The organism is Caulobacter sp. DWP3-1-3b2 (assembly GCF_049896325.1).
Lineage (GTDB): Bacteria > Pseudomonadota > Alphaproteobacteria > Caulobacterales > Caulobacteraceae > Caulobacter.
On sequence record NZ_JAFCUB010000028.1, the window covers coordinates 1 to 53,344 of the forward strand.

Here is a 53,344-nt window from a genome sequence, read left to right on the forward strand (position 1 = left end):
GCTTCACGACGCCGGGCAAGCTCACACCGCTCCTCAAGCGTGAGGTGATCATAGGCTTGTCCCATCGCAACACCTCGGTCAGAGAGTGTTGCACTTCGTTTGTGAACTCAGGGGACCCAGATCCCTTAGCGGTGAGGATGACGGGAAGAGCTCGGCGCCTATGGCGTCAGCCTCAGCTATTCCATCTCGGTCCCGGCATTCGTTGGGATGAGCGGGTTTTTGCCAGGATTACAACGGCAGCTGCACCGTGCTCTTCACCTCTTCCAGCACGGCATAGGTCCGCGTCTCGCGCACCCCCGGCATCTTGACCAAAATGTCGCCCAGAAACCCGCGATAGGCCTCCATGTCGCGCACCCGGGCCTTGATCAGATAGTCGAAGCCCCCGGCCACCATGTGGCACTCCAGGATCTCGGGCGCACGGCGCACGGCGGCGGCGAAGTCCTCGAACATCTCGCCGGTCGTGCGGTCCAGCACCACCTCGACGAAGATCAGCAGGGCGCGGTCGACCTTGGCCGGGTCGAGCAGCGCCACATAGCCGAGGATGAAACCGCGCTCGCGCAGCCGCCGCACACGGTCGAAGGTGGCGGCCGGTGACAGGTTGCAGCGTTTGGCCAGCTCGGCGTTGGTGATACGGCCATCGACCTGCAGCACCCGTAAAAGTCGGCGATCGGTATCATCTAGAGCAGACATGGACTTTTCCCGTTTTAACCGAAGATAATTCGGAAATTGATCCGAACAAACAAAGCACCTTCGATCATGTCGGCGCTATACCCTCAATTGTCCTAGCAAGCTTGGCCGCGCCACTCCCCCCCTCGGCGTTTCCAGGCGGCAGGATCGCCCCGCGCAAGCGGCGGCCGTCGCGGCGCGCCTCTCCCCCGTTGAGCGCCGCGCGAGAGCGGAAGGGGCACGCGACCTCCCCCCGTAACGTGTCCCTTCCCACCGCTCTCCTTCCCGCCCAATGTGCCGTCGACATGCTCCCGAGCGACCTCGCGGCGCGCCTGGAGCGAATGACTGGTCTCGCCGATTTTACCGAAGATTACACGGACCAGCCACCGAACAAACGAAGCACCTTTGGCCGATGTCGCGATAGACCGATGATATTCCATTAACGAGGCGACCATGACCGACTGGGACACGCTGGACGACGGCAAGTACCGCGACGAGGCCGCGGTGATCGCCGACTTGCTAGCCGCCCAGCCCCTGAGCCTGGAGGATCGCGCCGCCGTCCGCGCCGAGGCCGAGGCCCTGGTGCGCGGCGCCCGCCGCAGCGTCCGCAAGCAGGGCGTGGTCGAAAGCTTCCTGCAGGAGTTTTCGCTCGGCACCCGCGAGGGGCTGGCCCTGATGTGCCTGGCCGAGGCCCTGCTGCGCACCCCCGACGACGACACCCGCGACAAGCTGATCGCCGAGAAGATCGGCTCGGCCGACTGGGCTTCCCACTTGGGCGGCAGCGACAGCCTGTTCGTCAACGCCTCGGCCTGGGGCTTGATGCTGACCGGCAAGCTGGTCGAGCCCGACGACCAGGCCCAGCGGGATTTGCCGGCGTTTATCAAAAAGATCGCCGGCCGCCTGGGCGAGCCGGTGATCCGCGCCGCCGTCGGCCAGGCCATCCGCATCATGGGCGAGCAGTTCGTGCTGGGCCGCACCATCGAGGCGGCCATCAAGCGCGCCGCCCACGACAACGACATCTGCAGCTTTGACATGCTGGGCGAAGGCGCCCGCACCGCCGCCGACGCCGCCCGCTATGAGAAGTCCTATGCCGACGCGATTCAAACCGTCGGCAAGCTGTCCAACCGCGCCGGCCCGGAAGCCGGCCACGGCGTGTCGATCAAGCTGTCGGCCTTAACCCCGCGCTATGAGGCCACGCAAGAGGCCCGTGTCTGGGACGAGCTCTACCCGCGCATACTGCGCCTGGCGCTGATCGCCGCAGAGCATGATTTAAGCTTCACGATCGACGCCGAAGAGGCGGACAGACTGGCGTTGTCGCTGAAGCTGCTGGACCGCCTGTGCCGCGAGCCGGAACTGGGCGACTGGACCGGCCTGGGCCTGGCTGTCCAGGCCTATCAGAAGCGCTGCCCCGAGGTGATCGCCCGCCTCACCGCCCTCTCCAAGGAAACCGGTCGCCGCCTGATGGTCCGCCTGGTCAAGGGGGCCTACTGGGACAGCGAGATCAAGCGCGCCCAGGTCGCCGGCCGGCCGGACTATCCGGTCTACACCACCAAGCCCGCCACCGACCTGTCGTACCTGGTCTGCGCCAAGGCCCTGGTCGCTGCCGCGCCCCACCTCTATGCCCAGTTCGCCACCCACAACGCCCACACGCTGGCGGCCGTGGTGCGCATGGCCAAGAACGCCGGCGTCAAGATCGAGCACCAACGCCTGCACGGCATGGGCGAGGCGCTTTATGCGGCCGCCGATGACCTCTATGACGGCGTCACCCTGCGGGCCTACGCCCCGGTGGGCGGCCACGAGGACCTGTTGCCCTACCTGGTCCGCCGCCTGCTGGAGAACGGCGCCAACACATCGTTCGTCCACGCCCTGCTCGACGAGCGGGTGCCGGTTGAGCAGGTGGTGGTCGATCCGATCACCGCCGTGGAAGCCCACCCCGACCGCCACGCCAAGATCCCGACGCCGACCGATATCTACGGTCCGTGGCGCCGCAACAGCGCTGGCGTCGACCTGTCGGTGAAGGCGGCGCGCGACCGCCTGGCCGCCCACCTCGTCGAACTGGACAAGCTGACCCTGTCGTCCGGCCCGCTGATCGGCGGCAAATTCACGGCCGGCGCGCCGCCGATGCCGGTGCAGAGCCCGGCCGACCCTGCCCGCGTGGTCGGGGTGGTCTCCGAGGCCCAACTGCCGCAGATCGACCAGGCTTTCAAGCTGGCTCGCGCCGCCCAGCCCGCCTGGGATCAGGCCGGCGGCCCCGCCCGCGCCGTGGTCCTGCGGTCGATGGGCGACGCCCTGGAAGCCAATATCGAGCGCCTGATCGCCATCCTGTCGCGCGAAGCCGGCAAGACCCCGCCCGACGCCGTGGCCGAGGTGCGCGAAGCGGTCGATTTCTGCCGCTACTATGCCAAGCTGGCCGAGGAGCAGTTCGGCCTAGCTGGCGAGACCCTGACTGGACCGGCCGGCGAGACCAACACACTGCGCTTGGCGGGCCGGGGCGTCTTCGTCTGCATCAGCCCGTGGAACTTCCCGCTGGCGATCTTCACCGGCCAGATCGCCGCCGCCTTGGCGGCCGGCAACGCCGTGCTGGCCAAGCCTGCCGAGCAGACGCCGCTGGTCGCCTATGAGGCGGTAAAGCTCTATCACGCCGCCGGCCTGGACCACCGCCTGCTGGCCCTGCTGCCAGGTCGCGGCGAGACGGTCGGCGCGGCCCTGACCGCCCATGACGGCCTGGACGGCGTGGCCTTCACCGGCGGCACCGACACCGCCTGGCGGATCAACCAGACGCTGGCCCAACGCCAAGGCCCGATCGTGCCGTTCATCGCCGAGACCGGCGGCCTGAACGGCATGTTCGTCGATACCACCGCCCAGCGCGAACAGGTGATCGACGACGTCATCCTGTCGGCCTTCGGCAGCGCCGGCCAGCGCTGCTCGGCCCTGCGGCTGCTGTTCCTGCCGGAAGACACCGCCGACGGCTTGATCGAGGGCCTGAAGGGGGCCATGGACGCCCTGGTGATCGGCGACCCGGCCCTGGCTGCCACCGACGTCGGCCCGGTGATCGACGCCGAGGCCAAGGCGGCGCTAGACAAGCATCTCGTCCGCCTGAGACACGAGGCCAAGGTCCTGCACCAGCTTACGGCCCCGGAAGCCGGGACCTTCTTCGCCCCGGTCCTGGCCGAGATCCCCGCCGCCGACTTCCTGGAGCGCGAGGTGTTCGGCCCGGTGCTGCACGTGGTGCTCTATCGGCCCGAGGACCTGGAGCAGGTGGCCGGCGCCCTGGCGGCCCGCCGCTACGGCCTGACCCTGGGCGTTCACTCGCGGATCGAGCGCTTCGCGGCCGACGTGCAGCGCCTGGTCCCGGCCGGCAACTGCTACGTCAACCGCTCGATGACCGGCGCCGTGGTCGGCGTCCAGCCGTTCGGCGGCGAGGGCCTGTCGGGCACCGGCCCCAAGGCCGGCGGGCCCCATGCGCTGCTGCGCTACGCCGTGGAGCGGGCGCTGAGCGTCAACATCACGGCCCAGGGCGGGGATCCGGCGCTGCTGAATCTGTGAGTTGACGATCTCGGCCAGGGGCGGGATTCTGCGTCCATGGCCGATGGATTTGATCTTCACCTGGACGACGAACGGGCCGCCAAACTCAAGGCTCTGGCGGACCGGCTCGACATGTCACCGGAGAACTATGCGGACCTGTTGATCGATCGGGACCTCGCGAACAGTAATTCGGGGTGGGTCGATCCAGACCCCGCCATCGATGAAGCCATAGCGGACGAGGTTGAGCGCACGGGCGAGGCCATTTCCTGGCCAGCATTTCAGGTGCGGCTCCGGACGTTCGGCGGCCGAGAGGGGCGATCTATTCCATCACCGTCTCTCCTCGGGCAGGCAAGGACGCCGAACGCCTGAACGGGAGACTGATGGAATACGACACCGCCATAGCCGCCCGTTTCGGCGATCTAATGGGCCAGATGCTTATCAGCCTGACCAGACATCCTTTGAGAGGCCGCCCCGTCGGCCCCACGACCCACGACCCGCGACTTGCGACCCGCGACCCGCGACCCGCGAAGTGAATATTCCTTTCGGACAAGGTGGCGACATCATCCGCTACCGGGTCACTTCCGACCGGGTGATCATCACCCGGATCTGGCACGGGCTAGAAGAACGCCGGTGAGGCTGGACCGCCGCCACTCGGACCTGTCGGCCGGCGGGCCGCATGCCCCGCTGCGCTATGCGGTGAAGCGGGCGCTGAGCGTCAACATCACGGCCCAGAGCGGGCATCCGGTATCGTTGAATCTGTGACTTGACGCCGCCGGCCCAGGGCGGGATTCTTCGCTCATGGCTGACGGCTTTGATCTTCATGTTAACGCTGAAAAGACCGCCAAGCTGAAGGCTTTGGCGGATCGGCTGGACATGTCTCCGGAAGATTATGCCGCCTTGCTGATCGATCGAGAGATCGATCAGGCCGGGCAAGCGCCGATCGATCCTGATCCGGCTATTGACCGGGCTATCATTGAACGCATGAAACGGACCGGCGAGGGAACGGCTTGGCCCGAACTGCGCGATCGGCTTCGCGCGCGCCACCGCCTGTAACGCTCTGCCCCGCCCGGTCATCCTTTCACGCGAAGCGCACGCCGATGTGGCACGCGTCCACGACTGGCTGTTCGAGAAGCATCCTCTCGCGGCCGATCGCTTGCTCGACGTGCTGGCCCAGGCCTTCGAAAGTCTCGGCGAGATTTCGGATCGGGGACGCCCCATCGATGCCGACGGTCTTCGCGAGTTGATCGTGCCCTTCGGCTCATCAAGCTACGTCGTGCGTTACGAACCCGCTGGTGACAGGGTGCGCGTTTCTAGGGTCTGGCATGGGCTGGAAAAACGAACGCCTTGAGTTAGCAAGCCGTCGCTTCTCTGGCCGGCCTCTCGCAGGGCTCGGCGGTCAAGGGCGTAAGGATCAATCCGGCATCGCACTTCTTCGACAACAGCTGTCGCGCCGATCGAACGGGCCGACCACGCTGTACAAAGGCTAAAGGGAGCAGCCTGGGCCATTCTTTCAGAAATCAAGTTCTGGAGTCCCCTCCCCCGCGCCACCGCCCTCCGCTAGTGTAGGCAAAACGGGGGAGCCAACCATGCTGTCGAGACGCCACCTGATGATGGCCGGAGCCGCCCTGATGGCCGTTGGCGACGCGCAGGCCGCCACGCCCGCAAAGGGCTTCGTCACCGTCCGCGACGGCCACCTGACCCTCGACGGCAAGCCCTATCGCTTCGTCGGCGCCAATCTCTGGTACGGGGCCTGGCTGGGCTCCCCAGGCAAGACCGGCGACCGCGCCCGCCTGGGGCGCGAGCTGGACCGGCTGAAGGCCTTGGGCGTCACCAATCTGCGGGTGCTGGGCGCGGGCGAGCGGTCGCCGGCCAAGGTGGCGATCGACCCGACCTTCCGTGGGCCCGGCGAGGACTATGACCAGGATCTACTGACCGGCCTCGACGTGCTGTTGGCGCAAATGGCCCAGCGCGGCATGAAGGCGGTGATCTATCTCAACAACTTCTGGGACTGGTCAGGCGGCATGCCGGCCTATCTGCGCTGGACCGGCAATGGCGACTGGTTTCAGCAGGGCGATCCGGCCCACCCGTGGCCAGAGTTCGCCGACTATTCGGCGCGGTTCTATGGCGACGCCAAGGCCCAGGTCCTGTTCCAGAACTATGTCCGCGCCTTGGTGACCCGCACCAACGGCGTCACCGGCAAGGCCTATCGCGATGACCCGACCATCATGGCCTGGCAGCTGGCCAACGAGCCGCGGCCGGGCGGCAGCGAGGCGTTCGGGGTCGCCAACCTGCCGACCTATTATCGCTGGATCGCCGAGACCTCGGCCTTCATCAAGGCGCTGGACCGCCGCCACCTGGTGAGCACCGGCAGCGAGGGCGACATGGGCTGCCTGCAGCGCGAGGCCTGCGTGGTCGAGGCCCACAAGCCCGTTAGCATCGACTACCTGACCCTGCACGTCTGGCCCAACAACTGGAACTGGATCGACTTCAAAGATCAACCCGCGACCTACGCCGCCGGCGAGGCGAAGTGCCGCGACTACATCGCTCGCCACGTCGCGCTGGCCAAGGGGCTGGGCAAGCCCCTCGTGATCGAGGAGTTCGGCCTGATCCGCGACGATCGCGCCTTCACGCCCGGCGCTCTGGCCACGTTCAAGGACCGGTTCTACGGCATGGTCTTCGACACCGCCCTGGCCGACATGAAGGCCGGCGGCCCGATCGCCGGGACCAACTTCTGGGCCTGGAACGGCGAGGCCCGCGCGGCCCATCCGGACGCCTGGTTCAAGATGGGCGACCAGGCCTATGTCGGCGATCCGCCGCAGGAGGAGCAGGGGTTGTTCGGGGTGTTCGACGCGGATGTCTCGACGTTGGAGATCATCCGCGAGCACGCAGAGGCGGTGGACGCACTCTAAGTCCTCCCCCTGTGGGGGAGGTGTCGGCGAAGCCGACGGTGGGGGGAGTGTCGGTGAGGTGGGTCTACTCCCGCCACCGGCGCCTTCGCGCCGCCTCCCCCACGGGGGGGAGGACCTGCTCGGCTGGCGCTCCGCCCTCCCCAAAAAGTGGATGTCACCGGTGTCATGATCCGTGATAGCCCTTCTTCCGAGCGCGAGCCCGACCGCGCCGGAGCAAGCTTATGGACCACCTGAATGTCGATCGCCGCGGCCTGATCGCCGGCGCGGGCGCGGCCCTGGCCTTGGCCTCGACGCCGGCCTTCGCCGCCGCCAAGGCCGGTCCCGTCGTCGCCACCACGGCGGGCAAGGTGCGTGGAGCCAGCGCCAAGGGCGTCCAGGTGTTCAAGGGCCTGCGCTACGGCGCCGACACCGGCGGCGCGGCGCGGTTCACGCCGCCCGTCAAGGCCAAGCCTTGGACCGGCGTCGCCGACGCCCTGGCCTTCGGCGCGGCGTCACCGCAAAGCGGCAAGGGCGAGGAAGGCGAGACGCTCAGCGAGGACTGCCTGTTCCTCAACGTCTGGACCCCAGCCTCAGAGGGCAAGAAGCGCCCGGTGATGGTCTACATCCACGGCGGCGCCTACAACACCGGCTCGGGGGCCAGCCCCTGGTATGACGGCACGAAACTGGCCAAGCGCGGTGACGTGGTGGTGGTGACGGTCAATCACCGGCTCAACGCCTTTGGCTACCTCTATCTGGCCCGCCTCTTCGACGACCCTTCCGCGGCTGACAGCGGCAATGCCGGCCAGCTGGACCTCGTGCTGGCGCTGCAATGGGTGCGCGACAATATCGCCGCGTTTGGCGGGGATCCCGGTAATGTCATGCTGTTTGGCCAGTCCGGCGGCGGCGCCAAGATCGCCACCCTGATGGCCATGCCGTCGGCCAAGGGCCTGTTCCACCGCGCCGCGACCATGAGCGGCCAGCAGGTCACGGTCGGCGGCCCGTTCAACGCCACCAAGCGCGCCAAGGGCTTCGTGGACAAGCTGGGGGTCAAGGACCTGGCCGCCCTGCGCGCCCTACCCGCCGACCAGTTCCTGGCCGGCCTGAAGGCCGTCGATCCAATCGCTGGCAGCGGCGGAGTCTATATGGGTCCGGTGCTGGACGAGCGGAGCCTGACCCGCCACCCCTTCTTCCCCGACGCCGCGCCCCAGAGCCTGGACGTGCCGATGATGGTCGGCAACACCCATGACGAGACGCGCGGCTTCGTCGGTTATGACAAGAGCCTGCTGGACCTGACCTGGGACCAGGTCATCGCCAAGTTGCCCAGCCAGTTCAACGCGCGCGTCGATATCGACCCCGCCACGGTGGTGGCGGCCTATCGCAAGATCTATCCGGCCTATGCCCCGTCCGACGTCTATTTCGCCGCCGCCACGGCCGGCCGCTCGTGGAAGGCGGCGATCATCCAGGACGAGGAACGCGCCAAGGCCGGCGCCCCCGCCTTCGCCTATCAGCTCGACTGGCGCGCCCCCAAGGACGGCGGCGTCTGGGGCGCCCCCCATACGCTGGACATGCAGCTGGTGTTCGGAAATCTCGACGCGCCCGGCGTGATCACCGGCTCGGCGCCCGACGCTGTGGCCCTGCATGAGCGCCTGGCCGACGCCTTCATCGCCTTCGCGCGGACGGGTGATCCCAACTGCCCGGCGATCCCGAAGTGGGAGCCCTACACCCTGCCGAGGCGGCAGACGCTGGTGTTCGACAACACCACCCGGATGCAGGACGACCCGCGCGGGGCGGAGCGCGAGCTGTTCAACAAGGCCCCGTTCGTACAGTTCGGGACCTGAGGCCGAGGGGTCAGAGGCTTGCGTGTCCGAAGGCGCCTGCTAGCCTTGCCGCCTACAGAGGGGCGGCGTCATGAAATTTGGTCTGGCGGTCATGGGGATTATAGCCGCGCTTTCGGCGGCGGGTCCGAGCCTCGCGGGCTCACCGGCCCTCGATAAGGTTGTGGAGAAGGCCAGGACGCAGGGGTTGGCGGGCGAGGTGTTAGTCACCGATCGCCATCACGTCACCTATGCGCGCGCCCTGTCCGCACCCGGCCGGCCGCATCGGCGCGGCGATCTCTGGCGTTGGGCGTCGGTGACCAAGCAACTGACCGCAACCCTCGTCCTGCAAGAGGTCGCGAGGGGGTCCCTGTCGCTGGACGACACGCTGCCCACCCGGCTTCCGGCCTTTCGAGGCGCCACGGCGGGCGGGGTCACGATCCGCATGTTGCTGCAGCACACCTCCGGCCTGCCCAATCCTGACGACACCGCCATGGCGACACCGGCGGACCTGCCGGACTTCTATCGCCGGCGCACCCCTGGGGCCGGCGGGCCGGCGGACGCGCTGGGCTATTGCGCCGGCTCGGTGAAGGGACAGCCAGGCGCTGCATTTTCCTACAACAACTGCGACTTCATCGTGTTGGGCGCGGTGCTGCAACGGGTGACCGGCCAATCGTTTCCCGCCCTTCTGCGCGCCCGCATCACAAGGCCACTCGGCCTGAAAACCCTGCGGGTGGCGCAGGTCGGCCTGCCGCTGAAATCCACGCCCGGGCGCAATGCGGACGGCTCGCCCGAGCCCGCCTTCGAGCTGGCGACCTTCGGACCGGCTGGCGCCGGGGTCGGCGCCTCCGACGACCTCGCGCGGTTCGATCAGGCCTTGCTGAGCGGGCGGCTGCTACCGCCACCGCAGACCGAGGCGGCGTGGAAGGGCGAGCCCAAGCTTGGCTATGTAGCGTTGGGCGTCTGGAGTTTCCCGGCGCCCTTGAGGGGGTGCCGGGGGGCGGTCGATTTGGTCGAGCGGCGCGGCGAGATCGGCGGCGTCGAGGTGCGGAACCTGCTCGCGCCGAAATTAGGGCTGGCCTTGATCGTGTTCGCGGATCAGGCGGGTCTGGACTTCGGCGAGATCTGGCAGGGACGCGGGCTGACCTATGAGTTGGCGAGCGCCGCGTTCTGCCCAGACGAGACGGGCGAAACCGCCTTACCGCGATAGGCCTACTTCGCCTGATCCATCAGACCCGCGAACCGCTCGAACAGGTACAGACTGTCCGTCGGCCCCGGCGAGGCCTCCGGGTGGTGCTGCACGCTGAAAACCGGTTTCCCCGTCACGGCGATGCCGGCATTGGTGCCGTCGAACAGCGAGACGTGGGTCTCGGTCACCGCCTCGGGCAGGCTCGCGCTGTCCACCGTGAAGCCGTGGTTCATCGAGACGATCTCGACCTTGCCGGTCGTCAGGTCCTTCACCGGGTGGTTGGCGCCGTGGTGGCCCTGTTCCATCTTCACGGTCTTGGCGCCGACAGCCAGGGCCAGCATCTGGTGGCCCAGACAGATGCCGAACACCGGCTTGCCGCTGGCCACCAGCTTCTGGATCTCGGGCACCGCATATTCGCCGGTCGCGGCCGGATCGCCCGGGCCGTTTGAGAGCAGCACGCCATCGGGATTGCGCGCCAGGATGTCCTCGGCCGAGGTGTCGGCCGGCACGACCGTGGCGCGGGCGCCGACATGGGCCAGGGCGCGCAGGATGTTGCGCTTGACGCCGTAGTCGAGGACCACGACCTCATATTTGGGCTTGTCCAGCTTGGCGTAGCCTTCCGGCCACGACCACAGGCCCTCGTCCCAGGTGAAGGTCTGGGTGGTGGAGGCGTCCTTGGCCAGGTCGAGGCCTTCCAGTCCGGCCCAGGCCTTGGCCTTGGCGACCAGGGCGTCGAGGTCGAATTCGCCGGTCGGGCTGTGGGCGATGACGCCGTGCGGCATGCCGGTCTCGCGGATCTTGCGGGTCAGGGCGCGGGTATCGACGCCCGACAGGCCGATCATGTTGCGGCGCTTCATCCAGCTGTCGAAGTCGCTGTCGGCGCGCCAGTTGGCCGGGTGGGTCGGGGCGTCGCGGAAGATCGCGCCGCGGGCCGCCGTCTCGGCCCCGCCGGCCATCTGTTCGAGGTCCTCGACATTGGTCCCGACATTGCCGATGTGCGGAAAGGTGAAGGCGACGATTTGGGCCATGTAGGAGGGGTCGGTGAGGATTTCCTGGTAGCCGGTCATGGCGGTGTTGAAACACACCTCGCCGACCGCGTCGCCCGTCGCGCCGCAGCCGAGGCCTTGCAGGATCGTGCCGTCGGCCAGGGCCAAAATTCCGGTGACGCCGGGGAGAAGGTCTTGGGACATCTCGGAAAGCGCCTCCAGAACGCTGGCCCCGAAGGGCCGATCATTGTCGCAAAAAGGCGGGTCGGAGATAACCCCCACCCGCCGCGCAAACGGCGGCGTGTCTAGGGGGGTATGACGGGGGGGTCAACCCTTTCGATCACGGCGCGGCGAGCGCGCTCCCACATTCCCGTGATCGGCGAACTTGCTCTCTCGCGTTCGCGCGCCATCGGCCCTTATGGTGCGCGGGTCAACGCGCATCAAGATACGCGATCAAGGGAGGAGGCGACCATGCTCGAACTTCGTCCCAATTGCGAGTGCTGCGATCGCGACCTGCCGCCCAGCAGCGACCAGGCCCTGATCTGCACCTTCGAATGCACCTTCTGCATCGACTGCGTGGAGAGCCGCTTTTCCGGCGTCTGTCCCAATTGCGGCGGCGGATTGTCGGCGCGGCCGATCCGGCCCACGTCGGCCCTGCACCGTTTCCCGGCCTCGCTGAAGCGCGTCTACAAGGCCCATCCCGCCTGCGCCAGGCTGCGACCACCGTCGCCCCAGGCGTCTGCGCCCTGCTGGGCCTAGAGCATCGCGCGGAAAAGTGGCCACCGGTTTTCCGCAAAAGCGATGCGAAAACAAAAGTCTAGAGCAAGCCGTGCGATCCCTATATTGCGCGGCTTGCTCTGGGAGGAACGCCGCCGACCCTTCCCTCCTCTCCGGACCCATCGTATCACCCGCCTCCGATCCGGAGCGCTTCCATGCCCATCACCACTGTCGGCGTCGACGCCGACGACACCCTCTGGCACAACGAGACCCTCTTCCGCCTGACCCATAAGCGGTTCGTCGAGCTGCTGGCGCCCTATGGCGATGAGGCCCAGATCGACGCCAGGCTGGCCGAGACCGAGCAGCGCAACCTGCGGCTCTACGGCTACGGGGCCAAGGGCTTCACCCTGTCGATGATCGAGACGGCCATGGACCTGACCGACAGCCAGGTCAGCATCGGGGTGATCCGCCAGATCCTGGCGGCCGGCCGCGAGATGCTCAGCGAACCCGTCGAGCCGCTGCCCGGCGTCGAGAAGGCCCTGGCGACTTTGTCCGAACGCTACCGGCTGGTGCTGATCACCAAGGGCGACCTGCTGCATCAGGAGCAGAAGCTGGCGGCTTCCGGTCTGGGCGACCTGTTCGCCGCCGTCGAGATCGTCTCGGAGAAGGACGCCGGCACCTATCGCCGGGTTTTCGCCCGCCACGGGACCGGACCCGAGCAGGCGGTGATGGCCGGCAATTCGGTGAAGTCCGACATCCTCCCGGCCCTCGAGGCCGGCGCCTGGGCGGCGCTGATCCCCTACCCGCTGGTCTGGGCGCACGAGGCGGCGACGGCGCCGAAGGACCATGCACGGTACGGCGAGTTGGGGTCGATTGCGGAGCTGCCGGGCTGGGTGGACAGTCTTTCTTGAACCCTCTCTCTTTGAGAGAGGGAGGGGCCCATGGCGAAGCCATGGGAGGGTGAGAGGTTACACCGCTGACCGGCGTGCCGGCAGGGCATGACGGATAGCGCCCGGTCTGCTTTCGACCCGTTGCGGATTCCGTGAAGCTGCCGCAAACATCGCGTATGCCTGAGCTACTCCACGAGTATTGGGAAAGCGGACACGGCGGCGAATTCGGACCGGTCCGTGAGCGCAGCGATCAGCTGCGCCCTGGCCTGACACCTCACGCCCGCAGGGTTTTTGAACTCCGCGCGTCGTCATGGTACGAGGCGATGCAGCTCTACAATGAACAGCTTGACTATGGCGATTACGTGCCTGTCGAGGGGCTCGACGATCACTTCTACACAGATGAAGAGGCGGCCCAACAAGAAGCCTATCTAGCTGTCCGCCACGTCTGAAACCTACCCATAACTGACCGTCCGAGCGCCCATTGCGGGCGCGGCGCGAAATCGTCCAAGGTGTAACCTCTCACCCTCCCACCGCTACGCGGCGGGTCCCTCCCTCTCTCTATGAGAGAGGGTTCGTTTTTGGCCCAGCCGTGAAATCCAGTCGCGCGCCGGCCGTTCGAAGAGCACCAGCGACAGATAGGCCAGCGGGATCAGCGCCACGATGCTGGCCAGCACGAGCCAACGCATGGCGTCGCCGTTGTCGCCCAGATGCCAGGTGCTGAGCCCCAGCCAGTTCAGCACCATCTTCAGGAAGATCGGATGCAGCAGATAGAGGGTAAAGCTCAATTGCGCCCACGGCGCCAGGCGGCGACTGACCCCGCCCTGCGTCCGTGCGGCATCGGCGGCGACGCCGGCCAGGCCCAGGGCGTAGACGAGCAGCAGCAGCCAGGTGCGCTCGACGCGGATCATCGACAGCCCCAGGAACAGCGCCAGCAGGCCCCACATCCACAAGCGCGCCAAGGGCAGCCGCCCCAGTATCGGCCTCAGTTGGAACCCCAGCATGCCGATCAGGAACCCCGGCACAGCGCGCAGCACCCCAAAGTTCCAGGTCCACTGGTGAAAGGGCATCGGCCCGTCGGGATTGAGCAGCAGCACCGTCAGGCTGACGCCCGCCGCCAAGGCCGTCACCACCCATCCGCGCGCCGTGATCCAGAACAGCAGCGGCAGGGCGATATACATCCCCATCTCGGCGCTGATCGCCCAGCTGACGAAGTTCCAGGTCTGGGCGTGGCAAACGTGCCAGGCGTGGATGAAGATGATGTTGGGGACGATGCAGGCCAGGTCGTAGCGCTTGGGATCGCGATCGGCGACCAAACCCGCTTGCCCTGCGGCCCAGACGGCGACGAACACCGCAAGCGTCGCCCAGTGCAGCGGCCCCAGCCGCGCCACCCGCTTCTTCAGGAAGGTCCCGTACTTGCCCCAGGTCGTCAGCCGCCCGGCATAGACCGCCGCCATCACATAGCCGGAGATCACGAAGAACAGGTCGACGATCAGGCTGAAGCCCTTGACCATGTCGTCCACGGCCTGCCAGCGCCCATCCAGATTGATGAAGCGGTTGAAATGGAACACCACGATCATCAGCGCCCCGACGATGCGCAGGGCGTCGAGGTGCAGCATGTCCTCGGAGTCGGGTTTCAGAGGTGGGAAAGATTTCATGCGCCCTCTGGATGGGACGCGGCGGGACGATGGTCAAGCTCGCGTGATGGCGGGGACACGCCCTTGCGGCGTGTCCCCTCCCGCAACCGCTGAAGCTAAATGAGGACACGTCGCAAGGGCGTGTCCTCAGCATTACCGCAATGTCGGGCCCTTGGTCTTGTCCAGGCTGGCCAGGGCCAGTTTTGGGGTCGCCTTGTCGTCCGCGTCGCCGCCATCGGCCAGCAGCCGGTCGATATGCGCCCGCTGGGCCTTGAAGCGGCTCAGTTCGCCGCCCGCCAGGATCGTGCCCTGTGGGACCTTGGCGCCGATCGGGTTAACGCGCTGGCCGTTGAGCCAGACCTCGTAATGCAGATGGGGACCGGTCGCCAGGCCGGTCTGGCCGACATAGGCGACGACTTGCCCCTGGCGCACATGGACGCCCGGACGGATGCCGGGGGCGTAGCGCGAGATGTGGCCGTAGCCGGTGTCCCACTGGCCCGAATGGCGGATACGCAGCCAGTTGCCGTAGCCGCTCCAGCGGCGAGCCTCCAGCACCACGCCGTCGCCGGCCGCAAGGATGGGCGTGCCGGTGCCGGCGCCGAAGTCTACGCCCTGGTGGGCGCGGGTATAGCCCAGCACCGGGTGCTTGCGCGGCCCAAAGGTGGAGGTGATGCGGGCCCCGTCAACCGGCGTGCGCAGCAGGAAGCCCTTAATGTTCTTGCCCAGCTCATCGAAGAACTGAGGCTTGCCATCCCCCCCTGCTCCATTGCGACCATCGCGGTCGAAGGCGTAGAACTTCTGGCCTTTGACCTCGGCATATTCCAGGTCGCCGGCCTCGACCGTGCGACCGCTCTCGGTGACCTTGCGGTCGAACACCAGGCAGAACCTGTCGCCCTCGCGGATGTCGCGCGAGAAGTCGATCTTGTGCGAGAACAGCTGAGCCGCCTGGCGGATCACCGCCGGCGTGCCGCCGACATTGGCGACGCTCTCATAGAACGAGCCCTCCATCCGGCCGCAGGCGACCTTGGTCTCGTCGCTGACCTTTTCCTCAAGCTCCCGCAGCTTCATCGCGCCGTCGAAGGTGCGCGAGACGGTCAGGGTGGAGGACGGGCCGGTGCGCATCGACAGGCCGATCAGGCGGGCGGCGCCGGCCCCCCTTCTACCATTGGGCCCATTGCGGCGCTCGGCGATGGCGGCCTCGAAGGCCATGCCGGCCTTGATGTTAACGGTGTCGATCGCGCCCTGTAGAGCGGCCACCACCTGGTGGGCGTCATTGGGGGCGATCCCTGTGCGCAGCACGGCGCTTTCCAGGGTCTCGCCGGGACGCACCTTGACGGGGATCGATTGCGGACGGTCGAAGCCAGGCTGGGCCTCGGCGCTGGCGAAGGCGTTGTGCTGCAGGATAGCCATGGCGGCGGCGTCGAGCGGGGCGCGGACCACGGCGATCGGGGCGTCGGGCGCCGTAAGCTTCCAGCCCAGGCCCAGGGCGGCCAGACCGGCGATGGCGGTGAAGACGCGCGGAGCCCAACGCAAGGTCGGCCGCCTCGGATCGAATTCCTGCATCATGCCCCCGTTCGGTAGCGATGCCGCGTGCGTTCAAGAATGACACGGCTGGGATGCCCCCCAGCAAGCCTCGCGCCGGAAAGTGACGGATGAGACCGCCCCTGGACAAGGACTATCAAGTGCTTTGGGCGCTTTGTCACGGATAGGGTTAATCCGTTGATCTGGCAGAGAAAAACGCCCGCCTCCGGAGAGACGGGCGCCTTGATCTCTCGACATCGCGCGGGACGGTTTAGGCCGCGGCGACTTGCTCGTTCGGGTCGCGCAGGACGTAGCCCCGGCCCCAGACGGTTTCGATGTGGTGCTTGCCTTGGGCCGAGGCCGCCAGCTTCTTGCGCAGCTTGCAGATGAAGACGTCGATGATCTTCAGTTCCGGCTCGTCCATGCCGCCGTACAGGTGGTTGAGGAACATTTCCTTGGTCAGGGTCGTGCCCTTGCGCAGGGAGAGCAGCTCCAGCATCTGGTATTCCTTGCCGGTCAGGTGGACGCGGTTGCCCGTCACCTCGACCGTCTTGGCGTCCAGATTGACCACGATGTCGCCGGTCTTGATCACCGACTGGGCGTGGCCCTTGGAGCGACGGACCACCGCATGGATGCGGGCGATCATCTCGTCCTTGTGGAACGGCTTGGTCATGTAGTCGTCGGCGCCGCCCGAGAAGGTCTTGACCTTCGTGTCGATTTCCGACGAGCCCGACAGGATCATGATCGGCGTGTTGACCTTGCCCACCCGCAGGGTGCGCAGCACGTCGAGGCCGCTCATGTCCGGCAGGTTCAGGTCCAACAGGATCAGGTCGTAGTCATAGATCTTGCCCAGATCCACGCCCTCTTCGCCAAGATCCGTCGTGTAGACGTTGAAGCCTTCAGACTTCAGCATCAGCTCGATGGTCTGCGCGGTGGCGCTGTCATCCTCGATCAACAGTACGCGCATGCAGCCCTCCCCGCCCTTGGGCGGCATTATTCGACAGCGTGGCGGAATACCGCCGGTGAAACCCGTCCTGCACTGTGCGGGACAGTTAATTTAAGACTGGTTAATGGTGAATAATCTCGCTGAGGAAATGGTTAATCTGATTTGCGAATCGGGCGCAAGCGCCCAGCGAGTCGTTTGTCGCATTGGTCGCGACGGCCTGTGGATCGTTCGTCAAGACGATTCCTTTTGGGTCAAAAGCCGTGAAATCCAGCCCCGCAAAGCTCTTCGACATCGCCTCAGGTGCGTTTCCTGACCATCGCGCCGTTCATCTGTGGGGCGAGATTGCGGCGTTCTGTCGCGAAGATTTTCGAACGGTGATCGCCAGAACTTTTCGGCGAGGCGCAAAGCCTCTACCCAGGATCATGAAGGCCAGGACCAGAACCGACAGCATTAGGCGCCGCAAGCCCGGACCCAAGCTGAGCGTCAGGATGGCCCCTCACCTGACCGAGCCACAGTGGGTTTGCTTGCCGGCTCGGCTTGGGGCCCGGCCTTCGCCGGAGTGAAGCGAATTAGTGAGGCAGGTCATAACGCCGCAGCTCCAACCCCACGCTTTAGGTCGCAAGACCCAATTAACCATGTCAGCCCTACTTCACGGCCCATTAACGCGCGGGGTCGAAGCTTGACCCGGAGCTCGGGAGTCCTGCTTGCGTAGCCTGATCGCCGCCGTCGAACGTATCGATCCGCTGACCATTTCCGGTCGCGTCGCCGCCGTGAACGGCCTCTTGATCGAGGCGCGCGGCGGGCTGACGCGGCTGGCGATCGGCGCGCGGGTCGAGATCGACCGGCTGAACCTGCCGGTGCTGCCGGCTGAGGTGGTCGGCTTCCGCGAAACCCGCGCCCTGCTGATGCCGTTCGGCCCCGTCGAGGGCGTGGCCCCCGGCGCCGAGATCCGCATCATGCCCGAGGGCGCCGCCGTGCGTCCGACCAAGGCCTGGCTGGGCCGCATTATCAACGCCTTTGGCGAGCCCATAGACGGGCTCGGCCCCTTGCCACAGGGCGAGGTGCCCTATCCCCTGAAGGCCCCGCCTCCGCCCGCCCACGCGCGCGGCCGGGTCGGCGAGCGCATCGATCTGGGCGTGCGGTCGATGAACGTCTTCACCACCACCTGCCGCGGCCAGCGCCTGGGCATCTTCGCCGGCTCGGGGGTCGGCAAGTCGGTGCTGCTATCTATGCTGGCCAAGGAGGCGACCTGTGACGCCGTCGTCGTGGGCCTGATCGGCGAACGGGGCCGCGAGGTCCGCGAGTTCATCGAGGAGACCCTCGGCGAGGAAGGCCTCAAGCGCGCCATCGTCGTGGTCGCCACCTCGGACGAGCCTGCCCTGACCCGCCGCCAGGCCGCCTACATGACCATGGCGATCTGCGAATATCTGCGCGACCAGGACCAGGAAGTGCTTTGCCTGATGGACTCGGTGACCCGCTTCGCCATGGCCCAGCGCGAGATTGGCCTGGCCGCCGGCGAGCCGCCGACCACCAAGGGCTACACCCCCACCGTCTTTACCGAACTGCCCAAGCTGCTCGAGCGGGCCGGCCCCGGCCCGATCCGCCCCGACGGCACGACCGCCGCCCCGATCACCGCGATGTTCACGGTGCTGGTCGATGGCGACGACCACAACGAGCCGATCGCCGACGCCACCCGAGGCATCCTCGACGGCCACATCGTCATGGAACGGGCCATCGCCGAACGCGGGCGTTTTCCCGCCATTAACGTGCTCAAGTCCATAAGTCGGACCATGCCCGGTTGCCAGACCCTGGAAGAGCGCGAGGTCGTCAAGACGGCCCGCCAAACCATGTCGGCCTACGCCAACATGGAAGAGCTGATCCGCATCGGCGCCTATCGGGCCGGGGCCGACCCGGTCATCGACCGCGCCATCCGCCTGAACCCCGCCGTGGAAGCCTTCCTGGGCCAGGACAAGGACGAGGCCACCAGCCTCGACGACAGCTTCGGCTATCTCGCCCATATCCTGCAAAGTGACGCCGCCTGATGACCAAGTGGGCCGACTCCCTGATCCGCATCTCGAACCACGAGGTGGAGACGCTTCAGAAGCGGTTGTCCGAGATCGTCGATCGTCGCCAGACCGCCGAGATGCGGGTCGCGTCGCTCGACGCCGAGGCCGAGGCCGAGGCCCTGGGCGCCCAGGGCGACATCCAGGCCGGGTGGTACATGATCGGCTTTCGCCAGGGGTTCAAGATCCGCCGCGACCAGGCCCTGCTGGAGATCGACCAGACCCTGATCGAGGAAACCGGCGCGCGCGACGCCCTGGCCATGGCCTTCGAGAACCTCAAAAAATACGAACACGTCGCCGAGGCCGCCAAGCTCGCCAAGGCCAAGCTGGTCGGCAAGCTGGAGAGCGCCGCCCTCGACGAGTTGGGCCTGCGCAGGATCGCCGCCGGTGGGCGGTAGCGCTGACAGCCTCTATTCGCCGCGCCCGGAGCCCGGGACAGGCACATGTGCCTGTCCCGGTCCGTCGCGCTTGCACCGCCTAGACCGCCGCGCGGTGCTGACAGGCGCCCTGGCCCTGTCCGCCTGCGGCCCCGGCGCCAAGAGCCAGACCGTCCCCGCGGACCTGCCGCCGCTGAAGACCATGGCGCCCTTCCGGATCGGAACCTGCGTCCAGGCCCTGCATCTGGACGACCCGGCGCTCGCCGGGCTGGTGGCCCGCCAGGTCAGCCAACTGACCCCAGAGTGGGAAATGAAGATGGAGTACATCGTCCAGCCGGACGGCTCTTTCCGCTTCGACGCCCCCGACCGCATCGCCGCTTTCGCCCGCGCCCACGGCATGGGCCTGCTGGGCCACACCCTGGTCTGGTACGCCCAGGCCCCGCCGGCCTTCCAGGCGCTGGACGAGAGCCGCATCAAGTTCGTCGACGCCTATCGCAACTACATCCTGGCCGTCGCCGGTCGTTATCGCGGCCAGGTGGTCGGCTGGGACGTGGTCAACGAGGCCGTCGCCGAGGACGGTAACGGCTGGCGCGACAGCCTGTGGTCCCAGAAGCTGGGAGCCTTCGAACACATCGCCCTGGCCTATCGCACCGCCCGCGAGGCAGACCCGCAGGCCGTGTTGCTGCTCAATGACTACAATCTTGAATACAATCCGCGAAAGCGCGCGACCTTCCTGAAGCTGGCCGAACGGCTGCTGTCCTCCGGCGCGCCGCTGACCGGCCTGGGAACCCAGATGCATGTCGCCGCCGATATCGAGCCCAGCAAGATTCGCGAGATGATGCGCGACTTGGCCAGCCTGGGGCTGCCGATCCACGTCTCCGAACTCGACATCTCGCTGAGCGAGGCCGAGAACAAGCTGCTGTCGCGATCGGATTTGCAACGTCGCCAGGCGGCGGTCTATGGCGAGACCGCGCAGGCCTTCATGGCCCTGCCCGAGCGCCAACGCTTCGCCTTCACCCTATGGGGCCTGCGCGACCGGGACTCGTGGCTGCGCAAGGCCCACCCCACCGACGCCCCCGCGCCGTTCGACGACGCTGGACGGCCCAAACTCGGCGCTGCGGCTCTGGTCGAGGCGTTCCGGGGCTAGAGCATTTCCCGACCTGACTGCGTCAGGCCGTGAGCTCTAATCTTCTGTTTTGACGCATTTTTCTTCCCGCGAACCGGAACCACTTCGCTCGAAAAATGCTCTAGCCGGCGATCATCTCGGGATCGTTCCGGCGCAGCCAGGCGGAGGCATAGCTGCACATTGGCACGATCTTCATGCCCTCGGCCCGGGCAGTCTTGGTCACCTCGCCCATCAGGCGTCCGGCCGCGCCGGTGCCGCGCAGGGCGGGGTCGGCCTCGACATGGGCGATCACCAGGCGAAGGCCGCTGCGCTGGTAGTCGGCGAAGGCGATCAGGCCATCGACCTCCAGTTCGTAGCGGCTCTTGGCGGGGTTATGGCTGAATGCGTCGGTCATCAGGGGTGAACGCGGATCATAAGAAGAGGATGCGGGGTGCGGTTGGGGACACACACTCATCCCACGGCTCGTGGCTTGTTGGCGACGGACGCGGCACGAGTGTGTATCCCCGTCAGCAGCTCAAACCAGCTCTATCGCCATCGCCGTGGCCTCGCCGCCGCCGATGCAAAGCGACGCCAGGCCCTTCCTGCCGCCGCGCGCCTGCAAGGCCGCGATCAGGGTGCAGAGGATGCGCGCGCCCGAGGCGCCGATCGGGTGGCCCAGGGCGCAGGCGCCGCCATTGACGTTCAGCTTCTCCGGATCGATGCCCAGTTCCTGCTGGGCGATCATCGCCACCACGGCGAAGGCCTCGTTGACCTCGAAAAGATCGACCTCGGCGACGCTCCAGCCGGCCTTGGCCAGGGCCTTCTTCATGGCCGGCACGGGGGCGGTGGTGAACAGGCCCGGCTCGTGGGCGTGGGCGGCGTGCGACACGACGCGGGCGACGATCGGCAGGCCCAGACGCTGGGCGACGCTCTCGCGGGTCATTACCAAGGCGGCGGCGCCGTCGCTGATCGACGAGGAATTGCCCGCCGTGACGCCGCCGTCGCGACTGAAGGCCGGGCGCAGGGTGGGGATCTTGGCGGCGTCGGCCTTCAGCGGCTGCTCGTCTTGCGTGACGGTTTCGACGCCCTTGCGAGTGGCAATGGTCACCGGCGTGATCTCGCCGGCGAAGGCGCCCGAGGTCACCGCTTGCTGGGCCTTGGCCAGGCCGGCGATGGCGTAGGCGTCCATGGCGTCGCGGTCGAACTGATAGGCCGCCGCGCTGTCCTCGGCGAACGAGCCCATCAGCTTGCCGGGCGAGTAGGCGTCCTCCAGCCCGTCCAGGTACATGGAATCCCACATCTGGTCGTGGCCGATGCGGGCGCCGGCGCGGTGTTTGGTCAGCAGGTAGGGGGCGTTGGTCATGCTCTCCATGCCGCCGGCCACGATGATCTCGGCGCTGCCGGCCAGCAGGGCGTCGTGGGCCATGATCGCGGCCTGCATGCCGCTGCCGCACATCTTGTTGACCGTCGTGGCCTCGACCGACAGCGGCAGGCCCGCGCCCACAGCCGCCTGGCGGGCTGGCGCCTGGCCAAGGCCTGCGGGAAGGACGCAGCCCATGAAGATCTGCTCGACCAGTTCGCCCGACACGCGCGCCCGCTCGATCGCCGCCTTCACGGCCGTCGCGCCCAGCTCCGTGGCCTTGGCGCCGGCCAAGGCGCCCTGGAAACCGCCCATCGGCGTGCGAGCGAACGAGACGATGACGACGGGATCAGAGACATTGGACATGGATAAACTCCGGCCTTGGAAATTCGTGGCGGAATAAACCCCCTTGGGCGCGGCTGGCGCAAGGGTCTCGCGCAAAAAGCGGCCGGCGATGGGAGCGGATGTCCTTGGCCGTAGGCAGAAATCGGCAAAGCCGATTTCTGATTCAAAAAGTTGGAACGCGATAGCCGTCGAAACCGGGTTCCACTTTCGACTATCGCGCTCCGCAGGGGGCAACTGAGACAGTCAATTGCTTTAAGAAACCTACGTCGTTCGTCTGCAAAAGCAACCCTTGCATTCCCCCGCGGAAGGCTTCACCTTCGCGTGATGGGCCGCACCGCTGACTACACCAACGAACGTTGCTCGATCGCAGCCACCCTTGAGGTGGTCGGAGACCCCTGGACTCTATTGATCCTGCGCGACGCCTTCCAGGGCGTGAAGCGCTTCGAGCAATGGCAGGAACGCCTGGGCGTGGCCCGAAACGTGCTGGCCGCGCGGCTCAAAAGCCTGGTGAGCAACGGCGTGCTGGAGCCCCGCCGCTATTCCGAGCGCCCGCCGCGCCAGGAATATGTGCTGACCGCCAAGGGCCGCGCCCTGTCGCCGGTGCTGCTGACCATGGCCGAATGGGGCGACCAGCACGTCTATGGCGTCGGCAAGGGACCCGTCCACTTCGTCCACAAGACCTGCGGCCACGACTTCCACCCGCACCTGGCTTGCGAGGCGTGCGGAGCCATGGTCGAAGGCCGCGACCTGACCCGCGTGGTCCACGACCAGCCGGCCATGACGGTCGGCGAGGCGCTGGAAGCCTCGGTCGCCATCGCGGCGGCGTGAGTGACGGCCCACGGGTATCGAAATCCTCGAACACGTCCAGCAACTCGAAGGCCGACAGGGCGAGGCCCCCATAATCCAGGCCACTGACCGCCTGGCCGATGCGCACCCCCTGGGCCTTGGGCGAGGTCCCGTGGTGATCGGCGTCGAACACCGACTGCAGGACACGCCAGGCGGCGAAGGCGGCCAGGCCGCAGCCGACGGCGGTAATCAGTACGTATCCCAGGGGCCAGTCCGCCCAAGCGCGCAACACGCCGTCGCGCCCTCGGCGCTGGGCGCTGGGCGCTGGGCGTCCGATCCGTGGCGGGCCAGCAACACGATGGCGCCAATGCCCAGATACACCAGGCCCCGCGCGGCAAAGCCAAGGCGCGAGGCGATCTCGATGAGCTTGGGCAGGTCCAGCCGGCGCCGCTTGATGTCTGCTTTCCTGAACGCGCATGAGGGCGCGGGCGCCGCTAACGGTCAGGTCGAAATGGTGTTCCGGGCACGGAGGCTGGCATGGTGCGAAGCATGGCGTCCTGGCCTCAGATCGCCGCTCTCAAATCCCCTCATCCCGACTTTCGCCAAGATGAGGAGAATGGAGGACGGTTTCGCTGTGAATCGAACCGATTCTATAGCGCGATCTGGGCCCGTTCCGTGGCCACGATGAAGCCGCCGCCCAGCACGCGTTCGGGATCGGCGGGGTCGTAGAGCACGCAGGCCTGGCCGGGGGCGACGCCCTCTTCGAGCCCGTCGAACACCAGGCGCGGCTGGCCATCGACCAGGGCCAGATGGCCCGGGACGGGTTCGCGGGTCGAGCGAACGCGGGCCAGCATCGGCGCGCCAGCCGCAGCGGCGGCTTCCAGGCTGTCCTCGGCGCCCAGCCAGTTCGCCTCCTTCAGCGATAGCGCCTGGGTCAGCAGCGCCTCGCGCGGCCCGACGATCACCTGGCGCTTGTCGGCGTCGATCCTGACCACGAACAGCGGGTCGCCGACCGCGATGTTCAGGCCCCGGCGCTGGCCGATAGTGTAGCGGGTGACGCCCTCGTGGCGGCCCAGCACGCGGCCGTCGATGTGGACCAGGTCGCCGGGGATCGCGCCGTGCGGCCGGATGCGGTCGATCACCGTGGTGTACTTGCCCTCGGGCACGAAACAGATGTCCTGGCTGTCGGGCTTGTCGGCCACGGTCAGGCCCAGGGCGGCGGCCACCTGGCGCACCTGGCTCTTGGGCATGCCGCCCAGCGGGAAGCGCAGGAATTCCAGCTGCTCGGCCGTGGTGGCGAACAGGAAGTAGCTCTGGTCCTTCGAAGGATCGGCCGCACGCCGCAGCTGCGGGCGGTTGCCGCCGCCGGTCATCGTCCGCTGCACATAATGCCCGGTCGCCATGGCCTCGGCGCCCAGATCCCGCGCGACATCCAGCAGGTCGCGGAACTTGACCGTCTGGTTGCAGCGCACGCAGGGGATCGGCGTCTCGCCGCGCAGATAGGCGTCGGCGAACTCCTCGATCACCTGTTCCTTGAAGCGGCTCTCGTAGTCGAGAACATAGTGCGGAATGCCGATCCGCTCGGCGGCCATCCGGGCGTCCAGGATGTCCTGGCCGGCGCAGCAGGCGCCTTTCTTGGTGATCGCCGCGCCATGGTCATAGAGCTGCAGGGTGACGCCCACCACGTCATAGCCGGCCCGGGCCAGCAGGGCGGCGGTGACGGTGGAGTCCACGCCCCCCGACATCGCCGCGACGATCCGCGTCCCGACCGGCAGGCCGACGGCCGCGCGCGCCTGCTCGACGGCGCGGTCGAGGATGGCGGGGTCGGTCTTGGCTGTGTCGAAGGTGGCGATGTCGGCGTCCATCGCCGCCATATAGCGGTTTGGGCTGCGTTTTGCGAGGTTGTGTAGGGAACGCTGACGCCGCCACCGTCACGATGCGTATTCGCATCGCGGCCACCTCCCCCGCTTTGCGGGTGAGGTGGCCGCGATGCGGACGGAGGGGGCGTCCTGCGCCTTTGACTACTTCAGCACGTTCAGCAGCGACGAGTTCTGCAAGGACGCGAACACCTGGGCCGAGGCCTGGACGGCCAGCTTGGCGGATTCCAGGCGGGTGATGGCCTCGGCCATGTCGACGTCGGTGATGCCGCCGACCATGGTCTTCAAGGTGTCGGCCTGGTTGGAGAGGTCGGTCTTGGCGGTGTCGAAGCGCGCCTGGTTGAGGCCATTCTTGGCCTGGTCGGTCGTCAGGGTGGTCTTTACGCCGTCGAAGGTGGGCAGCAGGCCGGACAGGAAGGTGGACTGGGCCTGGGTCAGCTTGCCGGTGAACGGGCCGTTGACGTCGACATAGGCCTGGACCTGCTTGAAGGCGTTGAACACGCCGGTGCCCAGCTTGTCGGCCAACACGCCGGTGTCGACCGAGGTGGTGTCGTCGATGCGGTTGCTGGTGATGTATTGGTCGTTCTGAAACAGCGAGGCGGTGCTGGCCGCGGCGGTCAGGTCGGGCATGCTGGTGGCCGTGGTCGCTTGGGTGTCGGACTTGGCGCCCGAGAACAGGTAGCGGCCGTTGGACTTGGCGTTCAGCCCCTGGATCACATCGCCAAACGCGCCGCTCAAGGCCTGCATCATGGTTTCGGCGCTGCCGGCGGCGACGGCGTTGGCGATCGAGTCCCGCGCGCTCTGCATGCCGTCCGAGATCTGGCCGATCGAGGTGTCCTGCATGTCCAGGCGATTGGCGACCTGGGTGGACTGCTCCAGGAAGCCGGCGACCTTGGCTTGGGCCGAGCGCATGGCGGTCAGCACCTCCGCGTTCTTGGCGTAGCCCTTGAGGTCGGTGGCGTTCTTCTGGCTGGAAACCTGCTCGCCGGCGATGTTCTGCAGAACCTGCGCGCGCATCAGGTTGCTGGTCATCACGCCGAAATTGCCGGAGGTGGAGACGCGGGTCATGGCTTAACCTCAAACGATGCCGACAAGGACATCGTACATGTCCTTGGTCGCCTGGATCAGGCGGGCGGAGGCGTTGAACGCCTGCTGAAAGGTGGTGAGATTGACGAGCTCCTCGTCGAGATTGACGCCCTCCTGCGACTGGCGCTGGGCGTTGACCTCGGTCTGGACGGACTCGGCGGCTTCCTTGCGGCTGATCGCGGCGGCCGACTTGCGAGCGATCGAGCCGCTGAAATCGGCAGCGTAGGTCAGGACGCTCTTCTTCGACCCCGCCGCGTCGCCGGCCTGGGCGAAGCTGGCGAGGCTGTCGCCGGCCTTGGCCAGGGCCAGGGCTCCGCGGCCATCGCCGACCGCCAGGGCAGGCGCGCCGCCCGCCACGGTCAGGTTGAGTTTGGCGAACGGCAGCCTGGACGGGTCGGACTTCATCGCCGGATCGACCTTGTACAGGCCGCCCCGCGTGCTGCGCTCGCTCAGGCCCACGCCGAACAGCTGGCTGAGCGAAGGACCCGAGACGCCGCGCTGGGTGGTGTCTTCCACGACCGACAGGCTGACGGGCGAGGCGGTGTTGGAGGTGAAGCTCAGCTCGCCCTTCGCGCCGAGGGCGAAGGCGCCATAGAGGCCAATGCCGTTGTTGCGCGAGTTCAGCGCGTCGATCGTCTCCTGCATCGTGCCCGTCCCCGTGGGGATGGTCACCTGCACGTCGCGGATACGGCTGCCGTCGGTGTCGGTCATCCGAAGCGTGATGGTCTGGCCAGGCGCGAAGCCGCTCTGGTCGCTGGCGACCATGCCTGTCTCGTAGGGCGAGTAGCCGCTGTTGCGGACCACGTCATTGAGGCCAAAGAACTGGCTGAAGCCCTTGCCGGCCTTGGTCGAAGGGGTGGTGGCGTCGTCGGCGATGGCGATGCCGTTGGTCGAGAGCGTGGTGTTGAGGCTCAGCGACCCATTGGCGAAGGAGGCCGTGGCCGTACCGCCCAGGGCGGTATTCAATTGAGTGGTGAAGTTGGCGTTGGTGAAGGCCGGCCCGGCCGCGCCGTTGACCGTCATCGTCCCGGCGGTGAAATCCACATCGACGCGCTGGACGATCGCGCCCGCAGCGTTGGTCACGGCGATGGTGGTCTTGCCGGTGAAGTTCTTGAAGGCGGTGGCCGGATCCAGGCCGGTGTTCTTGCCGGTCATGGTGGCCGGGGCGGGGACCGAGCTGGAGGCGTTGGAGGCGCGGTTCAATTCCTCGGCCGCCCGGCTGACGAATTCGCCCAGTTGGTCCGAAAGGTTTGGCAGTTCCTTGTTGCGCAGCTCCAGCAATCCCTGGATCTCGCCGTTGGCGACATACAGCGGCAGGGTCTGTCCACCGCTGTTGGCGGTGGTCACGGTCAGATAGCCGTTGGCCGGGCCCGATTGATTGTAGGTCACGGTCGCCGGGCCGTTGTCGGCCAGGCTGACGCCTTCAGCCGAGCGGACGATGACGCCGCCATTGGCCCGGTCGCTGACCTGCACGTCCATATAGGTTGAGAGCTCGTCGATCAGGCCGCTCTGGATATTCTCCGAGCCGGTGCCGTCGGCGCCGGCCATCTTGGCGCGGGTGATATCGACGTTGAGGGAGTCGATCTGCTTGAGCAGGTCATTGACCCGATCGACGTCGGCGCCCAGGCGGTTGTCGGTGTCGGTGATCTGGCCCGACAGCGACGCGGTGATGCGCTTGCTCTCGCTGAGGAAATTGTCGAGCTGGGTCGTGGCGGTGCTGCGCAGCAGGGTCGAGGACGGCTCGGCGACCGCAGCCGAGAAGGCCGTATAGACGTCGTCGAGCGTCGAGAAGTAGTTGCTGGCGGCGCTGGGGTCGCCAAACAACTTCTGGGCGTTGTCCATGGCGGTAGCGATGGCGTTGGCCTTGCCGGCGCCGGACGCCCCGTTCAGGCTGGCGGCGGCCATGAACTTGTCGGTGGCGCGCTTGATGGCGTCAACATTGACGCCCACGCCCATGCCGTTCGACACCAGGTTCGACTGGGCGATCGTCTTGCGGACATAGCCCGGCGTATTGATGTTGGCGACGTTGTCGGACGTGACGCGCAGGCCCGTCTGGGCCGCCATCATGCCCGAGGTCGCGATATTGAGGATGGTGTTCAACGACATCGGCTATTCTCCAGCCCACTCGGCAAACCACGAACGGCATGACGCGGCCTTGCCCGGCGAAAACTGCCGGGCGTGGCGGGGGGCGACCCCTTCGATCATGTGCAAGCCATTGAATTTCATGGCGTTCCGTTCCTGACGCAGCGTGAGCGACACGACCCTATCCGCAAGGAGGGCGCCAACTGCGGGGGCGGCAGGGCGACGCGGCAAGCCACGCCCCTTTCAGCGTGTTTGGCCCGGCAAAAAGCGCCGTGGTCTGTCTATCCGAAGTGGTAAACGCTTCATTAAAGCGAGTAAAACCAACAGGTTGCATGATTTTGGCGAGTTGGCCCGACCGTTGCTGTTGGAGAACCGGATCAAGGCGTCCCTTTCGGAACCGCCATTCACCGTGGACTTCATCCGCCGCATGAACGCGATCGCTGCTCCCACTCCCGTTCCCTCGATCCCGGCGCCCGTCGTCGGGACGCAGGACAAGGATACGGCCGAAGGCTTCGGCGCGCTGCTGGCCCAAGCCGGAAGCGCGACAGCCGCCAATGACAAGGCCGCTCCGCGAGACACCAAGCTGCAGGACAGCAAGGCCGCCGCCGACCGGGCCGCTGATCGCGCCGCCGACGCCAAGTTGGCCGAAAAGGTCGCCAACAAGGCTTCCGACCGCGCCAACGACGCCAAGGCGTCAAGCAAGACGCCCGACACCAAGGCGGCCGACAAGACCTCGGGCAAGCTCGACACGCTCAAGACGTCTTCCAAGGACAACGCCGACGGCAAGCTTGCCGACAGCCAGGACCAGACCGCCGACACGACGGACGCCGACGGGGTCAAGGACGCCCGGGTCGCCGACGCCACCGCCGGGCAAGCCGCCGCCGCCGCCCAGGCCGCCGCGGCCCTGATCGCCGCCATGCAGGTCGCCCAGGTCCCGGCGCTTAACCCGCTCGCCGCCGCCGCCCAGGCCGCCACCGCCGCCGACGCCCTCACCTTGGCCACGGACGCCGCGCCGACGACCCCGGTCGCGGTCTCCGCCGCCCTGGCCACGCCGGCCGAGACCGCGCCGGCTGCGGACCTGCCGGAAACGCCGGCCGCCTCGGCGATCGACCTGGCCGCCGCTGCTGTCGCCCAGGCGGCGACCCCCGGCCCGGCGGCGAAGACCGCCAGCGCCGCCGCGACGGCCGCGCCCCCGGCCTCCACACCGGTCAGCGACACCGTCGAGGCCGCCCTCGCCGCCCTCGCCCCGCCCACCGGCACCATCCCGCCGCCGCCCGCCGCCGCGCAGGCCGCGCAGGCTGCGGCGCGCCAGGTCATCGCTCCAGAGATCGCCTCGATCAGCGGCAAGATCGTCAAGGCGGTTGAGGAGAAAGCGCCCGCCGCCGCCGCCGCGACCAACACCGTCGCCGGCGCCTTGCAGGACGCGGTCGAGGCGACCCTGGCCGAAGCGGTCCAATCGGCCCACGCCGCCACAACCGGTCAAGGCGACGCCGACACCGGCAAGGACAAGAGCGGCGCCCAGGGCGCGGCCCTGGCCGAGGCCGCGCCGGCCGCGGCGCCCGACGCTTCGGCCCCGACCTTCGTCGCGCCAGGCACCACCGCCGCGCCGGCGCCCGCCCCGATCGCCGCGACGCTGGCCAAGGCCGCCGTGACGCCGGAGACGGTCAGTCACCTGACGACCGAGATCACCGGCAAGGCCCAGCTGGGTAAGACCAGCCGCTTCGACGTCGTGCTGCAGCCGGAAGGCCTGGGTCGCGTCGATGTGCGCATCGAGATCGCCAAGGACGGCAAGCTGACCGCCGCCCTGAACTTCGACAACCCGCAAGCCGCCGCCGACATGCGCGGCAAGTCGGGAGAGTTGCGCCAGGCCCTGGCCCAAGCCGGCTTCATCGTCGCCGACACCGCCCTGAGCTTCGACACGTCGAGCCAGAACGGCGGCCAGAACCAGAACGCCTTCTTCAACTTCCAGGGCGGCGAGAACGGCCGTCAGGCCTTCAACGGCCGCGCCTTCCAATCGGCGCTTGGCGAAGACCTGCCCACCATATCTCCGTCCGCCCTGTTGCCCGGCCTGCGCGTCGCCGAGCGCAGCGGCGTCGACGTGAAAATCTAGGAGAGACCGCCATGGCCGTCGCCGCTACCAACACCACCAGCAACACCGCCACCGACAAGATCAACACGTCGCGGACGTCGCTCGCCAGCAACCAGCAAACCTTCCTGAAGCTGTTGACCACCCAGCTGAAGAACCAGGATCCGCTGGCGCCGACCGACACGGCCCAGATGACCAGCCAGATCACCCAGATGACCGGCGTCGAACAGCAGTTGGTGACCAACGAGCTGTTGACCGCCCTGGTTGGCATGAATTCCGGGGGTGGCATCAGCGAAGGCGTCAACCTGATGGGCAAGCAGGTCACCGCCGAGACCGCCAAGTCGGTGCTCAAGGGCGGCGAGGCCAGCTGGAGCTACACCCAGAGCCGCGGCGGCACCGGCGTAAAGATCGAGGTCCTCGACAAGTTCGACAAGGTCATCGCCACCGTGCTGCCGGACGACATGGCCAGCGGCGACCACACCTTCAAGTGGGACGGCAAGAGCGCCGATGGCGTCAAGCAGCCGGACGGCGGCGCCTACACCATCAAGGTCACGGCCACCGACGCAGCCGGCTCGGCCATCCCGACAACGGCCAAAGGCCGTATCGAAGGCGTCGTCACCAAGGTCACCAACGAAAGCGGAACCAACATGGTCTGGATCGGCGACACCAAGGTGCCGCTGGACTCCGTGATCGGGGTCACCAACGCCCCGGTCGCCACCGCCACGACCTGACACGTCGCCACCCATGAATGGGCGTCAGAATGACGCCGTCGCGGCCTCCCCGGAGCGCCCAAACGCAAACCGCGCTGAACCCCTCAACCCATTGACCTTCATCGCAGGAATACAGTCATGAGCATCAACAGCGCCATGCTCTCGGGCGTTTCGGGCCTGATCTCCAACTCGTCGGCCCTGGCCGCGATCTCGGACAACATCGCCAACGTCAACACGGTTGGCTATAAGCGCAGTTCGGCGAACTTCTCGACGCTCGTCACCGCGCAGAGCAAGAGCGCCACCTACAGCGCCGGCGGGGTGAAGGCCCAAACGCACCAGTTTGTCAGCCAGCAAGGCCTGACCCAGTCGACGAGCTCGAACCTGGACCTGTCGATCGCCGGCTCGGGCTTCTTCGTTGGCACCGAAAAGCCGGAAGGCCTGACCGCCACCGATACGCGCTCGTTCACCCGCGCCGGCTCGTTTCAGCTGGACAATCTGGGCTATCTGAAGAACGACGCCGGCCTCTATCTGCAAGGCTGGCTGGCCGATCCGGTGACCGGCACGATCACCCCCGATCCGTCGGACCTGACGCAACTGTCGTCGATCAATGTGGGCACGGTCGGCGGCACCGCCGAGAAAACCACCCGTATTGGCGTCAACGCCAACCTGCGCTCCGAGCAGCCAGTGTCCGCCGCAGCCAATGCGGCCGCCACCAAGACCGCTGTGGTCGATAGCGGCGGCGGCACAGCCAACTACTCGATCTATTACAGCCCCACGGGCGCGGGTAACCAGTACAGCGTCGAAATCCGCAAGGCCGGCGTCGCGGTTTCGACCGGCACGGCGACCTTCGATCCCGTCACCGGCAACCTGTTGTCGACCACCCTGCCGGGCACGCCCCCCAACATCACCGTCGCGCCCGGCGTCACCGTCACCCAGACCCAGATGGGCCTGAACACCAAGGCCGACGCCATCGCCAGCGGCGCCTATGACCCGACCACCCGCTCGATGTCGGACTACGCCCTGGACAACACCACGGGCGTCAAGCCGGACTTCGAGATTCAGATTCCGGTCTCCGACTCCAAGGGCGGCCAGCGCACCATCACCCTGTCGCTGCTGAAGGGTCCGGGCCCCAATGAATGGTTCGCCGAACTGCGCGCCAAGCCGGGCGACCTGGACAACAACGCCAATGGCCAGATCGCGTCGGGCAAGGTGACCTTCACCACCGACGGCAAGCTCGCCTCGGTCGGCAACCTGTTCGGCGGCATCACCCCGACGGCGATCACGATCGGCGCGTCCGACCCGACAGTGACCACCTCGACGCCGCGCTGGGCCGACGGCCTGGGCATCGACGCCCAGAACCTGCAGGTCGACCTGGCCAACGCCGCCGGCGGCCTGACCCAGTACAACAGCCAGTCGGTCGTCCAGTCGGTGAACACCAACGGCACCGCGTTCGGCAATCTGACCAATATCGAAGTCGACGACAAAGGCTATGTCTCGGCGATTTTCGACAACGGCGTGACCCGCCGGATCGCACAGGTGGCGATCGCGACCTTCTCGAACCCCAACGGATTGAAGGGGGTGAACGGAAATGCGTATCGCGTCACGAACGAAAGCGGCACCTACAGCCTGAAGACTCCGGGCGGTGGCGGCGCGGGCTCGATTGCTCCGTCCACCCTCGAAGCCTCGACCGTCGACCTGTCGACAGAGTTCACCGGCTTGATCACGACACAAAGAGCCTACTCGGCTTCGTCGAAGATCATCACTACAGCCGATCAGATGCTGGAAGAACTTCTCAGCATTAAGCGGTAATTACAGGTCTTAACCGACTTTAATTAGCCTGTGTCGAATTGAGACATCACTGGAGCAGGGAGAAAGTCATATGTTTCAGCCTTTCTTTACTATTGGAATTAAGCCGATGTTATTTCCCGGCGCCTATATTCCTCTCCAACAGTGATGGTTGTGGGAAAGGCGTAAAGCCATGTTGCAGCAGCAGCGCACGAACAGCCGGGGTGAGAAGTACGTGATCGGTCCGACCGGCGCGCCACTAACTCTCTCCGACTTGCCGCCTCCGGAAACCCAACGTTGGGTGATCCGGCGCAAGGCCGAGGTGGTCGCCGCAGTCCGCGGTGGTCTGCTCTCGCTCGACGAGGCGTGCGATCGGTACAAGTTGACCAATGAGGAGTTCCTCAATTGGCAGCAATCGATCGAACGGCACGGTCTGGCGGGTCTTCGGACGACCCGGCTTCAGCAGTATCGCTAGAGCATTTTTCGAGCGAAGTGGTTCCGGTTCGCGTGAAGAAAAATGCGTCGAAACAGGAGATTAGAGCTCACGGCCTGACGCAGTCAGGTCGGGAAATGCTCTAGCCGCGGGACTGGATGGCCATGGCGTGCAAGGGCTTCGCCTCTTGTCAGCCTTCCATGAGATAGATCAACGGCCGCGTCCCCTGGGGCGCGGCCGCGACCTTTTGGCGCCTGTGGCGGCGCTTGCCAGGGCCCTTTGTAAACGACCCGTTTACCTTGCACTGGGTAAATCCTGCCTAGCGACGGCGTGCTTCGGTGCGCAGCTGGCGTCCTATCGGGACGCTCTTTCGGGGCAGGGCGTAGGTTGGATAGATTCCTGAGCGCGATTCAGAGATTTGGCGTCGGCCGTCTGGCCGCCCTGATCGGCGTCGCCGCTGGCGCGATCGCCGTGATCGCGGCCGTAATGCTGATGATGAGCAAGCAGCCTAATGAGCTGCTGCTGTCCAATGTCGATCCCAAGGAATCAGCCGCCGCCACTCAGGCGCTCGACACCGCCGGCATCAAGTACGAGACCAAGAGCGACGGCTCGACGATCTATGTCGCCCGCGACAAGGTCAACGCCGCCCGCCAGCTGATCTTCACCAAGGGGCTCGTGACCTCCGGGTCGGTCGGTTACGAAATCTTCGACACCGGCAGCGCCCTGGGCCAGACCGACTTCGTCCAGCAGCTGAACCGCCAGCGCGCCCTGCAGGGCGAGCTCGAACGCACGATCCAGGGCTGGGACGGCGTGCGCGCCGCCCGCGTCCACCTGGTCATGCCCAAGCGCCAGCTCTTCGAGGAAGACGCCGCTCAACCGACCGCCGCCGTCAGCATCAGCATGGGCCGCGAGCCCTCGGCCGACATGGTCCGCGCCATCCAGAACCTGGTGGCCGGTTCGGTTTCGGGCATGAAGCCCGAAGCCGTCGGCGTGATGGACCAGCACGGCAAGACCCTGTCTGCCGGCAATAACGACAGCCTGGCTGGCAAGGCCGCCCAGGACGCCAAGAGCGAGGCCGAGGCCCGCATCGCAAAGACGGTGCAGGACATGCTCGACGGCGTGCTCGGTCCGGGCAAGGCGCGCGTCAAGGTCACCGCCGATCTGGACCTGAGCCGGGTCACCATGCAGGAGCGCAAGTTCGACCCGGACGGCCAGGTCATCCGCTCGGAAAGCACCAACGAGAACAGCGCCAGCGAGAACAAGAACGACGACAACGGCGGCGTCACCTCGACCCAGAACATCCCCGGCCAGACCCCGAACGGCTTCCAGCCGCTGGGCTCCAAGTCGGCCGGCAACGAGAGCGTCACCAACTACGAGATCGGCGAAACCACCAAGACCACCGTCCAGGAGCCGGGTCAGGTGACCAAGCAGGCTGTGTCGGTGGCCATCGACGGAATGACCGCCCCCGCCGGCAAGAACGGCAAGTTGGGCGCCTACACCCCGCGCAGCGCCGAGGAAATGGCGAAGCTGGACCAGATGGTGAAGACCGCGGTCGGTTACGACGCCGCGCGCGGCGACCAGGTCTCCCTGGTCAACGTCGCCTTCCCGCAACCCGAGGACCAGGGTCTGGGCAAGGCCGGCCTGATGGCGGGCTTTGACAAGAACGACATCATGCGGATCGCCGAACTCGGCGTGCTAGCGGTCGTGGCGCTGCTGATCCTGCTCTTCGCGGTCCGGCCGTTCCTCAAGAGCCTGATGGGTCCTCCGCCAACCCCGCTGGGCATGGCCCTGAACGGGCCGCAGGTGACCCGCATGGTCACCCTCTCTGACGGTTCGACCCAGGAAGTGGTCATCGACCAGTCGGGCGAGGCGATCGCCATCGCCGGTCCGGCCAGCGACATGGACAACCGGATCGACATCGCCAAGATCGAGGGCCAGGTGAAGGCCTCGTCGATCAAGCGGGTGTCGGAGTTCGTCGAAAAACATCCTGACGAGTCCGTCGCGATCCTGCGCACCTGGCTGCACGAGTCCGAATAATGGCCAAGGGCGCGATCACCGACGTCAAGAAGCTGTCCGGGCCCGAGAAGGCCGCGATCGTGCTGCTCGCCCTGGGTGAGGACCACACCGCGATCTGGGAAGCCCTGGACGACGAGGAAATCAAGGAAGTCTCACAGGCCATGGCCGGCCTGGGCTCGATCTCGGCGTCGGTCGTCGAGGAGCTGCTGGTTGAATTCGTCTCGGGCATGAGCTCGACCGGCGCGATCATGGGCTCCTACGAACAAACCCAGCGCCTGCTGTCGGCCTTCATGCCGCCGGAGAAGGTCGACCAGCTGATGGAGGAGATCCGCGGTCCGGCGGGTCGCACCATGTGGGACAAGCTGGGCAATGTGAACGAGGCGGTGCTCGCCAACTATCTGAAGAACGAATATCCGCAGACCGTCGCCGTGGTTCTGTCGAAGGTGAAGTCCGACCACGCCGCGCGCGTTCTGGCGTCCCTGCCTGAGGACTTCGCCCTGGAATGCGTCACCCGCATGCTGCGGATGGAGCCGGTGCAGCGCGAGATCCTCGACAAGATCGAGCAGACCCTGCGCACCGAATTCATGTCGAACCTGGCGCGCACCTCCAAGCGCGACAGCCACGAGATGATGGCCGAGATCTTCAACAACTTCGACCGCCAGACCGAGGCGCGGTTCATCGCGGCCCTGGAAGAGCGCAACCGCGAGGCCGCCGAGCGCATCCGCGCCCTGATGTTCGTGTTCGAGGACCTTTCGAAGCTCGACCCGGGCGGCGTCCAGACCCTGTTGCGCGCCACGGGCAAGGAACAACTGGCCCTGGCCCTGAAGGGCGCCTCGGACAAGCTGCGCGAGATGTTCTTCTCCAACATGTCGGAACGCGCCTCGAAGATCATGCGCGAGGACATGGAGAGCATGGGCCCCGTGCGTCTGAAGGACGTCGACCAGGCCCAGGTCGCCATGGTGCAGGTCGCCAAGGACCTGGCCGCCAAGGGCGAGATCATGCTGGCCGGGGCCGGCGCCGAAGACGAACTGATCTACTAGGGAGATGGCTGAATGACCGACATCCCCCACAAGCGCTTCACCTTCGACACCGTGTTCGACGATCGCGGCGGCATGAGCGCGCCGGTTCGCGTGCAGAAGAACTTCACGCTGGAAGAGCTGGAAGCCGCCAAGGCCCAGGCCTTCGCCGAGGGCGAGCAGTCGGCTGTGGCCCGCGCTGAGCGCGAGGCCGCCGCCGCCCTGGCCCAGGTTGGTCAGGTCGTGCACGAGGCCTTCTCCACCCTGACCGCCGTGGCCCACGAGCACCGCGAAGGCTCGGCGATGCTGGCCCTGGCCTGCGGCCGGGCCATCGCCGACGCAGCCCTGGACCAGTTCCCGCAGGCCCCAACCCAGGCGGCCCTGGTCGCCTTGGCCCGCGAGGTCGAGGCCAGTCCGAAACTGACTGTCCGCGTCGCCCCGAATCTGGTCGAGCGCACTCAGGCGGCCTTGGAGACTACGGCCCACGCCATTGGCTATCCCGGCCAGATCCTGGCGAGGGCCGACGCCCACTTCCCGCCCGCCGCCTTCCTCCTCGACTGGGGTGACGGGCGCGCGGCCTTCAACCCCGCAGACGCGGCCGCCCGCGTCACAAAGGCCCTCGAAGCCGCCATCGCGGCCGAGGGTCTCCACGCCGAACCCCTGCTTCCCGCTAGCGAAAGCTGACCCCGATGTCCGAAGACAATCTCACCCTCGACGAATTCGGCGGCAGCATGCTGGCCTCCGAAATGCCGGTCGAGATGTCCGACAAGATCGCGGCGGACCTGGCGCCGGTGTTCGACGTCCCCGTCAACATCTCCGCAGTGCTGGGCCGGGCCCACATGTCGGTGGCGCAGCTGCTGCAGCTGACGGCCGGTAGCATCCTGGAGCTCGATCGCAAGGTCGGCGAGGCGATCGACATCTATGTGAACAACCGCCTGGTGGCGCGCGGCGAGGTCGTCGTCGTCGACGAGCGCCTGGGCGTGACCATGACGGAAATCATCAAGGACGGCGACGCCGCCGGCTAAGGCCAAGCGACGTCGACTACCGCTTAAACAGTTGCACTGCCCCTTCTTCAGCGGGGTTAGGGGCGGCAAAGCCCCAACGGAGAGAAAACGATGCGCCTCCTGGTCGTCGGAAAACTGAACGGACAGCTCTCGGTCGCCGTGAAGATGGCGATGAACACCGGGGCCAAGGTCTCGCATGTCGAGACCACGGAAGCGGCTACGCATGCGCTGCGCGCCGGGCAGGGAGCCGATCTGCTGATGGTCGACTACACGCTCGACATCGCCGGCATGATCGCCGCCAACGAGTCCGAGCGGATCCGGGTGCCGGTCGTGGCCTGCGGGGTCGACGCCGATCCGGTCAAGGCCGCCGCCGCGATCAAGGCCGGGGCGAAAGAGTTCATCCCGTTGCCGCCGGACGCCGAGCTGATCGCCGCCGTGCTAGCCGCCGTCACCGACGACAACCGTCCGATGATCGTCCGCGATCCGGCCATGGGCGACGTCATCCGCCTGGCCGACCAGGTGGCGGCGTCAGAAGCCTCGATCCTGATCACCGGCGAAAGCGGCTCGGGCAAGGAGGTCATGGCCCGCTATGTCCACGCCAAGTCGCGTCGGGCCAAGGCGCCGTTCATCAGCGTCAACTGCGCCGCCATCCCCGAAAACCTGCTGGAGAGCGAACTGTTCGGCCATGAGAAGGGGGCCTTCACCGGCGCCCTGGCCCGCCGGATCGGCAAGTTCGAGGAAGCCAATGGCGGCACGCTGCTGCTCGATGAAATCAGCGAGATGGACACCCGCCTGCAGGCCAAGTTGCTGCGGGCCATTCAGGAACGCGAGATCGACCGGGTCGGCGGCTCCAAGCCGGTGAAGGTCGATATCCGCATCCTGGCCACCTCCAACCGCGACCTGACGGCCGCAGTGAAGGACGGCTCGTTCCGCGAGGACCTGCTCTATCGCCTCAACGTCGTGAACCTGCGCCTGCCGCCGCTGCGCGAGCGTCCGGGCGACGTCATCACCCTGTGCGAGCACTTCGTGAAGAAGTATTCGGCCGCCAATGGCGTCGCCGAAAAGCCGATCTCGGCCGAGGCCAAGCGTCGGCTGATCGCCCACCGCTGGCCGGGCAATGTGCGGGAACTGGAAAACGCCATGCACCGCGCGGTGCTGCTGTCGCCGGGCTCGGAGATCGAGGAATTCGCCATCCGCCTGCCCGATGGCCAGCCCTTGGCCCCGGCCCCCGACACCTTAGTCGCCCGCGGCGCCCAGATGGCGGCCGACGCCATCTCGCGCACCTTCGTCGGCTCGACGGTGGCCGAGGTCGAGCAGACCCTGATCATCGACACCCTGGAGCACTGCATGGGCAATCGCACGCACGCGGCCAACATCCTGGGCATCTCGATCCGCACTTTGCGCAACAAGCTGAAGGAATATTCCGAAGCCGGCGTCGCCGTACCCGCGCCCCAGGGCGGCGTGACCAACGCCGCCTAGCCGTCGAGTTCGCCGGCCCTGTCGGAGGGCCGCGACCATCGGTCCGGCGCCCGACATGGCTAACTTTCACTAAGGACGTGGCGGCCCCCCGCAAATCGCTTCATCGCGATCGGGGCCTCCACCGGACCCAGGATCTGCATGGCTGACGCCGCCGTCCCCAAGACCGCCTCTTCCATGCCCAGCGCCAGCTCGCTGTGGGCGGGGATCCTGCGCGGCGAAATGGGCCTGGCCCTGGGCATCGTCGGCATCATCGTCCTGCTGATCATCCCCGTCCCGGCGATGGTGCTGGACCTGTTGCTGGCCATTTCGCTGACCGGCTCGGTGTTGATCCTGATGACTGCGGTGCTGATCAAGAAGCCGCTGGAATTCACCTCGTTCCCGACCGTGCTCCTGGTCGCCACCCTCTACCGGCTGGGGCTGAACATCGCCTCGACGCGCCTGATCCTCGGCCATGGCCAGGAAGGCTCGCACGGGGCCGGCGCGGTGATCGCGGCGTTCGGCAACCTGATGATGCAGGGCAATTTCGTCATCGGGGTGATCGTCTTCATCATCCTGGTGGTGGTCAACTTCATGGTCGTCACCAAGGGTTCGGGCCGGATCGCCGAAGTCGCCGCCCGCTTCACGCTCGACGCCATGCCCGGCAAGCAGATGGCCATCGACGCCGACCTGTCGACCGGCCTGATCGACCAGGACACCGCCAAGCAGCGCCGCAAGGATCTGGAGCAGGAAAGCACCTTCTTCGGCGCCATGGACGGCGCGAGCAAGTTCGTGAAGGGCGACGCCGTCGCCGGCCTGATCATCACCGCCATCAACATCATCGGCGGCATTCTCATTGGTGTCGTCCAGCACAAGATGCCGATCGGCGAGGCCTCGGCCAGCTACACCCTGATGACCATCGGCGACGGCCTGGTCAGTCAGATCCCGGCCCTGATCATCTCGATCGCCGCCGGCCTGGTGGTCTCCAAGGCCGGCGTCGAAGGCAGCGCCAACGCCGCCCTGATTACCCAGCTGGCCATGAACCCGGTGGCCCTCGGCATGGTCTCGGCCTCGTCCGGCGTCATCGCCCTGATCCCGGGCATGCCGATCATCCCGTTCGCCGCCCTGTCGATCGGGTCGGGCTATCTGGCCTATCGCCGCGCCATGACGGCCAAGCAGCCCAAGCCGCTCGACCCCGCCGCCATGGCCGCCCTGGCCGAGGGCTCGGCCGAGCCGGAGGAGGAGCCAATCAGCGCCTCCCTGGCCATAGACGACGTCAAGATCGAGCTGGGCTACGGCTTGCTGACCCTGATCAACGACCTGGACGGCCGCAAGCTGACCGACCAGATCCGCGCCCTGCGCAAGACCCTGGCCACCGAGTTTGGCTTCGTGATGCCGCCGGTCCGCATCCTCGACAACATGCGCTTGGCCAACCAGGGCTACGCGATCCGCATCAAGGAGATGGAGGCCGGGGCCGGCGAGGTCCGGCTGGGCTGCCTGATGGCCATGGACCCGCGCGGCGGCCAGGTGGAGTTGCCCGGCGAGCACGTGCGCGAACCCGCCTTTGGCCTGCCCGCCACCTGGGTGGAAGAGGCGATGCGCGAGGAGGCCACCTTCCGCGGCTACACCATCGTCGATCCGGCCACCGTGCTGACCACGCACCTGACCGAGATCCTCAAGGAGAACATGACCGACCTGCTCTCCTACGCCGAGGTGCAGAAGCTGCTGAAGGACCTGCCGGAGGGCCAGAAGAAGCTGGTCGACGACCTGATCCCCTCGGTGGTCAGCGCCACCACCATCCAGCGCGTGCTGCAGGCCCTGCTCAAGGAACGCGTGTCGATCCGCGACCTGCCGCAGATCCTGGAAGGGATCGGCGAGGCCGCGCCGCACACCGCCTCGGTGACCCAGCTGGTCGAGCAGGTGCGCGCCCGTTTGGGGCGTCAGCTGTGCTGGTCCAATCGCGGCGAGGACGGCAGCTTGCCGATCATCACCCTGTCGGCCGAATGGGAGCAGGCCTTCGCCGAGGCCCTGGTTGGTTCGGGCGAGGACAAGCAGTTGGCCCTGGCCCCTTCGCGACTGCAGGACTTCATCCGCGGCGTCCGCGACGCCTTCGACCAGGCGGCCATGGGCGGCGACAGCGCCGTGCTGCTGACCAGCCCCGGCGTGCGGCCCTATGTGCGTTCGATCATCGAGCGCTTCCGCGGCCAGACCGTGGTGATGAGCCAGAACGAGATCCATCCGCGTGCGCGTCTGCGCACGGTGGGCATGGTTTAGGGGCGATCGCCGCTCCACGATTGGGGACGCGCGCATGCGCGCCTCCCCGTCCCAACCCACGCCCTATCCAGATTGTGGCGCTCAACCTCAGGCCGCCACATTTCGCCGCGAAATGGTCACGCTCTGTTACCGACTATTTCGGAACCGTGACTGATTAGGTCGCGTTTTGTTTGGCAAGGCGGGGGCCTGCAAGACGGAGCGCAAAACCATGAAGACCAAGATCGCCATGTTCGCCGCCGCCGCGACGCTTTCGCTGGCTGGCGCTGCATTCGCCCAATCGACGGCCCCGGCCGCGCCGACCAATCCGACGCAGCTGCCGCCAGCCACGACCTCATCGACCACCACCACCACGACGGCCCCGGCCAAGGCGACAACCGCCGCGCCGGCCATGCCTTCGGCCACCGCGCCGGCTCAATCCACCACGAGCAGCACGACGACCTCGACCACTGCGGCTGACGCCGACGCGGCGGGTACGCCGTCCTCGGCCAATGTGGCCCTCGACCTGAAGGTCGGCTCGGCGGTGAAGGATCCTTCCGGCGCAGTGGTGGGCGTCATCTCCGGCGCATCGGCCGGCGCTGACGGTTCGACCAATGTGGTCGTGACCAGCGGCGAGAAGAAGTTTGCCCTGCCCAAGGCCAGCTTCAGCGCGGGCGCCGACGGCAGTCTCGCCACCACGGCCACCAAGGCCCAGATCGACGCCACCCTGGCCGGCGCCAAGCCGCAATAAGCCAGGCGTGCGGCGATAGACGGTCCGGAGCCCGCTCGGCATTGCCGAGCGGGCTTCACGCTGCTAGCGATGCAGCTTACCGGGCGGGTGTGTTTCCGCTGACATGAGGGGTGTCGGATGGCTCCGGCCAACAAATCCAACGCGCGCGGCTCGAACGGTCTGTTCTGGGACCTGCTGACGTTCGACCGGCTCGTCACGGGACCGGTGATCCATCTGATCTACTGGGCGGGTCTGGGCGTCGTGGCGCTGTTCGCCTTTTCCGTGGTGGGCGCCGCCGTCGGCCTAGCCCTCAAGGAGCCTGGCCCACAATCTCTGCTGCTGGCTTTCCCAGTGCTGATCGCTGGCCTGCTGGTCGCCGCGGCCATGGTGCTGCTCTGGCGCGCCTTCTGCGAATTCTACGTCGCCATCTTCCGGATCAGCGAAGACCTCCGCGCCCTGCGCCAGGCCAGCGACGCCGACCACGCGGTGGCCGCCGTGACCCGTCCGCCGGCTCAAAAGCCGCTTGGCTAGCGACATCGGCCTGTGACCAAACAACACGGTATACAGAAAATAACCACCTTGGCTTGAGGGGGCGCCCCGTCCCCGGCGTCTAAGCGAAAGGAGGCCTGTTGTGTCTCCGACCGAGGAGACGCCTTTGGCCGCCGATCACGAACCTCACCTCGTCGATATCCACGTGGGCGCGCGGGTGCGCATGCGCCGCAAATCGCTGGGCCTGAGCCAGACCCAACTGGCCGAGAGCGTTGGCATCACCTTCCAGCAACTTCAGAAATACGAGCGTGGCGCTAATCGGGTCAGCGCCTCCAAGCTCTATGGTATCGCCGTGACCCTGCAGGCTTCGGTCGCTTGGTTCTTCGAGGGCCTGTCGGTCGTCGATCTGGCTAACGCCACCGACGAGCAGATGCACGACGAGCGCCGTACAAAGAGCCTGCAGCGGTTCATGATGTCGAGCGAGGGGGTCGAGCTGGCCACCCTGGTGCCGAAGATCCCCCTGCATCAACGCCGCCAAATCCTGGCCCTGGCCAGGAGCCTGGGCGAGACGGAGGACGCGTCCGCCAAGGTGGGCTGAGGCCTGGGTGCCTTCGCGCGCCGGGGCCGCGAGGCTGGTTCCGCTCATGCGGGCGAGTGCGCGGTCAGACGGGCGTCAAAACAAAATATTAGAGCTCACGGCCTGACGCAGTCAGGTCGGGAAATGCTCTAGCAAGCGGTTCGAGCACTGAAGTCGGGTTCGGGATTTCCGAGGATGCAACCTTGGGCACGCGGCGATGAGCCGCGCTCCAAGCCACCTGAAACGGCGCGAAGATCGGATAGCACCGATCGTCGAGATTGCTTCGCCGAGGCCGCGCGCTAGGATCGCGCCTCGTTCCACGGAGGCCGCCATGACCGACGAAATCGTCTTCTACACCAACCCAATGTCGCGTGGCCGGGTCATCCGCTGGATGCTCGAGGAAGTCGGCGCGCCCTATCGCACCGAGGTGCTCGACTATGCCTCGTCAATGAAAGCCCCCGCCTATCTGGCCATCAACCCGATGGGCAAGGTGCCGGCCATCACCCATCGCGGCGTCACGATCACCGAGGGCGCGGCGATCTGCGCCTACCTGGCCGACGCCTTCCCTGAGAAGGGCCTGGCCCCACCCGTGAGTTCGCCCGAGCGCGGGACCTATTATCGCTGGCTGATGTTCGCCTGCGGGCCCGTGGAATCCGCAGTCACCAACAAGTCGCTCGGCTTCGAGGTTCCCGCTGATCGCAAGCCCATGGCGGGCTATGGCTGCCTGGAAGACACGCTCGACGCTCTGGAGACGGCGGTCACCGGCAAGACCTACATCGCCGGCGACAGGTTCTCGGCGGCCGACGTCTATGTCGGTTCGCAGATCGGCTGGGGCATGATGTTCGGCTCGATCGAGAAGCGCCCGGCGTTCGAGGCCTATTGGGCCGGGATCAGCGCCCGGCCGGCCGCCAAGCGCGCCGCCGAGATCGACGACGCCCTGATCGCGGCGGCTCAGGCGGCCTCCTGAAACCCGCTCCCGGAGGAGATCTGGTGATATGATCTCGCCCAGGACCTGGATCACCGCGCGCTGGTTCTGGGCGCGGCCGCCGGGAGTGTCGTTCGGGGCCGGCGGGTCTTCCTCGCCGTACGAGATGCTGCGGCTCGCTAGAGCATTTCCCGACCTGACTGCGTCAGGCCGTGAGCTCTAATCTGTTGTTTTGACGCATTTTTCTTCACGCGAACCGGAACCACTTCGCTCGAAAAATGCTTCAGCGGAGCGGACGATGATCACGTCCGCCCCGCTGAAGCCTCGCAAGCCTACTGCAGGGTCGCCTTGCCGATCGCCAGGCCACCGTCGCCGGTCCCTACGGCGATCACGCCGCCATCTTCCAGTTCGCCGGCCAGCAGCCGCTTGGCGATTGGGTCGATCAGGTCTTTCTGGATCACCCGCTTGAGCGGGCGCGCGCCATAGACCGGATCATAGCCCTTGTCGGCCAGCCACTGCAGGGCGCCGGCATCCAGCGACAGCGTCATGCGACGCTCGGCCAGCATCTTGTCGACCCGTTGCAGCTGGATGCGGACGATGTCGCCCATGTTGGCGCGGGAGAGCCGCTTGAACAGGATGATCTCGTCGATCCGGTTGAGGAACTCGGGACGGAAGTGGCCGCGCACCGTGTTCATCACCAGAGGCCGCACCTCTTCCACATCCGAACCGTCTTCCTGACCGGCCAGATATTCCGAGCCAAGGTTGGAGGTCATGATGATCAGGGTGTTCCTGAAATCGACCGTCCGACCCTGGCCGTCCGTGAGCCGGCCGTCATCCAGCACCTGAAGCAGCACGTTGAAAACGTCCGGGTGAGCCTTCTCGATCTCGTCGAACAGCAGCACCTGATAGGGCCGCCGGCGCACGGCCTCGGTCAGGGCCCCGCCCTCGTCATAACCGACATAGCCGGGGGGCGCGCCGATCATCCGGCTGACCGAGTGCTTCTCCATGTATTCGCTCATGTCCATGCGGGTGATCGCATGCTCATCGGCGAACATGAACTCGGCCAGGGCCTTGGTCAGCTCGGTCTTGCCCACGCCCGTCGGACCCAGGAACAGGAACGAGCCGATCGGCTTGGACGGGTCGTGCAGGCCCGCGCGGGCCCGGCGCACGGCGTCGGACACCGCCTCCAGCGCCTCGTCCTGGCCGACGACGCGGCCGCGCAGGGCGTCCTCCATCTTCAGCAGCTTCTCGCGCTCGCCTTCCAGCATCTTCTCAACCGGCACGCCCGTCCAGCGGCTGACCACGGCGGCGATCTGCTCGGCGTCGACGACCTCGGGAGTCAGGGCCTTCTGGGTCCCGCCCTCGCCGCTCTCGGCTTCCGCCAGACGGCGCTCCAGGGCGGGGATCTCGCCATATTGGATCTGGCCGGCCCGCGCGAAGTCGCCGGCCCGCTGAGCGGAGGCGAGATCGGCGCGCAGGCGGTCCAGGGCCTCGCGGGCCTGGGCGGCGCCGCCGACCTTGTCCTTCTCGGCCTTCCAGCGGGCGGTCATCTCGTCGGAGCGGAACTGCAGGTCATCGACTTCGACTTCAAGGTTTTCCAGGCGCTGCCTGGAGGCCGCGTCAGTTTCCTTGCTCAGCGCCTCGCGCTCGATCTTCAGCTGCACCAGGCGGCGGTCGATCTCGTCCAGTTCCTCGGGCTTGGAGTCGATCGCCATCCGCACCCGGCTAGCGGCCTCGTCCATCAGGTCGATGGCCTTGTCCGGCAGGAAGCGGTCGGCGATGTAGCGGTTGCTCAGGGTGGCGGCGGCGACCAGGGCGGAGTCCGAGATCCGCACGCCGTGGTGCACCTCGTACTTTTCCTTCAGCCCGCGCAAGATCGAGACGGTGTCCTCCACCGTGGGCTCGCCGACGAACACCGGCTGAAACCGGCGCGCCAGGGCGGCGTCCTTCTCGACGTGCTTGCGGTACTCGTCCAGCGTGGTGGCGCCCACGCAGTGCAGCTCGCCGCGCGCCAGGGCGGGTTTCAGCAGGTTGGAGGCGTCCATGGCCCCCTCGCTCTTGCCGGCCCCAACCAGCGTGTGCATCTCGTCGATGAACAGGATGATCGAGCCCTCGGCGGCGGTGACCTCGCCGAGCACGGCCTTGAGCCGCTCCTCGAACTCGCCGCGATATTTCGCGCCGGCGATCAGGCTGCCCATGTCCAGCGACAGCAGCTTCTTGTCCTTCAGGCTTTCGGGCACATCGCCCTCGACGATGCGCTGGGCCAGGCCCTCGACGATCGCGGTCTTGCCGACGCCGGGCTCGCCGATCAGGACGGGATTGTTTTTGGTGCGGCGGCTCAGCACCTGGATGGTGCGGCGGATCTCCTCGTCGCGGCCGATCACCGGGTCGATCTTGCCATCGCGAGCCGCCTGGGTCAGGTCGCGGGCATAGCGCTTGAGGGCGTCATAGCCGTCCTCGGTCGAGGCGCTGTCGGCGGTTCGGCCCTTGCGAACGGCGGCGGCGGCGGTCTCCAGGCCCTGGGCGCTAGCGCCGGCGTCCTTTAGGATCTTGGCCGCGTCGCCGCCTTCCTTGGCGATGGCGATCAGCAGGCGTTCGGTGGTGACGAAGGCGTCTCCGGCCTTCTTGGCGCCTGTCTCGGCCGCGTCAAACACCCGTGCGGTGTCCGGCTTCATGAACAGCTGGCCGCCCGCGCCGTCGACGCGCGGCGTCTTGGCCAGCAGGGCGTCGGTCGCGGCGTCGGCGGCGTCGGGCCGCCCGCCGGCGCTCTGGATCAAGGCGCGGCTGAGGCCGTCCTTCTCCTCAAGCAGCACCTTGAGCAGGTGTTCAGGGCCGAGCTGCTGATGGCCCCGGGCTAGCGCCAGGCTTTGAGCGGATTGCACGGCGGTCTTGGCGCGGTCGGAATAGAGGTCGATTTTCATGATATCCCCAATGTCGGCGGATCCGGCCGCGTCGCCTTGATCAAGCGCAACGCGGCTTCAGGGGATGTAGTGTGGCCGATGGGCCACACAAGCGTCACCAGCCGCGGCCGGCGATATATGTTTGCAGCGCCGCGATCCGCGAGGCGTCCGACGGGTGGGTCGAGGCGAACTGCGGGCTGTTCGAACCGCCTTGGGCCTGCATGTGTGTCCACAGCACCACCGCCTCGCGCGGCCGGTAACCGGCCCGCTGCATGAAATCGACCCCCAACCGGTCGGCCTCCAACTCCTGCTTGCGCGAGAACGGCAGCAGGAAGCCGTACTTCGCGCCCGTCGCGCCATAGCTGTTGATCGCGCGCGCCGCGTCTGACGAGCCGGCCGCCACCCCCAGAACGCCCAGCACCAGGCTCGAGGCCACGGTCTGCGACTGTCGCTCGGCGGCGTGGTGGGCGACGACGTGACCGGCCTCATGACCGATCACGGCGGCCAGTTGGTCGTCATTGTCGACCAACTTGACCAGGCCCGTGGTGACCCCAACATGACCGCCGGGCAGCACGAAGGCGTTGGGGGCTGTATCCTCGAAGACCGCATAGTCCCACGGCCGGCCGCCCAGCCCCGCCGCGTCGACCACGCGCTGGCCCACGGCCCGCACCCGGGCGGTCGCCGCCTTGTCCGGGCTGACCTTGCTGGTCGCCAGGGCCTGGCTCCAGGCCTGCTCGCCGGCCTTGGCCAAGCTGGCGTCGTCGATGATGGTCATCTGCTGGCGACCCAACTCGGGATTATAGGCGCAAGCCGACAGGGTCAGGGCGGCGAGGGGGAGGAGCAGAACCGGGCGCATGGGGTCTCCGACGGTCTTTCCGAAAGGGTCCAAATCCCTAGCGACAAAGCTTCCGCCATTTCAACCCCTCACGTCGCATCGGCGGGGCGGCCGCAGGCGCTCGGGCAGGCACAGCATCATCCCCCGCCTGCGGCGGAGGATCAGACGCCGATGGCGGTCACGGCACGGCGGTCAGGCGTCGTCCGACCCAGGCGCGGCGCCTTCGAAGCTGCGTGGGGCGCGGCGACGCTTGGGCTTTGCCGGGGCGGCCTCGGCGTCGGCGGCCAGCACCGATGAGGTCGAGACCGGGCCGGCGTCCGCGGCGGGCTCCGCGCGCGGCGTCTTGCGGCCCAGGAAGGCCGGGGCGTGGCTGACATCGCCGTCCTGGCTGCGCAGCAGCGGCGAGGAGGGAGCCTCGCTGGTCAGCGGCGTGGCCTGGGGCTCGATCACCGCCATCGGATCACGGTCGCGGGGCGCGCGCTCGCGGCGCGGACGCTCGCGGCGGGCTTCGGTCGGCGCGGCCTCGACGGCTTCGGCGACGACGGCGGGACGGTCTTCACGGACGCGGTCCTCGCGAGGGCGCTCGTCACGGAAACGATCTTCGCGCGGCGCGCGCTCCTCACGCGGCCGGTCGTCACGGGGACGCTCTTCACGTGGCGGACGATCATCACGAGGCGGACGATCATCACGAGGCCGATCTTCCCGGGGCCGGTCGTCACGAGGACGGTCATCACGCGGGCGGTCATCACGCGGGCGGTTGTCGTCGCGCGGACGCTCGTCGCGTTCGCGCCAACGGTCGCGGCGGCCTTGACCCTGGCCTTGGCCACCTTGGCCCTGACCGTCGAAGCGGTCTCGGTTTTGGTTGTTGTTATTGTTATTGTTGTCCCGCGGCCGGTCGTCGCGCGGCCGGTTCTCGAAGCGGTCGCGGCGGCCCTCGTTGGTCTGGCCGTCGTTGCCGTTCTCGCCGTCGCCCTGGGTCTCGGTCTGGACGACTTCGGGGATCTCGGGCTGTTCTTCCGGCTCGGCCTCGAAGTCGATCTCGTAGGCCGAATAGGCGTCCTTGCCGATGATGTCGCTGACCGGGCGATTCGGCTGAATGGCCCGCAACACGCGGAAATAGTGCTCGGCGTGCTGCAGATAGTTCTCGGCCAGAACCCGGTCGCCGGACGACGTCGCGTCGCGGGCCAGTTGCTGGTACTTTTCATAAACGCCTTGGGCGGCGCCGCGCACCTTCACGCCTTCGGGGCCGTTCGAATCGAAGGCCCGGTTGGCGTTGTGCTGCTGAGGCTTGCCGCCACTCACCATGCCGCCGCGATTATTGCGGCCGCGCTGGCGCTTCATGCCCTTGAAATCTCTCATGTTCTCTTCTGAACCTGTCCGGCGGCGATCAATGTCACGTCCGGCTGTTTGGTCTCTTCGAGCGGGGTGGAACCCTGCGGTTCGGCCTTCGATTGTCTAGAGACGCTGGTTTCCGTAGAGCCTCCGCCCGGTTCGGGCGCGGCGATCAGCCTGTTGGGCCGTTCGCGCCTGCCGGGGGAGCCTTGCGATCATCGAAGACGACCGCTTTTCCCGTCACCCGGCGTTTTGGAAGGAGACCTTATCCGTCTAGCGCCTCACGCCGGGCTTTCCAAGGGATTTTTCGACCCTCTCGCCGGCCCGCCTATTTCGTGCCGGTGACAACGCGGTCGTGGACCGAAAGGTCCTTGATGGTCCGTACGTTCTGGCCGCCGGCTTCCTTGAACAGTGTCTCGACCGCTTCGGACTGGTCGTAGCCGATCTCGACGGCGAACATCGCGCCGGGCTTGAGCACCCGCAGGATCTCGCCGGCCAGGAAGCGGTAGGCGTCCAGGCCGTCGGGACCGCCATCCAAGGCCAGGCGCGGCTCGTGGTCGCGCACCTCCGGCTCGAGGGTCTCGATCACGTGGGTGGCGATATAGGGCGGGTTGGAGACCACCAGGTCGAAGCTGTCGTCGCCCAGTCCGTTGGTCCAGTCGCCGCGCATCAGGGCCACGCGGCCGGCCAGGTCCAGATTGGCGGCGTTCTCACGCGCCACGGCCAGGGCCTCCTCGGAGACGTCGATCCCCAGCCCCTTGCCGGCCGGCCGCTCGGCCAACACCGCCAGCAGGATCGTGCCCGAGCCGACGCCGAGGTCGAGCATGTTGAAGCTGATCTGCTCCGGAAACGCCTTCAGCACCTCGTCGACGATGACCTCGGTCTCGGGCCGCGGCGTCAGGACGTTCTTGTTGACCTGCAGCAGGATCTTCCAGAACCCCTTGCGGCCGATGATGTGGCTGACCGGCTCGCGCCGAGCGCGACGGTTCAGGAAGTCGTCGAGCGTCGCCTCCTGGTCTGGTGTCAGTTCGCGGTAGGGATCGGTGATGATGTCGGTGCGCGTGACGTCGGCGGCCACTTCCAGCAGCAGGCGGGCGTCGATCGCCGGCTGATCGATCTGAACAGTCTTCAGACGTTCCTTGGCGGCGGTCCAGGCTTTGACGAGGGTCAGGGTCATGGGCGGCTCCTTAGCGCGTCGGCGGCGCCGGGGCGAGTTTGAGTTTGGTACCAGATTTTGGTAATATGTGGCTCGGAGGATCCGATGAGCAAGAATACCTCGATCGTTCTTAGTGACCACTTCCAGACCTTCATCGAAGGCCAGATCGGAGAAGGACGCTACGGCTCGGCCAGCGAGGTCGTGCGGGCGGGCCTGCGTCTGTTGGAGAACCAGGAAGCGCGTATGACGGCGCTAAGAGCCGAACTAGCCAAAGGCGTGGCGAGCGGGTTCATCCACGACTTCGACTTCGACGGCTTTATCGCGGAGAAGCTGCAAGGCGAAAGCGAAGCTTAGCGGAGTGAAGGCCTATCGGCTTTCGCACGGCGCCCGGCGTGATCTCGGCGATATCTGGGACTACTCACGCGACCATTGGGGTGCGCGGCGGGCCGCAAGCTACCTTCATGACCTGCGCGCCACCATCGGCTTGATCGCCGAGCACCCTGGCGTCGGAACCGTGCTTGAGGCGCCTGACCACGCCTTTCGCAAGCGACCCGTCGGATCGCACGTCATCTTCTATCGTCTTGAAGCCGGTGTGGTGGAGATCGTCCGAATTCTGCATCAGAACATGGACGCCACGCGCCGATTGCCAGGGCTAGACTAGCCCCACCCCATCCCCCTCGCGCACCGTCCCGCCCTCTTCCACCTTCATATAGATTCCGCAGAACATGTGGCCGTAATGGTCGAACAGCGCCTTGACCATTTCGATGTCGCGTTGCGCGGTGACCGGATCGACATGGATGGCCGCGCAGCGGACGATGGGCTTCAGCACCTGGGCCCGCGCCGCCCCGACCCGCAGGGCGTGGCCGGTCCAGTCGTTCTCGATCCAGGCCGGCCAGCCCTCGACATAGAGGTTGGCGCGGAACCGCAGCGGATCGACGGGGCGGGCCAGCTTGGCCGCAAGGTCGCGGACGCTGGCGAGATTGACGATGGACACATAGCCCGACCGGCTGTCCATGAACCGGTAGTCGCCTGGCCCCTCCACCACTCGCAGCGGACCCCTGATCGCGTCGCCCAACAAAGCCTCGAGCCACGCCTCGAAGCCGCGCCGCCCCGGCTCGCCCCGCAGGTCGCCGGCGAAGTCCGGCTGGCCCTGGGCGCTGGCGGTCAGCAGGCCGGTGGCGTCGTCATAGGCCGTGCGAGCCATGGCGACGGCGGGGATCTTGGCCAGCACCGTGAACTTCATCTTCGAGATATGGGCCGGCACGTCGGGGTCAAAGCCGCTGGGCCCGTCCTCCACCGCATAGAGCCGGTCGCACGGAAAGCATTCGCCGGCCACCAGCTGCGCCGCCGCCAGCCGTTCGGGCGTGAACCCCTTCACGGGGTGGCGGTAGAGGCTGACGATACTCGCCTGCGGTGTTGGCGCTTGCATGGCCGGCAAGGTCGATGACGACTCAGGGCTTGGCAAGCCGCGAAACAGGGTAAGACCGGCGCAGGAACGGAGCGGCGCCCGGCGAGTTCCTCCCCCGGAGGGCCACACCATGACAGATAAAGCGCCGCGACGCCCCCTCCGGTCGTGGATCGCCTCGCGCCCCTATCACCTGGCCCCGTGGATCGCCCTGCTGGCCCTGGCGCCCTTCGCCCTGCCCCGCCGCGCGCCCGGCCCCACGGGCGCCGCCGACCGCCTCCCCAGCGAAACGCCCATCGAGAACCCGCCCGGCCTGTCCGAGGACCGGGCCATGCCGCCGCACGACTTCGACCAGGTCGAACCCCTGCGCGGCCGCGCCGCCCACCATCCCCACCACATCCCGATGCTGGGCTGGCGCGACATCCTGTGGCGCACCTTCCGCGAGATCGAGGCCGACCGCCTGCCGGCCGTGGCCGGGGGCGTCACCTTCTACACCCTGCTGGCCCTGTTCCCGGCCATCGGCGCCTTCGTGTCGCTATACGGCCTGTTCGCCGACGTCGGGGCGGTCGAGAAGCAGTTGCGGGAGATGTCCAGCGTCTTCCCCGCCAGCGTCGTCAACATCGTCGGCGAGCAGATGCTGCGCCTGGCCAGCCAGGAACAGACCAAGCTGGGCGTCGCCTTCGTGGTCAGCCTGCTGCTGTCGGTGTGGAGCGCCAACGCCAGCATGAAGGCGCTCTTCGACGGGCTGAACGTCGCCTATGACGAGGACGACAAGCGCAATTTCGTCACCAAGACCGCGTGGACCTACGCCTTCACCTTCTGCGCCCTGCTCTATGCGGGGGTGCTGGCCGGGGTGCTGATCGGCGCGCCGATCGTGCTGGAGCATGTGGGTCTGAGCAGCGCGGCGGTGATCTGGATCCCCCTGCGCTGGCTGATCGTGCTGGTGGTGACGACCGGCGCCTTCGCCATGCTCTACCGCTTCGCGCCCTGCCGCGCCCGTCCCCGCTGGCGCTGGGTGATCTGGGGATCGGTGTTCGGCGCCGCAGCCTGGCTGATCGGCTCGCTGGGCTTCTCGCTCTATGTCAACACCGTCGCCCATTATGACGCCACCTACGGCCCCCTGGGCGCCATCATCGCCTTCATGGTCTGGATGTGGTTCTCGATCATGACCGTGCTGGTCGGCGCCGAGCTGAACGCCGAGATCGAGCACCAGACCGCCATCGACTCCACCACCGGCCCCGAAAAGCCGATGGGCGAGCGCGGCGCCGCCATGGCCGACACCGTCGGCCTGGCCTTCCATCCCTGGGAATTCCTGCAGCGCGAGGCCGGCGTCGTCAAACGCGCCTCGGGCCGCTATTGGAACCAGGCCCGGGGTCGCAAGCCGCCGCCGGCCTGACAAAAATCCTCTGGTCCCGGCGGATGCCGGGATGAGCGGAGAAAAGGTGGCTTAAGCAGAAGGCCACGACCCGCTAAACCTCCACCCATGATCTTCGCCCCCGCCGCCGAGACCGACTTCCCCGCCCTCGTGGCCCTGGTCAACAGCGCCTATCGCGGCCAGGGCGCGCAAGCCGGCTGGACCACCGAGGCCGGCTATATCGACGGCCAGCGCATCGACCTGGACAGCCTCCGCCAGGACCTGGCCGACGCTCCGGGCGCCACACTGCTGACCCTACGCGACGCGGCGGACGGCCCCCTGCTGGGCTGTGTCTGGCTGCAGCCGGACGGCGACAGTCCGGGCGAGGACGTCTGGTACCTGGGCATGCTGACCATCCGCCCCGACCTCCAGGACCGCAAGCTCGGCGCCGCACTGCTGGCCCAGGCCGAGGCCCACGCCGCCCGCCTGGGCGCCAAGCGCGTCCGCATGACGGTGGTCCACCTGCGCGACACCCTGATCGCCTGGTATCAGCGCCGCGGCTACGCCCTGACCGGCGAACGCGAGCCGTTCCCGGTGGGAGAACGGTTCGGGACGCCGCGGCAGGCGCTGGAGTTCGTGGTGCTGGAGAAGGGGGTTTAGCTGAAGCCTCCTTCCTCCCCCGCTCTGGGGAGGCAAGGCGCGTTTGGTCGACGTCCGCGCCCTGGCGCGGGCCACAACCTCGACGGCCTCCGACAGGGCCTGCGACCCGAACGATCGCGCGTCGGCAAGATAGGCCTCGATGCCCTCTTCGCTCTCCAGATAGTCGGCCGGGTCGAACGGTAATGTTTCCACGTCAGATTTCCCCGCATGACGGCCCAGGCCCTGCCGGCGAGCCACCGTCCGCGTCGGCGAGGCCGCGCCTTGAAACCTTGATGGCGAGCTTGCTCTGGCGTCTGACGATGTCAAGGATGGGGCGGAGCGCCGCCGCGACGCGGCCGCCAGAGGCGGTCCGTGGCAGCGTCAGACGCC

At 67.1% G+C, this 53,344-nt stretch carries 49 protein-coding genes and 2 pseudogenes; 34 read left to right on the forward strand and 17 right to left on the reverse strand.

From position 1 onward, the window contains the following. Positions 1 to 228: 228 nt before the first annotated feature. Positions 229 to 690 carry an Lrp/AsnC ligand binding domain-containing protein gene (locus ACP7AG_RS15890; protein ID WP_426013124.1) on the reverse strand — a complete coding sequence of 154 codons (462 nt, stop codon included), beginning with the start codon at positions 688 to 690 and terminating at the stop codon, positions 229 to 231. Between the two features lie 429 nt (positions 691 to 1,119). On the opposite strand from ACP7AG_RS15890, the gene putA reads away from it, so the two are divergent. The 8 genes and pseudogenes from putA (at position 1,120) to ACP7AG_RS15930 (ending at position 10,103) form a co-directional block, all read left to right on the forward strand. Next, complete coding sequence (putA, locus tag ACP7AG_RS15895) at positions 1,120 to 4,212, forward strand: bifunctional proline dehydrogenase/L-glutamate gamma-semialdehyde dehydrogenase PutA (RefSeq protein WP_426031984.1); 3,093 nt, start codon at positions 1,120 to 1,122, stop codon at positions 4,210 to 4,212. Between the two features lie 36 nt (positions 4,213 to 4,248). Continuing rightward, positions 4,249 to 4,560 (forward strand): antitoxin, encoded by a 312-nt coding sequence (locus tag ACP7AG_RS15900; RefSeq protein ID WP_426031986.1) that lies wholly within the window; start codon positions 4,249 to 4,251, stop codon positions 4,558 to 4,560. Positions 4,561 to 4,854: 294 nt separating this feature from the next. Continuing rightward, positions 4,855 to 4,953, forward strand: a pseudogene (locus ACP7AG_RS15905) (hypothetical protein); the annotation flags it as partial. A 36-nt stretch (positions 4,954 to 4,989) separates the two neighbouring features. After that, positions 4,990 to 5,244 (forward strand): antitoxin, encoded by a 255-nt coding sequence (locus tag ACP7AG_RS15910; RefSeq protein ID WP_426031988.1) that lies wholly within the window; start codon positions 4,990 to 4,992, stop codon positions 5,242 to 5,244. Between the two features lie 19 nt (positions 5,245 to 5,263). Then, positions 5,264 to 5,539: a type II toxin-antitoxin system RelE/ParE family toxin gene (locus tag ACP7AG_RS15915; RefSeq protein ID WP_426013272.1), complete on the forward strand. Its 276-nt coding sequence runs from the start codon at positions 5,264 to 5,266 to the stop codon at positions 5,537 to 5,539. 238 nt (positions 5,540 to 5,777) lie between these two features. Beyond that, positions 5,778 to 7,100: a glycoside hydrolase 5 family protein gene (locus ACP7AG_RS15920; protein WP_426031990.1), complete on the forward strand. Its 1,323-nt coding sequence runs from the start codon at positions 5,778 to 5,780 to the stop codon at positions 7,098 to 7,100. Positions 7,101 to 7,321: 221 nt separating this feature from the next. Next, entirely contained in the window at positions 7,322 to 8,917 is a 1,596-nt protein-coding gene (locus ACP7AG_RS15925) for a carboxylesterase/lipase family protein (RefSeq protein ID WP_426031992.1), read from the forward strand. 70 nt (positions 8,918 to 8,987) lie between these two features. Beyond that, a complete protein-coding gene (locus ACP7AG_RS15930) occupies positions 8,988 to 10,103 on the forward strand; it encodes a serine hydrolase domain-containing protein (protein ID WP_426031994.1) in 1,116 nt (371 codons plus the stop codon). Between the two features lie 2 nt (positions 10,104 to 10,105). Here the strand turns inward: ACP7AG_RS15930 and carA are convergent, their stop codons facing one another. Beyond that, positions 10,106 to 11,272: a glutamine-hydrolyzing carbamoyl-phosphate synthase small subunit gene (carA, locus tag ACP7AG_RS15935; RefSeq protein ID WP_426031996.1), complete on the reverse strand. Its 1,167-nt coding sequence runs from the start codon at positions 11,270 to 11,272 to the stop codon at positions 10,106 to 10,108. Between the two features lie 267 nt (positions 11,273 to 11,539). Here carA and ACP7AG_RS15940 point away from each other — a divergent pair, with 267 nt between their 5' ends. From ACP7AG_RS15940 to ACP7AG_RS15950, 3 genes are all read left to right on the forward strand, one after another. After that, entirely contained in the window at positions 11,540 to 11,827 is a 288-nt protein-coding gene (locus tag ACP7AG_RS15940) for a DUF1272 domain-containing protein (RefSeq protein ID WP_426031998.1), read from the forward strand. A gap of 173 nt (positions 11,828 to 12,000) precedes the next feature. Continuing rightward, positions 12,001 to 12,696: an HAD family hydrolase gene (locus ACP7AG_RS15945; protein ID WP_426032000.1), complete on the forward strand. Its 696-nt coding sequence runs from the start codon at positions 12,001 to 12,003 to the stop codon at positions 12,694 to 12,696. 131 nt (positions 12,697 to 12,827) lie between these two features. Continuing rightward, a complete protein-coding gene (locus tag ACP7AG_RS15950; RefSeq protein WP_426013141.1) occupies positions 12,828 to 13,124 on the forward strand; it encodes a hypothetical protein in 297 nt (98 codons plus the stop codon). Between the two features lie 84 nt (positions 13,125 to 13,208). Here the strand turns inward: ACP7AG_RS15950 and ACP7AG_RS15955 are convergent, their stop codons facing one another. The 3 genes from ACP7AG_RS15955 to ctrA all read right to left on the reverse strand — a co-directional run bounded on the left by ACP7AG_RS15955 (position 13,209) and on the right by ctrA (position 16,797). Beyond that, the gene (locus tag ACP7AG_RS15955; protein WP_426032003.1) at positions 13,209 to 14,330 is read right to left on the reverse strand and encodes an acyltransferase family protein; all 1,122 of its coding nucleotides are present in this window, start codon (positions 14,328 to 14,330) and stop codon (positions 13,209 to 13,211) included. A 132-nt stretch (positions 14,331 to 14,462) separates the two neighbouring features. Further along, positions 14,463 to 15,872 carry a peptidoglycan DD-metalloendopeptidase family protein gene (locus ACP7AG_RS15960; RefSeq protein ID WP_426032031.1) on the reverse strand — a complete coding sequence of 470 codons (1,410 nt, stop codon included), beginning with the start codon at positions 15,870 to 15,872 and terminating at the stop codon, positions 14,463 to 14,465. A gap of 229 nt (positions 15,873 to 16,101) precedes the next feature. Then, the gene (gene ctrA / locus ACP7AG_RS15965) at positions 16,102 to 16,797 is read right to left on the reverse strand and encodes a response regulator transcription factor CtrA (protein WP_426032005.1); all 696 of its coding nucleotides are present in this window, start codon (positions 16,795 to 16,797) and stop codon (positions 16,102 to 16,104) included. A 683-nt stretch (positions 16,798 to 17,480) separates the two neighbouring features. On the opposite strand from ctrA, the gene fliI reads away from it, so the two are divergent. From fliI to ACP7AG_RS15980, 3 genes are all read left to right on the forward strand, one after another. After that, positions 17,481 to 18,818, forward strand: a complete 1,338-nt coding sequence (gene fliI, locus ACP7AG_RS15970) for a flagellar protein export ATPase FliI (RefSeq protein WP_426013150.1) — start codon at positions 17,481 to 17,483, stop codon at positions 18,816 to 18,818. Then, positions 18,818 to 19,237 (forward strand): flagellar export protein FliJ, encoded by a 420-nt coding sequence (locus ACP7AG_RS15975; protein ID WP_426013152.1) that lies wholly within the window; start codon positions 18,818 to 18,820, stop codon positions 19,235 to 19,237. The genes fliI and ACP7AG_RS15975 overlap by 1 nt, the downstream gene beginning before the upstream one ends. A 70-nt stretch (positions 19,238 to 19,307) precedes the next feature. Next, on the forward strand, positions 19,308 to 20,363 hold the full coding sequence (locus ACP7AG_RS15980) for an endo-1,4-beta-xylanase (RefSeq protein WP_426032007.1): 1,056 nt from the start codon (positions 19,308 to 19,310) through the stop codon (positions 20,361 to 20,363). A 100-nt stretch (positions 20,364 to 20,463) separates the two neighbouring features. On the opposite strand, the gene ACP7AG_RS15985 is transcribed toward ACP7AG_RS15980, so the two are convergent. Continuing rightward, the gene (locus ACP7AG_RS15985; RefSeq protein ID WP_426013156.1) at positions 20,464 to 20,736 is read right to left on the reverse strand and encodes a GNAT family N-acetyltransferase; all 273 of its coding nucleotides are present in this window, start codon (positions 20,734 to 20,736) and stop codon (positions 20,464 to 20,466) included. Positions 20,737 to 20,856: 120 nt separating this feature from the next. Further along, positions 20,857 to 22,047: an acetyl-CoA C-acyltransferase gene (locus ACP7AG_RS15990; RefSeq protein ID WP_426032009.1), complete on the reverse strand. Its 1,191-nt coding sequence runs from the start codon at positions 22,045 to 22,047 to the stop codon at positions 20,857 to 20,859. A 303-nt stretch (positions 22,048 to 22,350) separates the two neighbouring features. On the opposite strand from ACP7AG_RS15990, the gene ACP7AG_RS15995 reads away from it, so the two are divergent. After that, on the forward strand, positions 22,351 to 22,854 hold the full coding sequence (locus ACP7AG_RS15995; protein WP_426013159.1) for a winged helix-turn-helix transcriptional regulator: 504 nt from the start codon (positions 22,351 to 22,353) through the stop codon (positions 22,852 to 22,854). 205 nt (positions 22,855 to 23,059) lie between these two features. Here ACP7AG_RS15995 and ACP7AG_RS16000 read toward each other — a convergent pair. The 5 genes and pseudogenes from ACP7AG_RS16000 to ACP7AG_RS16020 form a co-directional block, all read right to left on the reverse strand. Next, positions 23,060 to 23,290: pseudogene (locus tag ACP7AG_RS16000) on the reverse strand (hypothetical protein); the annotation flags it as partial. 172 nt (positions 23,291 to 23,462) lie between these two features. Continuing rightward, positions 23,463 to 24,686, reverse strand: a complete 1,224-nt coding sequence (mnmA, locus tag ACP7AG_RS16005) for a tRNA 2-thiouridine(34) synthase MnmA (RefSeq protein WP_426032011.1) — start codon at positions 24,684 to 24,686, stop codon at positions 23,463 to 23,465. A gap of 147 nt (positions 24,687 to 24,833) precedes the next feature. Continuing rightward, a complete protein-coding gene (locus tag ACP7AG_RS16010; protein ID WP_426032013.1) occupies positions 24,834 to 25,757 on the reverse strand; it encodes a flagellin in 924 nt (307 codons plus the stop codon). A 9-nt stretch (positions 25,758 to 25,766) separates the two neighbouring features. Next, the gene (gene flgK, locus ACP7AG_RS16015) at positions 25,767 to 27,881 is read right to left on the reverse strand and encodes a flagellar hook-associated protein FlgK (protein ID WP_426032015.1); all 2,115 of its coding nucleotides are present in this window, start codon (positions 27,879 to 27,881) and stop codon (positions 25,767 to 25,769) included. A gap of 3 nt (positions 27,882 to 27,884) precedes the next feature. Beyond that, positions 27,885 to 28,034, reverse strand: coding sequence for a hypothetical protein (locus tag ACP7AG_RS16020; RefSeq protein ID WP_426013166.1), 150 nt, complete (start codon positions 28,032 to 28,034; stop codon positions 27,885 to 27,887). A gap of 250 nt (positions 28,035 to 28,284) precedes the next feature. Between ACP7AG_RS16020 and ACP7AG_RS16025 the strand changes: the two genes are divergently transcribed. The 15 genes from ACP7AG_RS16025 to ACP7AG_RS16095 all read left to right on the forward strand — a co-directional run bounded on the left by ACP7AG_RS16025 (position 28,285) and on the right by ACP7AG_RS16095 (position 43,556). Beyond that, positions 28,285 to 29,967, forward strand: a complete 1,683-nt coding sequence (locus ACP7AG_RS16025) for a flagellar hook-length control protein FliK (RefSeq protein WP_426032017.1) — start codon at positions 28,285 to 28,287, stop codon at positions 29,965 to 29,967. 11 nt (positions 29,968 to 29,978) lie between these two features. After that, a complete protein-coding gene (locus ACP7AG_RS16030; protein ID WP_426013169.1) occupies positions 29,979 to 30,674 on the forward strand; it encodes a flagellar hook assembly protein FlgD in 696 nt (231 codons plus the stop codon). Positions 30,675 to 30,791: 117 nt separating this feature from the next. Beyond that, entirely contained in the window at positions 30,792 to 32,462 is a 1,671-nt protein-coding gene (gene flgE, locus ACP7AG_RS16035) for a flagellar hook protein FlgE (protein ID WP_426013171.1), read from the forward strand. A 169-nt stretch (positions 32,463 to 32,631) separates the two neighbouring features. Beyond that, on the forward strand, positions 32,632 to 32,913 hold the full coding sequence (locus ACP7AG_RS16040) for a DUF1153 domain-containing protein (RefSeq protein ID WP_426013173.1): 282 nt from the start codon (positions 32,632 to 32,634) through the stop codon (positions 32,911 to 32,913). A gap of 345 nt (positions 32,914 to 33,258) precedes the next feature. After that, positions 33,259 to 34,908: a flagellar basal-body MS-ring/collar protein FliF gene (gene fliF / locus ACP7AG_RS16045; RefSeq protein WP_426013175.1), complete on the forward strand. Its 1,650-nt coding sequence runs from the start codon at positions 33,259 to 33,261 to the stop codon at positions 34,906 to 34,908. Beyond that, positions 34,908 to 35,927, forward strand: coding sequence for a flagellar motor switch protein FliG (fliG, locus tag ACP7AG_RS16050; protein WP_426013177.1), 1,020 nt, complete (start codon positions 34,908 to 34,910; stop codon positions 35,925 to 35,927). The genes fliF and fliG overlap by 1 nt, the downstream gene beginning before the upstream one ends. 12 nt (positions 35,928 to 35,939) lie before the next feature. Beyond that, on the forward strand, positions 35,940 to 36,587 hold the full coding sequence (locus ACP7AG_RS16055) for a flagellar assembly protein FliH (RefSeq protein ID WP_426013179.1): 648 nt from the start codon (positions 35,940 to 35,942) through the stop codon (positions 36,585 to 36,587). Positions 36,588 to 36,592: 5 nt separating this feature from the next. Further along, positions 36,593 to 36,928: a flagellar motor switch protein FliN gene (fliN, locus tag ACP7AG_RS16060; protein WP_426013181.1), complete on the forward strand. Its 336-nt coding sequence runs from the start codon at positions 36,593 to 36,595 to the stop codon at positions 36,926 to 36,928. Positions 36,929 to 37,018: 90 nt separating this feature from the next. Beyond that, positions 37,019 to 38,386 carry a sigma-54 interaction domain-containing protein gene (locus ACP7AG_RS16065; protein ID WP_426013183.1) on the forward strand — a complete coding sequence of 456 codons (1,368 nt, stop codon included), beginning with the start codon at positions 37,019 to 37,021 and terminating at the stop codon, positions 38,384 to 38,386. Positions 38,387 to 38,524: 138 nt separating this feature from the next. Further along, entirely contained in the window at positions 38,525 to 40,636 is a 2,112-nt protein-coding gene (gene flhA / locus ACP7AG_RS16070; protein ID WP_426013185.1) for a flagellar biosynthesis protein FlhA, read from the forward strand. Positions 40,637 to 40,844: 208 nt separating this feature from the next. Further along, on the forward strand, positions 40,845 to 41,363 hold the full coding sequence (locus tag ACP7AG_RS16075) for a hypothetical protein (RefSeq protein WP_426013187.1): 519 nt from the start codon (positions 40,845 to 40,847) through the stop codon (positions 41,361 to 41,363). A gap of 117 nt (positions 41,364 to 41,480) precedes the next feature. Then, positions 41,481 to 41,873, forward strand: a complete 393-nt coding sequence (locus ACP7AG_RS16080; protein ID WP_426013189.1) for a DUF4282 domain-containing protein — start codon at positions 41,481 to 41,483, stop codon at positions 41,871 to 41,873. Positions 41,874 to 41,997: 124 nt separating this feature from the next. After that, complete coding sequence (locus ACP7AG_RS16085) at positions 41,998 to 42,429, forward strand: helix-turn-helix domain-containing protein (protein WP_426032019.1); 432 nt, start codon at positions 41,998 to 42,000, stop codon at positions 42,427 to 42,429. 310 nt (positions 42,430 to 42,739) lie between these two features. Continuing rightward, the gene (locus tag ACP7AG_RS16090; protein WP_426013193.1) at positions 42,740 to 43,375 is read left to right on the forward strand and encodes a glutathione S-transferase family protein; all 636 of its coding nucleotides are present in this window, start codon (positions 42,740 to 42,742) and stop codon (positions 43,373 to 43,375) included. 28 nt (positions 43,376 to 43,403) lie between these two features. Beyond that, positions 43,404 to 43,556: a hypothetical protein gene (locus ACP7AG_RS16095; protein WP_426013195.1), complete on the forward strand. Its 153-nt coding sequence runs from the start codon at positions 43,404 to 43,406 to the stop codon at positions 43,554 to 43,556. 109 nt (positions 43,557 to 43,665) lie between these two features. On the opposite strand, the gene clpB is transcribed toward ACP7AG_RS16095, so the two are convergent. From clpB to prmC, 4 genes are all read right to left on the reverse strand, one after another. Beyond that, positions 43,666 to 46,254 (reverse strand): ATP-dependent chaperone ClpB, encoded by a 2,589-nt coding sequence (clpB, locus tag ACP7AG_RS16100; protein WP_426013197.1) that lies wholly within the window; start codon positions 46,252 to 46,254, stop codon positions 43,666 to 43,668. Between the two features lie 94 nt (positions 46,255 to 46,348). Next, complete coding sequence (locus tag ACP7AG_RS16105; RefSeq protein ID WP_426013199.1) at positions 46,349 to 47,089, reverse strand: M48 family metallopeptidase; 741 nt, start codon at positions 47,087 to 47,089, stop codon at positions 46,349 to 46,351. A gap of 171 nt (positions 47,090 to 47,260) precedes the next feature. After that, positions 47,261 to 48,427 (reverse strand): DUF4167 domain-containing protein, encoded by a 1,167-nt coding sequence (locus tag ACP7AG_RS16110; RefSeq protein WP_426032021.1) that lies wholly within the window; start codon positions 48,425 to 48,427, stop codon positions 47,261 to 47,263. Between the two features lie 301 nt (positions 48,428 to 48,728). Further along, positions 48,729 to 49,577, reverse strand: a complete 849-nt coding sequence (prmC, locus tag ACP7AG_RS16115) for a peptide chain release factor N(5)-glutamine methyltransferase (RefSeq protein ID WP_426032023.1) — start codon at positions 49,575 to 49,577, stop codon at positions 48,729 to 48,731. 84 nt (positions 49,578 to 49,661) lie between these two features. On the opposite strand from prmC, the gene ACP7AG_RS16120 reads away from it, so the two are divergent. Continuing rightward, a complete protein-coding gene (locus tag ACP7AG_RS16120; protein WP_426013203.1) occupies positions 49,662 to 49,910 on the forward strand; it encodes a type II toxin-antitoxin system ParD family antitoxin in 249 nt (82 codons plus the stop codon). Positions 49,911 to 49,914: 4 nt separating this feature from the next. Further along, positions 49,915 to 50,217 carry a type II toxin-antitoxin system RelE/ParE family toxin gene (locus tag ACP7AG_RS16125; RefSeq protein WP_426032025.1) on the forward strand — a complete coding sequence of 101 codons (303 nt, stop codon included), beginning with the start codon at positions 49,915 to 49,917 and terminating at the stop codon, positions 50,215 to 50,217. Here the strand turns inward: ACP7AG_RS16125 and ACP7AG_RS16130 are convergent. Continuing rightward, positions 50,209 to 50,985 (reverse strand): MOSC domain-containing protein, encoded by a 777-nt coding sequence (locus ACP7AG_RS16130; RefSeq protein WP_426032027.1) that lies wholly within the window; start codon positions 50,983 to 50,985, stop codon positions 50,209 to 50,211. The two genes, ACP7AG_RS16125 and ACP7AG_RS16130, sit on opposite strands and share 9 nt — an antisense overlap. 109 nt (positions 50,986 to 51,094) lie before the next feature. Between ACP7AG_RS16130 and ACP7AG_RS16135 the strand changes: the two genes are divergently transcribed. Beyond that, complete coding sequence (locus tag ACP7AG_RS16135; RefSeq protein ID WP_426013209.1) at positions 51,095 to 52,357, forward strand: YihY/virulence factor BrkB family protein; 1,263 nt, start codon at positions 51,095 to 51,097, stop codon at positions 52,355 to 52,357. An 87-nt stretch (positions 52,358 to 52,444) separates the two neighbouring features. Next, entirely contained in the window at positions 52,445 to 52,975 is a 531-nt protein-coding gene (locus ACP7AG_RS16140; RefSeq protein WP_426032029.1) for a GNAT family N-acetyltransferase, read from the forward strand. Positions 52,976 to 53,344 lie beyond the last annotated feature (369 nt).

Excerpts from the sequence above, each read along its gene's own strand:
- ACP7AG_RS15890 (WP_426013124.1), bottom strand. The coding sequence starts at position 690 with ATGTCTGCTCTAGATGATACCGATCGCCGACTTTTACGGGTGCTGCAG.
- putA (WP_426031984.1), top strand. The coding sequence starts at position 1,120 with ATGACCGACTGGGACACGCTGGACGACGGCAAGTACCGCGACGAGGCC.
- ACP7AG_RS15900 (WP_426031986.1), top strand. The coding sequence starts at position 4,249 with ATGGCCGATGGATTTGATCTTCACCTGGACGACGAACGGGCCGCCAAA.
- ACP7AG_RS15910 (WP_426031988.1), top strand. The coding sequence starts at position 4,990 with ATGGCTGACGGCTTTGATCTTCATGTTAACGCTGAAAAGACCGCCAAG.
- ACP7AG_RS15920 (WP_426031990.1), top strand. The coding sequence starts at position 5,778 with ATGCTGTCGAGACGCCACCTGATGATGGCCGGAGCCGCCCTGATGGCC.
- ACP7AG_RS15925 (WP_426031992.1), top strand. The coding sequence starts at position 7,322 with ATGGACCACCTGAATGTCGATCGCCGCGGCCTGATCGCCGGCGCGGGC.
- ACP7AG_RS15930 (WP_426031994.1), top strand. The coding sequence starts at position 8,988 with ATGAAATTTGGTCTGGCGGTCATGGGGATTATAGCCGCGCTTTCGGCG.
- carA (WP_426031996.1), bottom strand. The coding sequence starts at position 11,272 with ATGTCCCAAGACCTTCTCCCCGGCGTCACCGGAATTTTGGCCCTGGCC.
- ACP7AG_RS15940 (WP_426031998.1), top strand. The coding sequence starts at position 11,540 with ATGCTCGAACTTCGTCCCAATTGCGAGTGCTGCGATCGCGACCTGCCG.
- ACP7AG_RS15945 (WP_426032000.1), top strand. The coding sequence starts at position 12,001 with ATGCCCATCACCACTGTCGGCGTCGACGCCGACGACACCCTCTGGCAC.
- ACP7AG_RS15955 (WP_426032003.1), bottom strand. The coding sequence starts at position 14,330 with ATGAAATCTTTCCCACCTCTGAAACCCGACTCCGAGGACATGCTGCAC.
- ACP7AG_RS15960 (WP_426032031.1), bottom strand. The coding sequence starts at position 15,872 with ATGCAGGAATTCGATCCGAGGCGGCCGACCTTGCGTTGGGCTCCGCGC.
- ctrA (WP_426032005.1), bottom strand. The coding sequence starts at position 16,797 with ATGCGCGTACTGTTGATCGAGGATGACAGCGCCACCGCGCAGACCATC.
- ACP7AG_RS15975 (WP_426013152.1), top strand. The coding sequence starts at position 18,818 with ATGACCAAGTGGGCCGACTCCCTGATCCGCATCTCGAACCACGAGGTG.
- ACP7AG_RS15985 (WP_426013156.1), bottom strand. The coding sequence starts at position 20,736 with ATGACCGACGCATTCAGCCATAACCCCGCCAAGAGCCGCTACGAACTG.
- ACP7AG_RS15990 (WP_426032009.1), bottom strand. The coding sequence starts at position 22,047 with ATGTCCAATGTCTCTGATCCCGTCGTCATCGTCTCGTTCGCTCGCACG.
- ACP7AG_RS15995 (WP_426013159.1), top strand. The coding sequence starts at position 22,351 with ATGGGCCGCACCGCTGACTACACCAACGAACGTTGCTCGATCGCAGCC.
- mnmA (WP_426032011.1), bottom strand. The coding sequence starts at position 24,686 with ATGGCGGCGATGGACGCCGACATCGCCACCTTCGACACAGCCAAGACC.
- ACP7AG_RS16010 (WP_426032013.1), bottom strand. The coding sequence starts at position 25,757 with ATGACCCGCGTCTCCACCTCCGGCAATTTCGGCGTGATGACCAGCAAC.
- flgK (WP_426032015.1), bottom strand. The coding sequence starts at position 27,881 with ATGTCGTTGAACACCATCCTCAATATCGCGACCTCGGGCATGATGGCG.
- ACP7AG_RS16025 (WP_426032017.1), top strand. The coding sequence starts at position 28,285 with ATGAACGCGATCGCTGCTCCCACTCCCGTTCCCTCGATCCCGGCGCCC.
- ACP7AG_RS16030 (WP_426013169.1), top strand. The coding sequence starts at position 29,979 with ATGGCCGTCGCCGCTACCAACACCACCAGCAACACCGCCACCGACAAG.
- flgE (WP_426013171.1), top strand. The coding sequence starts at position 30,792 with ATGAGCATCAACAGCGCCATGCTCTCGGGCGTTTCGGGCCTGATCTCC.
- ACP7AG_RS16040 (WP_426013173.1), top strand. The coding sequence starts at position 32,632 with ATGTTGCAGCAGCAGCGCACGAACAGCCGGGGTGAGAAGTACGTGATC.
- fliG (WP_426013177.1), top strand. The coding sequence starts at position 34,908 with ATGGCCAAGGGCGCGATCACCGACGTCAAGAAGCTGTCCGGGCCCGAG.
- ACP7AG_RS16055 (WP_426013179.1), top strand. The coding sequence starts at position 35,940 with ATGACCGACATCCCCCACAAGCGCTTCACCTTCGACACCGTGTTCGAC.
- fliN (WP_426013181.1), top strand. The coding sequence starts at position 36,593 with ATGTCCGAAGACAATCTCACCCTCGACGAATTCGGCGGCAGCATGCTG.
- ACP7AG_RS16065 (WP_426013183.1), top strand. The coding sequence starts at position 37,019 with ATGCGCCTCCTGGTCGTCGGAAAACTGAACGGACAGCTCTCGGTCGCC.
- flhA (WP_426013185.1), top strand. The coding sequence starts at position 38,525 with ATGGCTGACGCCGCCGTCCCCAAGACCGCCTCTTCCATGCCCAGCGCC.
- ACP7AG_RS16075 (WP_426013187.1), top strand. The coding sequence starts at position 40,845 with ATGAAGACCAAGATCGCCATGTTCGCCGCCGCCGCGACGCTTTCGCTG.
- ACP7AG_RS16080 (WP_426013189.1), top strand. The coding sequence starts at position 41,481 with ATGGCTCCGGCCAACAAATCCAACGCGCGCGGCTCGAACGGTCTGTTC.
- ACP7AG_RS16090 (WP_426013193.1), top strand. The coding sequence starts at position 42,740 with ATGACCGACGAAATCGTCTTCTACACCAACCCAATGTCGCGTGGCCGG.
- ACP7AG_RS16095 (WP_426013195.1), top strand. The coding sequence starts at position 43,404 with ATGATCTCGCCCAGGACCTGGATCACCGCGCGCTGGTTCTGGGCGCGG.
- clpB (WP_426013197.1), bottom strand. The coding sequence starts at position 46,254 with ATGAAAATCGACCTCTATTCCGACCGCGCCAAGACCGCCGTGCAATCC.
- ACP7AG_RS16105 (WP_426013199.1), bottom strand. The coding sequence starts at position 47,089 with ATGCGCCCGGTTCTGCTCCTCCCCCTCGCCGCCCTGACCCTGTCGGCT.
- ACP7AG_RS16110 (WP_426032021.1), bottom strand. The coding sequence starts at position 48,427 with ATGAGAGATTTCAAGGGCATGAAGCGCCAGCGCGGCCGCAATAATCGC.
- prmC (WP_426032023.1), bottom strand. The coding sequence starts at position 49,577 with ATGACCCTGACCCTCGTCAAAGCCTGGACCGCCGCCAAGGAACGTCTG.
- ACP7AG_RS16120 (WP_426013203.1), top strand. The coding sequence starts at position 49,662 with ATGAGCAAGAATACCTCGATCGTTCTTAGTGACCACTTCCAGACCTTC.
- ACP7AG_RS16130 (WP_426032027.1), bottom strand. The coding sequence starts at position 50,985 with ATGCAAGCGCCAACACCGCAGGCGAGTATCGTCAGCCTCTACCGCCAC.
- ACP7AG_RS16135 (WP_426013209.1), top strand. The coding sequence starts at position 51,095 with ATGACAGATAAAGCGCCGCGACGCCCCCTCCGGTCGTGGATCGCCTCG.
- ACP7AG_RS16140 (WP_426032029.1), top strand. The coding sequence starts at position 52,445 with ATGATCTTCGCCCCCGCCGCCGAGACCGACTTCCCCGCCCTCGTGGCC.